The 56729-nt window shown below is 71.9% G+C and carries 50 protein-coding genes (1 of these 50 running past the window's edge); 27 read left to right on the forward strand and 23 right to left on the reverse strand.

The window, feature by feature from the left end:
• Positions 1-1689: 1689 nt before the first annotated feature.
• The 8 genes from OG403_RS36200 to tap all read right to left on the reverse strand — a co-directional run bounded on the left by OG403_RS36200 (position 1690) and on the right by tap (position 8593).
• Positions 1690-2205: a GNAT family N-acetyltransferase gene (locus tag OG403_RS36200; RefSeq protein ID WP_329572780.1), complete on the reverse strand. Its 516-nt coding sequence runs from the start codon at positions 2203-2205 to the stop codon at positions 1690-1692.
• A gap of 150 nt (positions 2206-2355) precedes the next feature.
• Entirely contained in the window at positions 2356-2682 is a 327-nt protein-coding gene (trxA, locus tag OG403_RS36205) for a thioredoxin (RefSeq protein WP_329572781.1), read from the reverse strand.
• A gap of 85 nt (positions 2683-2767) precedes the next feature.
• The gene (locus tag OG403_RS36210) at positions 2768-3076 is read right to left on the reverse strand and encodes a replication initiation protein, RepL2 (RefSeq protein WP_329572783.1); all 309 of its coding nucleotides are present in this window, start codon (positions 3074-3076) and stop codon (positions 2768-2770) included.
• A 19-nt stretch (positions 3077-3095) separates the two neighbouring features.
• On the reverse strand, positions 3096-3641 hold the full coding sequence (locus OG403_RS36215; protein WP_329572785.1) for a MarR family transcriptional regulator: 546 nt from the start codon (positions 3639-3641) through the stop codon (positions 3096-3098).
• Positions 3642-4272: 631 nt separating this feature from the next.
• Complete coding sequence (locus OG403_RS36220; RefSeq protein ID WP_329572787.1) at positions 4273-5214, reverse strand: hypothetical protein; 942 nt, start codon at positions 5212-5214, stop codon at positions 4273-4275.
• Between the two features lie 45 nt (positions 5215-5259).
• Complete coding sequence (locus OG403_RS36225; protein ID WP_329572789.1) at positions 5260-5475, reverse strand: hypothetical protein; 216 nt, start codon at positions 5473-5475, stop codon at positions 5260-5262.
• A gap of 49 nt (positions 5476-5524) precedes the next feature.
• Positions 5525-6070 carry a telomere-protecting terminal protein Tpg gene (gene tpg, locus OG403_RS36230; RefSeq protein ID WP_329572791.1) on the reverse strand — a complete coding sequence of 182 codons (546 nt, stop codon included), beginning with the start codon at positions 6068-6070 and terminating at the stop codon, positions 5525-5527.
• Positions 6071-6157: 87 nt separating this feature from the next.
• Positions 6158-8593 (reverse strand): telomere-associated protein Tap, encoded by a 2436-nt coding sequence (gene tap, locus OG403_RS36235; protein ID WP_329572793.1) that lies wholly within the window; start codon positions 8591-8593, stop codon positions 6158-6160.
• Between the two features lie 685 nt (positions 8594-9278).
• On the opposite strand from tap, the gene OG403_RS36240 reads away from it, so the two are divergent.
• The 6 genes from OG403_RS36240 to OG403_RS36265 all read left to right on the forward strand — a co-directional run bounded on the left by OG403_RS36240 (position 9279) and on the right by OG403_RS36265 (position 17387).
• A complete protein-coding gene (locus OG403_RS36240) occupies positions 9279-10433 on the forward strand; it encodes a ParA family protein (RefSeq protein WP_329572795.1) in 1155 nt (384 codons plus the stop codon).
• Positions 10430-11719 carry a ParB/RepB/Spo0J family partition protein gene (locus tag OG403_RS36245; RefSeq protein WP_329572796.1) on the forward strand — a complete coding sequence of 430 codons (1290 nt, stop codon included), beginning with the start codon at positions 10430-10432 and terminating at the stop codon, positions 11717-11719. The genes OG403_RS36240 and OG403_RS36245 overlap by 4 nt, the downstream gene beginning before the upstream one ends.
• Before the next feature lie 975 nt (positions 11720-12694).
• Positions 12695-13822 carry a bifunctional DNA primase/polymerase gene (locus tag OG403_RS36250; RefSeq protein ID WP_442911107.1) on the forward strand — a complete coding sequence of 376 codons (1128 nt, stop codon included), beginning with the start codon at positions 12695-12697 and terminating at the stop codon, positions 13820-13822.
• Complete coding sequence (locus OG403_RS36255) at positions 13822-15336, forward strand: DNA primase family protein (RefSeq protein WP_329572928.1); 1515 nt, start codon at positions 13822-13824, stop codon at positions 15334-15336. The genes OG403_RS36250 and OG403_RS36255 overlap by 1 nt, the downstream gene beginning before the upstream one ends.
• Positions 15333-15704: a DUF6009 family protein gene (locus OG403_RS36260; RefSeq protein WP_329572800.1), complete on the forward strand. Its 372-nt coding sequence runs from the start codon at positions 15333-15335 to the stop codon at positions 15702-15704. The genes OG403_RS36255 and OG403_RS36260 overlap by 4 nt, the downstream gene beginning before the upstream one ends.
• A gap of 153 nt (positions 15705-15857) precedes the next feature.
• Positions 15858-17387, forward strand: coding sequence for an FAD-dependent monooxygenase (locus OG403_RS36265; RefSeq protein ID WP_329572801.1), 1530 nt, complete (start codon positions 15858-15860; stop codon positions 17385-17387).
• On the opposite strand, the gene OG403_RS36270 is transcribed toward OG403_RS36265, so the two are convergent.
• Positions 17380-18051 carry a ScbR family autoregulator-binding transcription factor gene (locus OG403_RS36270; RefSeq protein WP_329572803.1) on the reverse strand — a complete coding sequence of 224 codons (672 nt, stop codon included), beginning with the start codon at positions 18049-18051 and terminating at the stop codon, positions 17380-17382. The two genes, OG403_RS36265 and OG403_RS36270, sit on opposite strands and share 8 nt — an antisense overlap.
• Positions 18052-18297: 246 nt before the next feature.
• Positions 18298-19290 (reverse strand): ScbA/BarX family gamma-butyrolactone biosynthesis protein, encoded by a 993-nt coding sequence (locus OG403_RS36275; protein ID WP_442911108.1) that lies wholly within the window; start codon positions 19288-19290, stop codon positions 18298-18300.
• Between the two features lie 155 nt (positions 19291-19445).
• Between OG403_RS36275 and OG403_RS36280 the strand changes: the two genes are divergently transcribed.
• From OG403_RS36280 to OG403_RS36340, 13 genes are all read left to right on the forward strand, one after another.
• Positions 19446-20105, forward strand: coding sequence for a ScbR family autoregulator-binding transcription factor (locus OG403_RS36280; RefSeq protein ID WP_329572805.1), 660 nt, complete (start codon positions 19446-19448; stop codon positions 20103-20105).
• A 198-nt stretch (positions 20106-20303) separates the two neighbouring features.
• Positions 20304-21140: an AfsR/SARP family transcriptional regulator gene (locus tag OG403_RS36285; RefSeq protein WP_329572807.1), complete on the forward strand. Its 837-nt coding sequence runs from the start codon at positions 20304-20306 to the stop codon at positions 21138-21140.
• Positions 21141-21192: 52 nt separating this feature from the next.
• The gene (locus OG403_RS36290) at positions 21193-21837 is read left to right on the forward strand and encodes a ScbR family autoregulator-binding transcription factor (RefSeq protein ID WP_329572809.1); all 645 of its coding nucleotides are present in this window, start codon (positions 21193-21195) and stop codon (positions 21835-21837) included.
• 104 nt (positions 21838-21941) lie between these two features.
• Positions 21942-22898, forward strand: a complete 957-nt coding sequence (locus OG403_RS36295; protein ID WP_329572811.1) for an aromatase/cyclase — start codon at positions 21942-21944, stop codon at positions 22896-22898.
• A complete protein-coding gene (locus OG403_RS36300) occupies positions 22895-24226 on the forward strand; it encodes a hypothetical protein (protein WP_329572813.1) in 1332 nt (443 codons plus the stop codon). The genes OG403_RS36295 and OG403_RS36300 overlap by 4 nt, the downstream gene beginning before the upstream one ends.
• A 28-nt stretch (positions 24227-24254) precedes the next feature.
• Complete coding sequence (locus OG403_RS36305) at positions 24255-25067, forward strand: 4'-phosphopantetheinyl transferase family protein (RefSeq protein ID WP_329572815.1); 813 nt, start codon at positions 24255-24257, stop codon at positions 25065-25067.
• A gap of 187 nt (positions 25068-25254) precedes the next feature.
• Positions 25255-27324: a condensation domain-containing protein gene (locus OG403_RS36310; RefSeq protein WP_329572817.1), complete on the forward strand. Its 2070-nt coding sequence runs from the start codon at positions 25255-25257 to the stop codon at positions 27322-27324.
• An 84-nt stretch (positions 27325-27408) separates the two neighbouring features.
• A complete protein-coding gene (locus OG403_RS36315) occupies positions 27409-27612 on the forward strand; it encodes an acyl-CoA carboxylase epsilon subunit (RefSeq protein WP_329572818.1) in 204 nt (67 codons plus the stop codon).
• A 57-nt stretch (positions 27613-27669) separates the two neighbouring features.
• A complete protein-coding gene (locus tag OG403_RS36320; protein WP_329572820.1) occupies positions 27670-29256 on the forward strand; it encodes an acyl-CoA carboxylase subunit beta in 1587 nt (528 codons plus the stop codon).
• Positions 29257-29415: 159 nt separating this feature from the next.
• Positions 29416-29736, forward strand: coding sequence for a hypothetical protein (locus OG403_RS36325; protein WP_329572822.1), 321 nt, complete (start codon positions 29416-29418; stop codon positions 29734-29736).
• 183 nt (positions 29737-29919) lie between these two features.
• Positions 29920-30663 carry an acyl carrier protein gene (locus tag OG403_RS36330; RefSeq protein ID WP_329572824.1) on the forward strand — a complete coding sequence of 248 codons (744 nt, stop codon included), beginning with the start codon at positions 29920-29922 and terminating at the stop codon, positions 30661-30663.
• 14 nt (positions 30664-30677) lie between these two features.
• On the forward strand, positions 30678-32456 hold the full coding sequence (locus tag OG403_RS36335; protein WP_329572826.1) for a beta-ketoacyl [acyl carrier protein] synthase domain-containing protein: 1779 nt from the start codon (positions 30678-30680) through the stop codon (positions 32454-32456).
• A complete protein-coding gene (locus OG403_RS36340) occupies positions 32453-33295 on the forward strand; it encodes a 4'-phosphopantetheinyl transferase family protein (protein ID WP_329572828.1) in 843 nt (280 codons plus the stop codon). The genes OG403_RS36335 and OG403_RS36340 overlap by 4 nt, the downstream gene beginning before the upstream one ends.
• Here the strand turns inward: OG403_RS36340 and OG403_RS36345 are convergent.
• Complete coding sequence (locus OG403_RS36345; RefSeq protein WP_329572831.1) at positions 33289-34092, reverse strand: thioesterase II family protein; 804 nt, start codon at positions 34090-34092, stop codon at positions 33289-33291. The two genes, OG403_RS36340 and OG403_RS36345, sit on opposite strands and share 7 nt — an antisense overlap.
• A gap of 175 nt (positions 34093-34267) precedes the next feature.
• Here OG403_RS36345 and OG403_RS36350 point away from each other — a divergent pair, with 175 nt between their 5' ends.
• The gene (locus tag OG403_RS36350; protein ID WP_329572832.1) at positions 34268-35089 is read left to right on the forward strand and encodes an AfsR/SARP family transcriptional regulator; all 822 of its coding nucleotides are present in this window, start codon (positions 34268-34270) and stop codon (positions 35087-35089) included.
• A gap of 38 nt (positions 35090-35127) precedes the next feature.
• On the opposite strand, the gene OG403_RS36355 is transcribed toward OG403_RS36350, so the two are convergent.
• The 3 genes from OG403_RS36355 to OG403_RS36365 all read right to left on the reverse strand — a co-directional run bounded on the left by OG403_RS36355 (position 35128) and on the right by OG403_RS36365 (position 38662).
• Positions 35128-35379 (reverse strand): phosphopantetheine-binding protein, encoded by a 252-nt coding sequence (locus OG403_RS36355; RefSeq protein WP_329572834.1) that lies wholly within the window; start codon positions 35377-35379, stop codon positions 35128-35130.
• Positions 35380-35574: 195 nt separating this feature from the next.
• The gene (locus OG403_RS36360; protein WP_329572836.1) at positions 35575-38193 is read right to left on the reverse strand and encodes a helix-turn-helix transcriptional regulator; all 2619 of its coding nucleotides are present in this window, start codon (positions 38191-38193) and stop codon (positions 35575-35577) included.
• A 169-nt stretch (positions 38194-38362) separates the two neighbouring features.
• Positions 38363-38662, reverse strand: a complete 300-nt coding sequence (locus tag OG403_RS36365; RefSeq protein WP_329572838.1) for a PqqD family peptide modification chaperone — start codon at positions 38660-38662, stop codon at positions 38363-38365.
• 554 nt (positions 38663-39216) lie between these two features.
• Between OG403_RS36365 and OG403_RS36370 the strand changes: the two genes are divergently transcribed.
• Positions 39217-39924 (forward strand): response regulator transcription factor, encoded by a 708-nt coding sequence (locus tag OG403_RS36370; RefSeq protein WP_329572840.1) that lies wholly within the window; start codon positions 39217-39219, stop codon positions 39922-39924.
• Between the two features lie 459 nt (positions 39925-40383).
• Positions 40384-41610, forward strand: a complete 1227-nt coding sequence (locus OG403_RS36375) for a helix-turn-helix transcriptional regulator (RefSeq protein ID WP_329572841.1) — start codon at positions 40384-40386, stop codon at positions 41608-41610.
• A gap of 262 nt (positions 41611-41872) precedes the next feature.
• On the opposite strand, the gene OG403_RS36380 is transcribed toward OG403_RS36375, so the two are convergent.
• Complete coding sequence (locus OG403_RS36380) at positions 41873-42262, reverse strand: hypothetical protein (RefSeq protein WP_329572843.1); 390 nt, start codon at positions 42260-42262, stop codon at positions 41873-41875.
• Between the two features lie 425 nt (positions 42263-42687).
• Here OG403_RS36380 and OG403_RS36385 point away from each other — a divergent pair, with 425 nt between their 5' ends.
• Entirely contained in the window at positions 42688-43890 is a 1203-nt protein-coding gene (locus OG403_RS36385; protein ID WP_329572844.1) for an aminotransferase class V-fold PLP-dependent enzyme, read from the forward strand.
• 16 nt (positions 43891-43906) lie between these two features.
• Here OG403_RS36385 and OG403_RS36390 read toward each other — a convergent pair whose 3' ends face one another.
• From OG403_RS36390 to OG403_RS36845, 3 genes are all read right to left on the reverse strand, one after another.
• Entirely contained in the window at positions 43907-44287 is a 381-nt protein-coding gene (locus OG403_RS36390; RefSeq protein WP_329572846.1) for a helix-turn-helix domain-containing protein, read from the reverse strand.
• Entirely contained in the window at positions 44281-44883 is a 603-nt protein-coding gene (locus OG403_RS36395; protein WP_329572848.1) for a replication/maintenance protein RepL, read from the reverse strand. The genes OG403_RS36390 and OG403_RS36395 overlap by 7 nt, the downstream gene beginning before the upstream one ends.
• 825 nt (positions 44884-45708) lie before the next feature.
• A complete protein-coding gene (locus OG403_RS36845) occupies positions 45709-46464 on the reverse strand; it encodes a helix-turn-helix domain-containing protein (RefSeq protein WP_442911109.1) in 756 nt (251 codons plus the stop codon).
• Between the two features lie 236 nt (positions 46465-46700).
• Here OG403_RS36845 and OG403_RS36410 point away from each other — a divergent pair, with 236 nt between their 5' ends.
• Together OG403_RS36410 and OG403_RS36415 are read left to right on the forward strand one after the other, a co-directional pair.
• Positions 46701-47366, forward strand: coding sequence for a DUF4097 family beta strand repeat-containing protein (locus tag OG403_RS36410; protein WP_329572850.1), 666 nt, complete (start codon positions 46701-46703; stop codon positions 47364-47366).
• A gap of 78 nt (positions 47367-47444) precedes the next feature.
• Positions 47445-48263: an alpha/beta fold hydrolase gene (locus OG403_RS36415; protein ID WP_329572851.1), complete on the forward strand. Its 819-nt coding sequence runs from the start codon at positions 47445-47447 to the stop codon at positions 48261-48263.
• Positions 48264-48908: 645 nt separating this feature from the next.
• Here the strand turns inward: OG403_RS36415 and OG403_RS36420 are convergent.
• The 5 genes from OG403_RS36420 to OG403_RS36440 are packed head-to-tail and all read right to left on the reverse strand — an operon-like array spanning position 48909 to position 54414.
• Positions 48909-49658 (reverse strand): thioesterase II family protein, encoded by a 750-nt coding sequence (locus OG403_RS36420; protein WP_329572853.1) that lies wholly within the window; start codon positions 49656-49658, stop codon positions 48909-48911.
• 55 nt (positions 49659-49713) lie between these two features.
• Positions 49714-51078 carry a methylaspartate mutase gene (locus tag OG403_RS36425; RefSeq protein ID WP_329572854.1) on the reverse strand — a complete coding sequence of 455 codons (1365 nt, stop codon included), beginning with the start codon at positions 51076-51078 and terminating at the stop codon, positions 49714-49716.
• Positions 51075-51620 (reverse strand): cobalamin B12-binding domain-containing protein, encoded by a 546-nt coding sequence (locus OG403_RS36430; RefSeq protein ID WP_329572856.1) that lies wholly within the window; start codon positions 51618-51620, stop codon positions 51075-51077. Before OG403_RS36430 ends, OG403_RS36425 begins: the two co-directional genes overlap by 4 nt.
• Positions 51617-52885: a type III PLP-dependent enzyme gene (locus tag OG403_RS36435; RefSeq protein WP_329572858.1), complete on the reverse strand. Its 1269-nt coding sequence runs from the start codon at positions 52883-52885 to the stop codon at positions 51617-51619. The genes OG403_RS36430 and OG403_RS36435 overlap by 4 nt, the downstream gene beginning before the upstream one ends.
• Positions 52882-54414 (reverse strand): AMP-binding protein, encoded by a 1533-nt coding sequence (locus tag OG403_RS36440; protein WP_442911110.1) that lies wholly within the window; start codon positions 54412-54414, stop codon positions 52882-52884. The genes OG403_RS36435 and OG403_RS36440 overlap by 4 nt, the downstream gene beginning before the upstream one ends.
• A gap of 195 nt (positions 54415-54609) precedes the next feature.
• On the opposite strand from OG403_RS36440, the gene OG403_RS36445 reads away from it, so the two are divergent.
• Positions 54610-55563 carry an ACP S-malonyltransferase gene (locus tag OG403_RS36445; protein WP_329572861.1) on the forward strand — a complete coding sequence of 318 codons (954 nt, stop codon included), beginning with the start codon at positions 54610-54612 and terminating at the stop codon, positions 55561-55563.
• Between the two features lie 64 nt (positions 55564-55627).
• On the forward strand, positions 55628-56729 hold the 5' portion of the coding sequence (locus OG403_RS36450; RefSeq protein WP_329572863.1) for an AMP-binding protein. Its footprint extends 449 nt past the window's final position; only the first 1102 of its 1551 coding nucleotides appear in the window; it begins with the start codon at positions 55628-55630; its stop codon lies off the right edge, out of view.

Consider the following 56729-nt stretch of genomic DNA (forward strand, 5'->3'; position numbering starts at 1 on the left):
GTCCCTACGGGCCTTCGGCCCTCCGTGCGCACCGCGCTTCGCGCGGTGGCGGACCCGCGCCGCGGGTCCGGGCTCGCCTTCGGCGAGCCTCTCGCCCCTTCGGGGCTCGGTGGCCTGACCTTCGGTCAGGCTGGCCCGGCTTCGCCGGGCCTGGTCGGTCCGCTTCGCTCCCCTCCCGAGCCGCTCCCCTCCAGGGCCGCTCCCACTCCCTCCCGAACCGCTTCGCTTCGCTCCACGGCCCTCAACAGCTGAGCCCACTTCAAAACACCAGCCCCCACTGTCCTAGACCTACAAACAGCAAACTAGAAAAGACACCCTCCCTCCCCCCAGACCCCCACTCCCGCACACACGGACCCGCCCCACCCCGGCCCCACCCGAGTGGAGCCCGGCACTCCGCGCCGGCCCAGAGCCGCTCCCCTCCCCTCCACAGCCAGCCCCGGATGGCCGAACCCCAATCTCATCGTTGATCACGGCTTCAACCAACCCTCCAGACAAGGCTTTCAATCACCCAGGACCAGCTCAGTGGCCCGACCTCCGGTCAGGCCGGCCCGGCTTCGCCGGACCTGGTCGCCTCCGCTCCGCTCCCCTCCCGAGCCGCCCCCACTCCCCTCCGACGGCCCTTGGCGACTGAGCCCATATCAGAGCAACTGAGCAGCACTGTTTTGAAGCTTCAAACAGCTGACTGGGACGCGGGCGGGCCAGCCGCAGGGGACCTGGGCCACCGTCCGTCCGGGCCGGGTCCACCTGGCACTACGCCCCCCTGACCGACCACCACATCCCGAGGTCAACCGTCTCGCGTCTCCCCTGGCCGTGTATCAGAACTCCTACTGTCAGACGATCCCGCCCCACAACCCATGCGAACCCAGCCGAAAACACCCCGCCCCTTTCTCAATGAGTCCGGTCCTGAAAACCCACCCGAGCCAGAGCGAGAATCCACCATCCATCCGAATCAAAAACCGGCCATCGAGAAACCTCGCCAAAATCCATACACATCCCCGGACACCGCTGAAACGGCAGCCACGGCCTCATGCAGAGCCATGGCCGCCTGAGCGGGCCGCAGGATCCGTTCGGGGCAGGCAGATCAGCAGCAGGCTCAGGTCGAGGGCCAGCTCGGTGCTGTAGACGGGCCCTGCGGGGACCATGGAGGCGGAAGGGCTCAGCGCTTTGACGCAGGACCCGTTCTCTGGGCTCGTGCTTGCCGACGTGCAGCTTGTTGACGGAGGGTGACGCGCGTCAGAGCACCAGGGGGATCAGCAGGGCGAGTGCGGCGACCGCCAGCACCGCCAGGAGTACCCAGCGCGGGGTTGCGCGGCCTCGTGTGCGCATGTCCTCAGGCCGTACGGCGTCTCGACCAACCGTCTGGCCGACCCACATGAAGGAGTCGCCCCCGCCCTGACCGTCCATCGGTTCCTCCCCTGTGTTTCGCTTCCCTCGAGACTGTCACTCCGGACGTCGAAGTCAAGATTCCTTGACGGTTTCTTGATCTGAGGGCCGGGTCGGGTCCCCCTGGGGGGCGGAGCCGGCGGAATCGCTCCTGCCCGGGATGCCATCTTCCACTCGGACCGCGGCAGCAATTACACCTCGGCCCAGTTCTCCGGAACACTCGACGGACTCGGTATCCGGCAATCCGTCGGGCGGACCGGAATCTGCTACGACAACGCTCTGGCCGAACTGCGGATGTGCACTGTCCTACAGTTGGCGCCGGTATCGCACGTCAATGACCGATTGGTTCTGGTAGTCCTCGGATGCGGTCGCGCCATCGTGGAAGTACGCGGCTGCGGCGTAGAAATCTCTGGCGCGTCGGTTGTCACGGACGACCCACAGCAGCATGACGCGATATTGCTGTGCGGCGCGGCGGTGGGCCTCCTGGAGGAGGCTGCGGCCGATGCCGGTGCCGATGAGGTCTGGGCGGACGTATAGGGCGTAGATCTCGCCGGCCGCTTCGGGGACGTCGACGTCGCCTTTGTAGGGGCCGAAGCACAGCCACCCGAGTGGTGTGTCGGTGGCGTCGACTGCGACCAGGTCGATTGCTCGGCGCCCCGGCGATCTGAAGGCCTCCAGACGGCTGCGGGCGTCCTGTTCGGTGCTCATGCCGTCGAGGTAGGTCTTCGGGATGATGCCCTCGTATGCCGACTGCCAGCCGGCTACCCGGATCTCAGAGACGGTGGCTATGTCCGTTTCGAGCATCAATCGGATGTGGGTCATCGCGCGAGCATAGCCAGTTGCGGCGGCCGGTCCTCGTGAATTGAGTGCTACGGATGCAGAGCTTGCTCAGCTACTGACACTGGCCCGGCCCACGTCGGCCGCCTGGTGCGTTCCCGGGAGAGGGTCGGTACCAGGCGGCGCCATGACGGGTCAGCTCTGGATGAATTCGGCCAGGTCCCGCTCGATGGCGGCCTTCGGCTTGGCGCCGACGATGGTCTTGACGACCTCTCCGCCCTGGAAGACGGACATCGTCGGGATGGACATGATGCCGTACTTCGCGGCAGTCGTCGGGTTCTGGTCGATGTTGAGCTTGACGATCTCGATCTGGTCGCCGTGCTCCGCGGAGATCGCCTCCAGGCTCGGCGCGATCTGCCTGCACGGGCCGCACCACTCTGCCCAGAAGTCGACCAGGACCGGCTTGTCGCTCTTGAGGACATCCTCATCGAAACTCGTGTCGGTCACGCTCTTCAGCGCCATTGCGCCTCCTCTGCTCGGGACTCTGCTGTGGAACCTCGTCTACACCGCTACGGCTGGCTGCCCTGAACCCCGGTGGCGAGCGCGGTCAGCCGACGTGGCGTAGCCGGACCACCTTCGAGCGGCGCCCGAGGGCGTGGTCGCTGAGGCGGAAGTAGCGGATGTTGTTGAAGCGGTCGTACTCGTCGAGCCAGCCGGCCTCGACGAGCTCCTTGCGGGTGCGGGAGAAGACCGTGGGGGCCCAGCCCATCTCCTCGGCCAGGGCCTGCCCGGTCTGCTGGGTACCGGCCTTGCCTGCGGGCAGCGTGGCGTAGAAGGCCAGCAGGAGCCGCTGGTTGGGGTTCAGGTCCTTGGTGCGGCCGACCAGGGCGCGGACCTCGTCGCGGGTGTCGCTCACGGTTGCCATTCTCCTCGGCTCAGGCACTCTGGACAGCCCGAATCGCGCGGGCGGCGGAGTTGATGTGGGTGAGGAAGTTCTCCGGCCGCACATCATCATCCTCGGCCGGAGTGACCAGCAGGTAGCCCTCCGGCTCCTGGGTCAGGCCCTTGATGTGAGGGGGGTTCCACCCCTTCAGCTGCTCGCGGTGCGCATACCCGCTGCCCCGGTAGACCAGGTACGGGGTGATCTCGTAGAACGGGCTTCGGCCGACGCTGCCGGACTTGCGCAGCAGGCGGTCCTTGACCAGCTTGCGGATCATCCGGCTGAGCGCGTCGGAGGAGAAGCCCAGCTCCTTGCCGATGTCGACGACCGTGCGGTTGACCAGCTCCGGCTTGAGGAGGGTCGCGCCGCAGTACCACGTGACGACGCGGATCTCGGCGTCGGTGCGGCCGGAGGCACGCGAGCAGAGCGCCACGAAGCGGACCAGGCTGAACGTGCCGTACGGACCGCCGTAGCCGAAGTCCGCGTGCGGGACGGGCTCGCCGGTGTCCGTATAGATGAGCCGGGTCGGCCGGTGGGCCATCAGGACTCCGTTCCTCGTGCGGCCTTGGCGTGACGGACAGGTGATCCGATCCCAGGATCGGCTTGTCTGCACTCACCTTACATGTACGAATCGGCAAGGTGACCCGACCCTGAGGTCGGGTCACCTTGCCGAGAGATACATGTACTCATTGCTTGGGTGATCCGATCCTGGGATCGGGTTACCCGATCCCAGGATCGGATCAGAAACCAATGTTTCTGCAGGTCAGAGCACGTTTCAGGCTCTGCACCCTCTATCGCTGAGGTACAGCGGCAGGTGCGGCTCACTACTCGGCGACAACGCCGGGGGATGCTGCGGAACGCCTGCTCCGGTTGCTGTCACGGCGGCCTCCGGCGGGCCGGCTGTCCGTGCCGCTGCCGCTGCCCGGGCCGGGCGGTTGCCGCAGGCCTCGCCACCGCTCGAACCGGAGGTTACGGCGCCGATCACGGAATCGCGGCTGCCGCCGCGAACGGGCCCTGGGGGCCCTTTCCGTGCTCCTCCGTTATTGGGTGATCGTCCGTGCCGGAGGGCAGTGTGGTGGACCGACAACGGGTTGCCGGTCCGTCGGCGTGAGTGCTTGTCCTGGTGGCGGGGATGGCGGGCAGCGATCACGTCCAGTGCATCCGGCAGCCGGCTACTGGTCGACCACCAGGCGGAGCAGGACCAGGGCGTCCTTCGGCTCCCGGGACAGCACCGGCTGGCTGTCGTCCGCGTCGATGACCACCCGACCGTCGATCACCGCTGTCCAGCCCTCGGGGGCCGCGGCGACGACGTCGTTCTCGACCCAGCCGAGCAGGTGACCGCCGCGCTCGACCGCCTGCACACCGGGCGTCTGCGGCCAGGTGAGCAGCACCATGGCACCGCCGAGGTGGTAGGAGCGTTGCGGCTCGCCCAGACCGCGTCGGGTCGGGGCGTTGTCGATCGACCGCTGCGGCGAGAGCGCGAACCGGGCCCCGGCCGGGACGGCTTCCATGCTGGGCGACTCGGCGGCAGGAGCGTGGCTGGTTTCGACGCGCGTCGAAACAGGTGATCCGTGGTCGTTCGCTGTTTCGACGCGCGTCGGAATTGAGGACTTGGCGCCATCCTGGGATTCGACGCGCGAGGATTTGATGCCTGGTCTGCCGGTGCCCGACTCGTGCTCGGCCGGGGTGCGGGCAACGGTCAGCTCCTGGCGCAGCCCGTGGGCCGTGCGCAGCAGGCGCTGCGTCGCGCTGGCGACGCCGGTCTCCAGCGCCTCCAGCGCCCGGTCGGCATCCGGGCCGGGGTCGTCCTGGCGCGAGGCCTCCAGGCGGTCGAGGAAGCGGACGGCCAAGCGCTCCAGGCTCCGGGCGACCTCCAGCAACTCCTGGGCGCCACCCTCGGCATCGCCGGGTGATTCGACGCGCGAGGAAATCAGTGCGTCGGCGACGGCGTCCTGCTGCTTCTGCCGGTGGCGTCTGCGGTAGGCCAGGGAGGAGCAGGCCCGGCCGCAGTAGACCGGCCGGCGACCGGGGCCGGTCGCCCGCAGAGCCGCCTGGCACTCCGGGCAGCGCGGCTCGGTCTGCGGCGCCTCGATTCGACGCGCGTCGTTATCCATGATCGTGATCATAGGTACCGCCACGGCGGCCGGACAGCGCCAGGGTCAGATCTGGCCGTCCGGGTCGGAGAACGCGATTCCGCCGACGGCGAGCGGGCGGCGGACAACAGGCGGTGCCGGGATCTCCTCGCTCGGGGGTTCGCGGAAGTCCGCACCCTGCGGCTGGGCCGGCAGGCGGCACCGATCACCACTCGCGGCGGGGGCGTCGGTGGCGGGCTCGGAGAACGTGGGCAGTCCCAGGGGACGGCGATCGGTGGTCATGCCCCAGTCTCGCAGCCCAAATGACCTCGACCTACCACCACGTCAGGAATCAGTCGACCTCGAAGTCGGCCCACTGGAGTCCGTTGATCTCGGTGACAAGCCCGCTGGCGCGGCGCCCGCCGTCCTTGAAGTAGTGCTCCTGGAGGGCGTCGGCGAGCAGCTGCTCCTGCTGGGCCTGGCTCGCGCCGGCGTCGATCGCCTCGTAGAGGCGGCGGGCGACCTCGCCCGGGAGCTTCTGGGTGATGGTGCGCAGGCGCGGATCGTCCGTGCTGCCGGCTGCCGACTGGTAGCCGAACTGGGCCTGGACGTGGAGCACGAAGCCGTTCTTCAGCGCCGCCTTGCGGGTGCGGTCCTTCACCCGGGGCTGCCACTTCGCCCGCACCTGCTGCTCGATGTTCTTCGCGGCGGCCGGCTTCGGGACGCTGGTGCCCTTGAGCCAGCGCTGCACGGTGCGCTGGCTGACCCCCAGCTCCTGGGCGACCTTCTTGGTCGAGCCCTTGGCCGTCCGCACCAGGAAGTGCAGCCGGGCGCTCAGGGACTGCGGGATCGGCCTGGTGCGCGAAACCCGCTCCAAGGCCTCGTCGATCTCCCCCACGGGGTTCTCCTCCGGCGGCGCTGCCGCCCGTTGGTCGGTTGGGGGCCGGGATGGTTCCCGGCCCCGTGCTGCGTCGTCAGCCGGCTGCTACTCGTCGTCGGATACCGCGCCGCTCTTCTTGATGTGCCGGGCCGGGTTCACCCCGTCGGCGATCAGCTCCAGGAGCTCCGGCATCGCCCGGGCCCCCTCGAACTTCACGTGCCCCGGGCTCACACCCAGGCGCAGCGCACCGGAGACCGGTTTGCCGTCCTGGGTGAGTGGCAGGACGTCCAGGGCGGAGGGGCCCGCGGAGGCGTAGAGCGCGCAGTCGGAGAGCACGCCGATCGGGTACCGGCCGGTGTGCTGGGCGGTGCGCAGCAGCTTGCGGTGGAAGTTGACCCGGGCGGTGGAGATCACGGCGGCGCGGATGTCGGGGCGCCAGGTCGGGCGCTCCAGGGAACCCCAGCGCTGGCCGGGCCGGTAGCCCTGACCGCGCGGCCGCTCACGCATCTTGCCGATCCCGCCCTTGGCGGTCGCCTTGACCGCGGTCAACAGCGCGGTCTCCACCGGGTCGCCGTTCTCCTTCAGCTGGGCCATCGCCTCCAGGAACCGGTGCGGGTCGCGGTCGGCCAGGTCCAGCGGCACGCCCAGGTTCGCCATGGTGGTGACGTACGCGTCGCGCAACCGGGTGTGCCACGGGTCCAGATACGGCCCGCTCTCGTGGCGCAGCCAGCCCTCCAGCGGGGCGATGCGGGCGCCGAGCTCCAGCGCGTAGGCCACGGTCGGCGTCGCGTACCAGCCCGGACCGGTCGGCCGCTCGCCGGACGGCGTGAACGGGTTGGGCAGCCGCGGGTCCAGCTCGACGCCGGACAGGTCGACCAGCCAGACCCCCGGCAGCTTGCGGTCGAAGGCCGGCTCGAGCTCGTGCACCGGCTCGGACAGGCCGACCACCAGGCGCCCGGCGGCCGCGAGGAAGGCGGTGTTCACGTCCAGGCCCACGCCGAACGGCATCGCCCGCTCCAGGTCGCCGACCTCGTCGAGCGGGCGGAACCAGTCCCAGGCCTCCTCGTCCATGACGTCGCCGCGCTCGCGGCCCTCGGCGATCGGGTGCTCGTCCGGGGCCTCCGGCGGCGCCGGGTCGAGAGCCTGGTGCAGCGAGCCCTCGACCAGACCCGAGGTCCAGCCGGCCTCAGTGCGCACCGCGCGGGTCGGGGGGCGCAGCGCGGTCATCAGCTCCAGGCCGGAGACGGCGGTCGACCCGCGCGGGGTGATCACGCGGGTGGCGTAGGCGCCGAGCAGCCGGGCCAGGCCCGCAGCGTCCAGGCCGTCGGGGAGCTGCCAGCCGCCCGAGGCCAGCGCGCCCCACATGGGCACGCACAGCTGCACACACTCGCGCTTGCCGCCCTCGGGGGTGCGGTAGATCCGCGCCCATGGCCCCAGACCCCGTTGGGTGAGCAGCCAGCCGGCCTTGGTCAGGGCCTTCACCACCTTGTGGTTGTCCGGCACCCGGTTGGTCCGCTGGTCGAAGTCGCCCTTCTCTCGGCCGGATTTCGGCAGGCCGAGCTCGGCCGCCGCCGCGTCGGTCAGGACGACCAGCGGGTCGCCGTCCTTGCCGTGCCGGTGCAGGCGCGGCGAGCCGAGGCCCGCGGTCAGCGCCCACTCGACCACCTCCGGCAGGGTTCGGCCGATCACTCCGGCCTCGGCGGGGCCGGCCGGCTGACCGTTCGACAGGTGGGCGACCAGCGCGCGCCCCGACGGCGCCACGTCCAGCACCGCCAGCGGGCCGTGCGGGAAGCGGGTGGCTGCCGCGACTTCCCAGTCCGCCGCAGCTGCGGTCGGGGCCGGCTGCTTCTTGGCTGATGACTGGCGAGCTCGGGACGGGGACGACGGTCGGGCTGGGGCTGGGGCTGGGGCTGGGGCTGGGGCTGGGGCTGGGGACGCGGACGGCGGGCGCCGGGCTGGGGCCGATGTGGTGGCTGGGCGCTGCGGCGCCGCCGACTGAGCCACTGGGGCTGGGGCGGGCTGTTGCTGTTGTTGTTGCGCGGCGGGTACGGCGGGTACGGCTGTGCCCGGTCGGCAGAAGCCACCGAGGTGGATCGGCACGCCGCCGGCCCGGTAGACCGACGGGTTTCCGCACCGTGCGCACGGTGCCGGCTCCCCCATCACCAGCGACCCGTCCGGCAGCTGATCGAGCATCACCGGCTGCACGACATCGGCGAAGGCCTGCGGGGCAGGGGCCGCTTGGCGGACCGGCTCGGAGGCCTCGACGGGGGCGACGGGCTCGACGGGCTCGGCCGGTGCGGGGAACTTCTCCGCCAGGCCCCGCAGCAGCCGGGCGTATTCCCCGCGCTGCGGCGGACGCGGCTCGGTCCGGCCCTTCTCCCACGTCCAGATCGTCTCCTCCCGCACCCCGATCGCCTTCGCGACCTGGGGACGGGTGAGTCTCGCAGCCTTGCGCAGTCGCTCCCGCTCAGCCGGGGGCGGCAGCTCCTCCTCGGTGACCTGCGCGAGCAGCGCGGCGACCGGGTCCACCTCATCAGACATGGCTGACCTCCTGATCTCCAGCCTAGCCTGGATCTAATGATGGATCTAATGTGTCCCTAAGCTGAATGGATGGAAATGCTGTCGTCCGACAGGTTGCTGCCCGGCCCTGGGATGTTGTCCGCGGACAACATCCCAGGGCCGGGCAGCGCAGGGGGGCGGTTGCCGTGGGGCGCCGGGGGAGGTGTTGGCGACGTGCGGCTGGGGCGCTGATGTTGTCCGCGGACAACATCAGCTGGGCTGACCTGGCGCGGGGTAGCGGTAGGCATCTGCGTGGGGGGATGTTGTCCGCGGACAACATCGGTGGCCTTCCGGCGGGGCGGGTGGGGCTGGGCAGTGTTCCTGAGCTTGGAGGGGCGAGCGGGATGTTGTCCGCGGACAACATCCGCCGGCTCTGGGGACTCGGCTCAGCGGCTGTTGAGGCAGTGGGTTTTCGGTTGAGATGTTGTCCGCGGACAACATTGCCGAAGCTGCGGGCTCCGGAACGCTGCTCGACTCTCCCCGCCTCAGCACGGCGTCACCGATGTTGTCCGCGGACAACACACACCGGGGAGATGTTGTCCGCGGACAACATCTCGGCTCTGATGACGGACTCTCAGGTGTTCAACTGGTCGAAATGGTACGAAAGAGACGCTTCGTCATAGGGGCGGCGGCTTGAATCGGGCACTGCGGTTAGTAAACTCCCCCTATGGTCACCGCAATCACCCCAGAAGGCCGGGACAAGGTAGTTACCAAAATCCCCCCGCAGCTTCGCCGCGAACTCAAGATCCGGGCCGCGACGGTCGGCGTCGACATCCAGGACGCCGTGACCGAAGGCATCAAGGCCTGGAAGACGGCGGCCAAGCCGCTGCCGACGATCGACACGTCCGGTGCGCAGTCCTTCTCGACGTACGTCCCCACCGACCTGCTCGCCACCTTCCGGGGTGACTGTTCCGAACTGAGGGTCGCCTACAACCAGGCCCTCGCGCAGTCGATCCGGCTCTGGCTGGACTCGCACCCGCTCCCCCGGCGCGAGCGGCGAGCAGCCGGGGCCCGCCGGATCGCGGTCGGCAACCAGAAGGGCGGGGTCGGCAAGACTGCCCTGACCGCCGGCGTCGCCCAAGCACTGGCTGAGATGGGCTTCAAGGTCTGCATGGTCGACTTCGACCCGCAGGGGCACCTCACCAAGCAGCTCGGTCACGAGCACCTGCCGCTCAAGGGCGACAGCCTGGTCAAGCACATGGTCGGCGAGCGCCAGGGCGATCTGAGGGACCTGGTCCTGCCGATCGAGGGCGAGGCCTTCGGTGGACGGCTGTTCCTGCTGCCTGCCTGCACCGACGGATTCCTGCTCGACGCGAAGCTGGTCACCTCCCGCGAGGTGCGGGTCAAGGAGACCGCCCTGGAGAAGGCGCTGGCCGGCCTCGACGCCGACTACGACTTCATCCTCGTCGACTGCCCGCCGTCCCTCGGCTACGCGATGGACAACGCCCTCTACTACGCGCGCACCCGGGAGGGTGAGGAGAGCCGCAGCTCCGGCCTGATCATTCCGGTCCAGGCCGAGGACTCCTCCGCCGATGCCTACGCTCTGCTTCGCGAGCAGATCGACGCCCTCTGCGACGACCTCGACATCGACATCTGCGACCTCGGATTCATCGTCAACCTGTACGACATCCGCAAGGGTTACGTGCTCACCTCCTCCCTCGACAACTGGAAGGCCATCGGGGAGCCCGAGGTGATCGCCGTCGTCAACGACCTCAAGGATCAGCGCGAAGCCGTCCGGACCAAGACCCCCCTGCTCATCTGGGCCCCCGACAGTGAGCAGGCCGACGCGATGCGCGCCATCGCAAGGAGGATTGCCGCATGAGCCGGGTAGCCGACCGCGTCGGGGCCGGGAGCTTCGGCGGGACGCGCGCGCCGCGCAGCGAGCGGGGCCGTGCCAAGGCCGTCGCCGAGGGCACCCTGCCCGACTACGAACTCCAGCGCCTGCCGCTGGACCGGGTTGCGCCGTGCCCGATGAACCCGCGCCGCAACTACGGCAGCGACGAGCTGAAGACCGAGCTGGGCAACAGCCTGGCCCGCAAGCAGACCACCGCGTGTGTGGCGGTCACCCGCGAGGCCTACCTCAAGCTGTGGCCCGCCCACGAGCAGCTGATCCCCGAGCAGGCCGAGCACGTCCTGCTCAACGGGGAACGCCGCTACCGCTCCGCCCAGCACGTCGGGCTGGAGTCCCTCGACTTCGTCGTCCGTGACGACCTGGCAGCCGACCGCGCGGACTTCCTCGACTACCTCATGATCGAGAACGAGGAGCGCGCCGACTTCGACGTCATCGAGCGGGCTCGCGGCGTCAGGCAGCTCCTGGATGCCTGCGACAACAACGCTGCCGAGGTCGCCCGCCGCCGGGGCAAGGACCGTTCCTGGGTCGGGAACCAGGTCGCGCTGCTCACCCTCCCCGACGTGGTGCAGGAACAGCTCGCGGCCGGCACTCTCGCTGAGCGCTACGGCCGCCGCCTGGCCCGCTCGCTGAAGGAGCAGCCGGCCCTCGACGCCGACGCGCTGCTGGATCTCGCCGAGCGGTTCAAGGCCGAGGAGCGCGTCCGCCGCGAGGAGGACCGGGCGCTGCGTGAGCTCGCCAAGGGCGGGGGATTGGCCACTTGGAGCAGCGCGAGCCTGGAGGGGAGCGCGAAGAGCGTGGGTGCGATGTTGTCCGCGGACAACACGCGTCAGGGGATGTTGTCCGCGGACAACATCGGCGGCGGTGCTCTGAGGCGGGGAGAGTCGAGCAGCGTTCCGGAGCCCGCAGCTTCGGCAATGTTGTCCGCGGACAACATCCCGGCACCCGCCAACCGAACCGAACCACGGGAAATGTTGTCCGCGGACAACATCGACCAGACCCCTCAGAGCGCGGGGGGGCAGCAGGCACCCGGCACGCCGATGTTGTCCGCGGACAACATCCCCACCGAGAAACCACTCCCCCAGCAGCCGCGTGGTGAGGGGCGTTCCGGTCTGGGCGGAACTCGCGTGGTGTCCGGGGATGCCCAGGCGCTGGTGCGCGCGCTCGGTGCGACTCCGGCGGAGATGGCGCGGACCATTCGTCAGGGCTGCTCGCCGGAGGAGATCACCGAGCTTCTGGAAGAACTGATGGAGCCGTAGGCCCACCGAGCGGACCTCGGTGGAGGGGATATAGGGGACAAGGCGGGAGTCCCACCCGGGAGGGGACGGGAGGGCGGATGTTGTCCGCGGACAACATCCGCCGACCAGGGCGGTGTCCACGCTGTGAGTCGCTGTGAGTCGGATGTTGTCCGCGGACAACATCGGCGGCGCTGCGCTGAGGCGGGGAGAGTCGAGCAGCGTTCCGGAGCCCGCAGCTTCAGCAATGTTGTCCGCGGACAACATCCCGGCACCCACCAACCGAACCGAACCACGGGAAATGTTGTCCGCGGACAACACGCACCGAGGTGGATCGAGGCCCTGGCAGGACTCCACCCGGGTGTCGTGAGCTGTCCCGCTGAAGGGCCTGCAGCCTGGTGGTTGGTCAGGTCCGGGACGGCATCGGCCCTGACCAGGGCGGGGATCGGTACGGTGCCGGCGGGGTGGTCGGAGCGACTGAAGCGACCGAAGCGACTCAGAACTCGAAGTCGTCGGCAGGGCTCGTGCAGGAGCACTCGAGAGGAACTCGAGGGAACCGGGGTACTCGGCCAGCCGGCGGGCGCAGGATCCCGGGGGATCCGGGGGCAGCGACTGAAGAAAAGCGACTGAAGGTTCCTTCGGTCGCTTCTGGTCTCATGAAGAAACAGCAGGTCAGAGCGGGTCCTTGAGGCCATCAGCGACCGAAGCGACCGAAGTTCCGGGTATATGGAGACATTCGCGTGTGTGCGTGTGTGTGTCATATATAGGAGAGTTCAGTCGCTTCAGTCGCTGTTTTGCTGTTCACACGCCTCTGACCTGCTGTTTTTCTCAGCGGCTGGAACAGCGACCGAAAGCTGCTGAGTCGCTGGGCCGCCTGGATTGAGTCGCTGGGGGCCGGTGCCTGCCCCAATGGGCCCGACTGCCCACAGGGGTCCTCTGGTGTCTCAGGATCTTCGCTAGTCTGTTTTCTGATTGAGTCGCTTTGGTCGCTGACGGGGGATGCGCGTGGCTGCTGAGCTGCGGGTTCGGGGGAGCGGGTCACCACAGCTCGCTTCTGTCGGGCCGGGTGCCGCTCCTTATCGGGCCGGGGCAACAGCACACTGGTTCGCCAGTCGGGGCTGGCCGGTCCATCCGCTGGCTGCCGGTCGTAAGACGCCGGTGGGCAACTGCGGGGCCTGCCGGGAGCAGGGGCACCGCCGGGAGGGCTGTGCGTGCCTGGCAGCCGGTCGCTGGTGCCACGGGTTTCACGCCGCCACGGTGGATCCGGTGGTGATCGACCGGTGGTGGGGCAGCGACCCGGGACTGGGCGTTGCGGTCGCCTGCGGGCCCGCCGCGCTGGTGGTCGTCGACATCGACGCGCACTGCCTGCCGGTGCCCGCTCGGGAGCGGCTGCTGCCGGGCATCGCGATCGCCGAGGGCGTTGACCTGACCGGGCTTGCCAACGGCTTCCACACGCTGGCGGTCCTGGCGGCGCTGCGTGGTGCCAGCAGCCCGGCCGAGGACAGCGCCACGTTGCGGGTGCGTACCCCGTCCGGGGGCCTGCACGTCTGGTACCGGGCCCGTCCGGAGCACCTCTGGCAGTGCTCGACCGGCTCCTCGGCGGGCCGGGCGCTGGCCTGGCAGGTCGACATCCGGGCCCATGGCGGCTACATCGTCGCCCCGGGTACCAGGACTTCGGCCGGCATCTACACCGCGCTCGGCACGGTCCGTGAGCCCGCACCGCTGCCCGACTGGTTGGCCGTCGAGCTGACCCGAACCGGTCACCTGCCGGCCGCCCCGTCGCCCCGGGCGCAGGACCTGGTGCCGCCGCGGGCCCGCCAGGCCGTCCTGGCCGCCGGTGGCGGCCAGGTGACGGCCACTCGGGTGCTGGCTGCCGTGCTGGCCGAGGTGGCTGCCTGCGGAGCGGTCACCGAGGGTGCGGGGTTCTCCGAGAAGCTCAACCGGGCCGCGTACACCGCGGGCGGTCTGGCCGCCGCCGGGTGTCTCTCCGAGGCCGAGGCCGAGCGGGTCCTGAACGACGTCGCCGGACAGGTGCGCCCGGGTCAGGAACGTCGCTGCCAGGCCATCATCCGCAGCGGACTGCGTGCCGGTGCGCGGCGCCCGCTGACCCTGGGGAGGTCGGCGTGATGCTCCCCGAGGGTGACACCCTGTTCGATGCCCAGGCCGTCGCACGGCAGATCCTCGCCCAGGCGCCCGCCGATCCGCCGGCCCGCCCGGAGCTGCCGGCGCAGGCCGGCGCGGCCGGGGCTGGTGAGGCGACCGCCGCCGGCCTGCTCCCGGACACGTTGACCGACCGTGGCAACGCGAAGCTCTTCGTGCGCCTGTACGCCGACGACTACCGGCATGTCCCCGGGCTCGGCTGGTACCGCTGGGACGGGACCCGCTGGCAGAGCGACGAGGACGACACGGTGATGTGGGCGGTCGGGGACCTGGCGGAGAGCATCGCCACCACCGATCCGCGCGGCGTGTTCACCAGCGTGGCGCTGCAGCAGCACCGTCGGCGCGCGTTGAGCACCAGCGGGATCAACGCGATGCTGGCGCAGGCCAAGTCGGCCCCCGGCATGGTGCTCAACGCGGCCAAGCTGGACGCGGACCCGTACTCGCTGTGCACGCCCGCCGGCATCGTGGACCTGCGGACCGGCGTGATCCGCTCGCCCGACCCGAACAAGGATTTCCACTCCCGTTCCACCAGCGCCGCCCCGCAGGCCAAGCCCACGCCGCGCTGGGACCGGTTCCTCACCGACACGTTCGGTGCGGGGCCGGAGGGCGCGGAGATGATCGACTTCTTGCGGCTGCTGCTCGGCTACTCCGTGACCGGTGATGTGGGCGGGCAGGTCATGCCCTTCCTCTTCGGGTACGGCAAGAACGGCAAGTCGGTGCTGCTGGACGTGCTGATGAAGCTGCTCGGTGACTACGCGGATGCCGCGCCGCCCGGCTTCCTGATGGCCCGCCCGTACGAGGGGCACCCCACCGACCTCGCCGAACTGCACGGCCGGCGGGTCATCGTGTGCAGCGAGGTGAAGCCGGGTGACCGCTTCGACGAGGCGCGGGTGAAGCTGCTGACCGGTGGCGACCGGATCAAGGCGCGCCGGATGCGGCAGGACTTCTTCAGCTTCGAGCCGACCCACAAGCTGTGGCTCCTGGGCAACCACCGTCCCGAGGTGGGCACCGGCGGCTTCGCCTTCTGGCGCCGGATGAGGCTGATCCCGTTCGAGCGGGTGGTCTCGGACGACCGGAAGATCGACAACCTGGCGGACATCCTCGTCACCGAGGAGGGCCCCGGGATCCTCAACTGGCTCATCGAGGGCGCCCGCCGCTACCTGGGCGGCGAGAAGGACCTGACCGGTCCCGAGCGCGTCCGGATCGCCACCACCACGTACGCCGAGACCGAGGACCACACCGGGCGCTTCCTCGGCGAGGCCTGCCGGCTGGGCCCGGAGCTGCGCGCGGAACAGGCGCAGCTCTACGCGGCCTATAAGACCTGGTGCCAGAGTGAAGGGGCACCGCCCCTGTCGTCCCGGGCCTTCGCGACCCGGGTCCGCGAGGCCGTGGGGCTGGACTCGCCGAAGAGGATGATTCTCTCCAACCAGCGGAAGTACTACCCGGGTATCGGACTGCTCGCTGACGAGGAGACAGCATGAGTGCCCTCATGGCAGAGGACGAGATCATCCACGAGGTCGCCCTCGTCTGGCTTGAGGAGATCGGCGACCTCGACTACGTGCGCCAGAGCCTGGACCGCCTGCCGACCCGCCGGGGCCGGCCCGCCTACCACCGTGGCGGGCGGATGGTCGGCTACGCCCAACTCGGCCCCGGGGCCAAGCCCTCGCGGTCCTCCGGGACCTTCCGCCGCCGCGTCTTCTGGCTGCTTCCGCACGACCGGGACACCGAGCCCGACGGCCTGTACGCCAGCGGGGCCCCGGCCGAGGCGGTGGACCCCAGGACGGTGGCGCCGGGCTGCAAGGGGCGCAAGACCGAGCGCTCCGAAGGCCGGGCCCCGTCCTCGGCCTGATCCCGGATCCCTCTCCGTCCGGGGAGCATTGAAAAAACCGTCCATCCGGTCTATTTTCGATCCAGTTATCGCGCTGCCGAGCGACCGGGGGACGGTTTTCCCGCTCGGGAGCGGGCTGTGCGGGGACGTCAGGAGCATGGGGAGGCTCGCAACATGACACGGCGTTTGCACACGCAGGCGGTGGTCGTCGGCGGGGGACCGGTCGGCATGCTGGTCGCGGCCGAGCTGGCCCGGTACGGGGTGCGCACCGTGGTCCTGGAGTCGCAGGACCAGGTGTCGGTACAGCCCAAAGGGAACACCTTGCACGCCCGGACCGTGCAGTCCCTGGTCCGGCGCGGTTACCTCGCACCGCCGGTGACCGCGGGCGCGCCGGTCACCCGTTCCTTCCACTTTGCCGGGCTGCCGGGACTGCCGATCACCGCACCCTCGGCCGAACCCGAGCCGCTCCTGAAACGCCCTCAGGCCGAGCTGACCCGGCTGTTCGAGGAGCGGGCCAGTGCCGCCGGCGCGCAGGTCCTGCGCGGGCACCGGGTGGTCCGGGTCGGCCAGGGGCCCGACCAGGTCGAGGTCACCGCCGAAGGACCGGACGGACCGGTGACCTGGGTCGCCGAGTACCTGGTGGGCGCGGACGGCCCCAGGAGCCTGGTGCGCGAGCAGGCCGGCATCCCCTCCACGACCCGTCCGGCGACCGTGTCCGCGTTGTCCGGCGTCGTCAGCCTGCCGGATCCGCAGGCCCTGACCCCGGGTTGGCATCCCGGCCCGCGGGGCTGGGTCGTCGCCTCGCCGATGCCCGAGGGCACCAGCTACGTCCGGACGCTCGACTGCGCGGGGCCGGCCGCGGACCGGCACCGGCCCCCCACCCTGGCGGAGCTGCGCCAGGAGGTCTCCCGGATCGTGGGCCGCGACATCGCGATGGCGCAGCCGCACTGGCTGGGGAGATTCAGCGACTTCTCCCGGCTGGCCGGGACTTTCCGCACGGGCCGCATCCTGCTGGCGGGCGACGCGGCACACGTGCACTTCCCGATCGGTGGCCAGGGGCTGAGCACCGGACTGCTGGACGCGGTCAACCTCGGTTGGAAGCTGGCGCTCACGATCCTCGGCCGGGTGGGTCCGGACCTGCTGGACAGCTACGATCTCGAGCGCCGGCCGGCCGCCCAGCGGGTCGTCGACAACAGCCATGCCCAGCTGGCTCTGATGCGCCCGGACCCCGCGCTGGACCCGCTGCGCGCGCTCTTCGCCGAGCTGGTGGCCGCCGACGGGGGGAGCGGGCTGCTCAGCGGCCTGCTCAGCGCTCAGGACACGGTCTTCCCGGCACCCACTCGGAAGCCCTCGCCACGGGAAGGAACGTTCCTGCAGAACGTCCGCCTGACCACGCAGGCGGGGGAGACCGACGTGATCGGGCTGCTGGCGCAGGGGCAGCCGCTGCTGCTGCTCCTGGGCGGGGAGCCCGAGCGCTACCAGGAGCAGGCGCAGGGGTGGGCGGAGCTGGTGCGCGTGGTGCACGCCGCGCCGACGCCCGACATCCCGTACGAGGCGTTGCTCGTCCGGCCGGACGGCTACCTCGCCTGGGCTTCGGACGGTGACGCGCTGTCCGAAGCGCTGGCGGCGTACTTCGGCCCCCGGCCAGACCTGGCGGCAGGGGGCGTGGGGCAGGGCGGCGGACTCGTCCGCTCTCTCAGCTGACGGCCACCGACTCGCTCTCGAGCGCTGACGCCACCAACTCCTCGTAGACCGCCGGGCCCCTGCCCGGGGAGAGGTCCAGCGAGGCCAGGACCGAGGACAGCACCACGCTGGGCAGCACGTGGCGCAGCAGGTCGGAGATCCGCTGTCCCAGGTCCTGGTAGTCGGTCATGACGTGGGACATGGCCTGGACCCCGCCGAAGGACCCCACCAGCACTGCGGTGGTCTCGGCCGGAACCACGTGGGGCAGTAGTTCACCCTGCGCCTGCGCCTTCGCCAGCAGTTCCTGGCCGACCTGACTCCAGATCCGGAAGGGGCCGCTGCGGTCGAGGTCCTGGGCCAACTCGTCCAGGGTGAGCCGGACGCTGGCCCGGACCATGGGATCGGTCTGCAGGCGGTACGCGTGCAGCATCACTATGTCGACCAGCTGCTGGATCTTGCTGACGCGGTCGGGGACGACGAGCCGCTCGTCGTTCTGGGCCCTGAGCACGCCCTGCGCCAGGTGCTCCTTCGACTGGAAATGGAAGTACAGCGCCCCCTTGGTCACACCTGCGGCGGTGAGGATCTCGGCGATCGTCGCGGACTGGTACCCGCGCTCCTCGAAGACCTTGGCCGCCGCCGCCAGAATGCCCTGACGCGTACGGATGGCTCGGTCCTGCGTCGCCACTGTGCCTCCTCGACCCGGCAGACGGTCGGTGGATCCGGAACAACCCATCGAAAAAAACCGCTGAGTACGTATCTTAGAGCTCGCGGCGATTTCTCAGAAGGGGTGCTCGCATCGGATCGGTCGGCCCAGGAAACAATCACACTTGAACGAATCGTCTCCACAACATTGAGCGATCCTCTCCACACCGTGGCGCGGGTGTCCTGCTAAGGGCCGCCGGCCCGCCCCGCAGGGGCAGCCCGCAGCAGGTCAGGCGCTGCGCCGCAGCGCGGTGACGGTGGCGCTGAACACCGCCGCTCCCTCCTGATGGCCGGTCACCACGACGGTGTCCTCGCCAGTCGTCGCGGCGCAGGACAGTCGGGTCGCTTCGATGACGCACGGCGCGTCGAGCTCCACATACCGCTGGAAGTCGCCGACGATGCTGAGCGGCAGCAGGGAGGAGCAGTTCAACGCCGCGGCGGTGGCCTGGCGCGCGGCTTCCAGCAGCACCATGCCCGGCACGTGGTCCTGCGGGTGGTCGAAGAGCACGGGGTGCTGGGTGTCCACCCTCAGCTGCCAGCGGTTGGGCTCACCGCTGGGGGAGAGCACCACGTCCATCGGCGACATCCGTCCGACGTTCTGCGGCGCTGCCGGGGCCGTGAGCGGCAGTGGGTTCTGGTGGCCGCCGTGGTCGCCGCGGACCCGTCGATAGACCGCCGGGGAGGCGCAGGTCACGGAGCCGCCCCCGGTCGCGACGAGCTGACCGTCACGGCGCATGAACATCTCGCAGCGGAATCCGGCCAGATTGGCCCGGCGCCACTGGAGCTCGGTGCAGCTCACATCGATGTCGAGCGATGCCGGGGTGTTGCCGACCTGCAACTGGTCGGGGTTGACGGTGAGCTTGATGTCCCACATCAGGAACTTGTGGCCGAGTGGAACGCCGAGTTCCGTGTGTGCCAGCAGAGTTGCGGCCTGACGGATCGTCTCCGCGACGATCAGCGGGTCGTGGTAGCCGCCCTCGATCGGGGTGAAGAAGCTGTGGCTGCGCGGCCACTGGGCCCGGACGGTGAAGTGGGTGTCGTCCTGCCGCTGCCAGTCGGTGAGCATCACCTCGGCGACGGCGGCCCGATGGACGAACTCCTTCGGAACGGTCGTGGTCAGCGTCAGGGGCTGGAGAGTGCCCGCTCCATGCGGCGGAGCTGCTCGGTGGTGACGCCCGGCTGCCGATGCGGCTGTCGAACCCTCAACTCGAAACGTGCTCACAAGCCTGTCTCCCCCGAAGAAGTTGGTGTGAGTGGGTACTACGTTAGGAGAATTTACATACCAACCGGTTTAATTTCTAGTGGCTCTGGGCCACCAACCTGACGCGAGCAGAGCGTGACTCCGGGCATCGATTCCGTTGCGTCAGGAGGTAACTGATGGTCAAGCAGGAGCGCGCAGCCCGCACCCAGTGCTCGTTGATCCGGGCGGCGGCCGAGGTGTTCGCCGAGGCCGGTTTCGCCCCGGTCTCCCTCACCGCGGTCAGCAGGCGGGCGGGGGTGAGCAACGGCGCCCTGCACTTCCACTTCGCCACCAAGCAGGCACTGGCCCAGGCCGTCGAGGACGCGGCGGCGCGAACCGTCCGGCAGATCACCGCTGACGCCGCCGGGGAGGATGCCACGCTGCAGGGCCTGGTCGATGCCACCCACGAGCTGATCAGCCGGTCGGCGCGGGATGTGGTGGTGCGGGCCGGCTTCGGGCTGAGCCGCGATCCGCAGGGGGCGGGGTCGCCCAGACTGGAGTGGCAGCACTGGGTCGAGGGCGTCCTGCGGTCCGCCCAGAAGAAGGGGCAGCTGGCCGCTGGTGTGTCCGCGGCGGGTGCCGCCCGGACGATCGCGGCGGCGACCTTCGGCTTCGAGGTGCTCGGTGTGACGGACCGCAGCTGGCTCTCCGAGGAGCGGATCACCGGCTTCTGGGACCTCGTGCTGCCGGGGCTGGCGCAGCAGGACGCGCCGGCGCCGGTCAGTTCCCGGTTCACCGGCTGTGCGGGCGGTGCCGGTCGGCCGTCCCCGTGGAGCTGTCCGCAGGAGCCGGAGTAGGGACCGAGTGGGGACGGAGTAGGGGTCGGCCCGACGGGTGGCAGGGGCCTGGCCGGGTATGGTTAAAAACCGCACAGGCGGTTTGGTATTGACAAACCGACCGACCCGTCTTTTACTGAGACTACGTCAGGATCCCGCCCTCTCACAGCCGTCGGGTGCCTGGCGAATCACTACTCATGCACGGCCAGGGGAGACGGCATGGACATCGCTGTACTGGGCGCACTGGATGTCAGAGAGAACGGCATCCCGGTGACGCCCACCGCGCCAAAACCCCGTCAGGTCCTTGCCCTGCTGGCCCTGCACGCCGACCAGGTGGTGCCGGTGGCCGCACTGACCGAGGAGCTCTGGGGTGCGAAGCCACCGCGCAGCGCCCGCACCACCCTTCAGACGTACATCCTGCAGCTGCGCGAGCTGATCGCGGCGGCGCTGCCGCACGACGCGGCCGGCGGCGTCCAGCGCACCGCCAAGGACGTGCTGGTCACCTCGCCCGGCGGCTACCTGCTCAACACCTCGGACGGATCCAGCGACGCCAGCGAGTTCGAGCGGCGGGCCGGGCTCGGGTACCGGGCCATGGACGCCGGGGACTTCACCGGGGCGGCCCGCGAACTGCGCGACGCGCTCGCCCTGTGGACCGGCGCCGCGTTCGCCGACGTGCACACCGGTCCGCAGCTGGAGATGGAGCGCCAGCGCCTGGAGGAGACCCGGCTGTGCGCCCTCGACCAGCGGATCGAGGCCGACCTGCGTCTGGGCCGGCACCGCGAGCTGCTGGGCGAGCTGACCGTGCTGGTCAACCGGTACCGCACCCACGAGAACCTGCACAGCCAGTTCATGCTGGCGCTGCACCGGTCGGGCCGCCGCAGTGAGGCCCTGGACGCCTACCAGCGGCTGCGCAACGCCCTGGTCAGGGAGCTGGGCCTGGAGCCCTCGGCCGCGCTGCGGCGGTTGCAGCGCTCCATCCTGATGTCGGGTCCGGACTCCTCCCTCTACCCCGCGCCCGCCGCGGCGACGGGCCAGCGGCTCAGCCGCGTCGGCTGACGCTCGGCCGTTCGGCCACCAGGGTCCAGTCACGACGGAACGAGGAGACGGGATGCAGACCAGAGCGGAGCGCACGCGACGCAGGCTGGTCCTCGCCGGCGCGGAGCTGTTCGACCGCGACGGCTACGCCAGCGCGACGCTGGGCCAGATCGCGACAACCGCCGGAGTGACGAAAGGCGCGCTGTACTTCCACTTCGCCTCCAAGGGCGAGCTGGCCGACGCCGTGCAGGAGCAGGGCCGCCTGATGCTGTGCGAGTACGTCGAGGAGCGGTGGCTGGCCGTCCAGGCGCCGATCCAGGTGCTGATCGACCTGACGCACTGGCTGGCGCTGGGGCTGCACGAGGACCCGGTGATCCGGGCGAGCTGCCGGATCACCAGCGAGCGCGCCGGACGCGAGTCGGCCGCCACCGACTTCCACCAGGTCTGGATCCGCAAGGTGCTGCTCCTGCTCGAACGGGCCCAGCAGGCGGGGGATCTGCGCGGGCACCTGGTCGAGGACGGGCCGCAGACCCTGCTGTCCGCCGCGGTGTGCGGAATCGAGGTGCTCGCCGGCAGCGGCCTGCCCTACCCCGAGCTGCGGCGCAGGGTGGGGGCGCTGTGGGAGTCGCTGCTGCCGGCGCTCGTGCCGCCCGGTGACACGGGGCGCTACCGCACCGCCGAGGGGGCGGCCGCCCAGGTGGCGGTGGCCGGCGGCTGACTCCAGGCAGGGTCACCCGCCGCTGTGGGTCGGCTCCGCCCGGCGTCGAGCGCTGCTCGAGAGATCCGGCAGAGCCTTGGCGTACCCGAGAGAAGAGGTGACGCATGTCCGCTCAGCGAGTGCACGCGACCCAGCACTCGGTCCGCGTCGCCGCTCCCGCCGGGGTGGTCTACGGCATGCTGGCCGACGCCCGCCGCTGGCCGGTGTTCCTGCCCTCGCACGTGCACGTCGAGCGGATGGACTTCGACGGGGTCGAGGAGCAGCTGCGGGTCTGGGACGTCGGGACCGACCAGGTGCGCTCCTCCCTCGCCCGGCGCGTGCTGGACCCGCAGGCCCGGTCGATCGAGTTCGAGCAGCGGGAGGTCGCCTGGCCGGGCACCAGCACGACCGGCAGCTGGACCGTGGAACCGCAGGGCGAGGACCGGTCGCTGGTGACCCTGCGGCAGGACCGGCCGTGGACCGCGGGCGATGCGTCCGGCCCGGGCGCGGAAGCCCTGGAGCGGGACGCGCGGGAGCAGCTCGCCCACATCCGGGAGATGGCCGAGCACTGGGACAAGCTCGACGAACTGCTGCTGTCCTTCGAGGACAGCGTGCACGTGCAGGGTCCCCCGGAGCTCGTCTACGACTTCCTCTACCGGATCGAGGACTGGGTCGACATGATCCCCCACGTCGAGTGGAGCAGCGTGACCGAGGACCAACCGGGCGTCCAGGTCGCCGCGTTGAGCACCTGCGCCGAGGAGACCGGTGAGACGGTCACCGTCGAGGCCGTGCGGCTGTGCTTTCCGCACGCCGGGCGGATCGTCTACAAGGAGACCGTGACGGCGGAACTCATCGCGGCGCACAGCGGCGAGTGGTACCTGGTGCCGGACGAGTCCGGCGTGCGGGTCGTCTCGGCCCACCATGTGATGCTCCGCGAGGAGGCCGTCGAGCCGGTTCTGGGCGCGGGGGCCTGCCTGGCGGACGCCCGTCGGTATGTGCGCGAGTGGCTGGGCGGCGCGAGCACGGAGGCGCTGGGCCTGGCCAAGTGGCATGCCGAGAGCACCGTCCAGCGTCTGCGATGAGCACCACGAGGAGTCCGGGGACGGCCCTGGCCGACCCGGCACCGCCGGTGGCGGAGAACGCCGACGCGGCGCTGCGCGCCCGGCGGCTCGACCTGGCGCTGGGTGCCCCGCTCGACCCCGCCAACCCGTACGGACTGCCCGCGCTGACGGCCACCGACCGCGTCACCCTGCCGGCGGCCCCCGCCGGCCTGCGCGCCGAGCTGGTGCCGCGAGCCGCCGGGGGGCACTTCACCAGCGCCGACCAACTCGCCCGCGCGCTGCGCCCGGTGTTCCGCCGGGACCTGGCCCTGGGCCACCTGTGGGCCGTCCACCCGCTGGCGGTCGGCGAGCTGGACCCGGTGCCCGGGCGAGGGGCGGAGCTGGCGGCGCTGCTCGGGGCGGCCGGCCTGACCGCTGCGGCGGGCGGCGTGCTGCGGGCCGCCGCCCGCGTCGTCGACGGTCCGGACCGCCACGAGCTGAACCTGCGGCAGTGGTACCACACGCTCGCCGAGGCCTTCGCGGACCTGCTGGCCTGCGAGAGCCTGACGGCGGTGGCGCTGCGCTCGCTCGCGCTGCCCGCCGACGACGTGCCGGTGCTGGTCGCCGCGGTCGGCTATGCGGTGCCGCAGCTGGTGGGCGACACCCTCGACGCCCTCGAACTGGTGATGAACGAAAGCGGGTTCGGCCACGACCACGCCGAGCGCCGGATGCTCGCCAAGCTGGGCGGGGACCGGGCGCACACCCGGGTGGACTGGGCGGCGGCGGCCGACCGGCAGGCGCGGCTGGTCCGCGCGCTGCCGCGGTTGGCGCACCCCGCGCCGTCCGGTGCCCAGCGCCCGCCCGAGCCGCTGTTCCGGCTCGGGGACCCGGCACCGACCGCCGCCGGGCAGCCGCCGTCGGAGCCGGTGGGCCGACTCGCCGTGGACACCGCGCTCGGCGCTGCCGCGACCCGGCTGGCCGAGGCCGGCGACGTCGACCCCGCCACCGTCGCGCTCGCCCGCACCGCCCGGCGGCTGGTCGGCGAGCAGCGCGCGGTGCGCATCAGCTGCCGCACGGCGGCCGACCGCGACCCGGCCGACCCGGCGGCGCGGGCGCTGGCCGACCGCCAGGCCCTGCTGCTGCTGGCCGCGGCCGTTCTCGGCGTCGGGCAGGCCGCCGGCGCCTCGGGCAGCGGCTTCCTGGGCCGGCCGGACTGGGCGCTGCTCGCGCTCACCCGGATCACCGAGCGGCTCAGCGTCCCGCGACCCGCCATCGAGACCGATCCGCGGCGCGCGGTGTGGGCGGAGCTGGCCCGGCGGGGCCGGCAGGGCGTCGACTGCGACGTCCACGCCACGAGGCTGCCGTGGTGACCCGGACGAGGAAGACGAGGGCCGGAACATGACGTTGGCACAGCCTGCGGCAGGGGCGCAGCGCCTCGCGCCGCCCGAGCACGTCGCCGGTCCGGAGTCCCTGTGGGACCCGGTGTGCGACCGGATGGCGGACACCGGGCGGGCGGTGGTGCACACCACCTGGGGCGAGTGGCTGACCGCCGCGCTGTTCGATCCCGAGCTGCGCCGGCTGCTGGGGCCCGACTGGCCGCGCTACCGGCAGACCCCGGCGGCGGTCGGCCGGTTCCGGTTCGCCGTCGCGCGCCTGGTGGTGAAGTACACGGCCGCAGCGGTGCTGCAGGTCTCCCCGGGCGATCTGGACCTCGCCTACAAGCCGGGCGGCAGACCGTATCTGCGCGGCATCGGCGAGGAGCTCGAACTGAGCCTGTCGCACACCGACGAGCTGATCGTGGTCGGGGTGAGCCGGACCGGACCGATCGGGGTGGACGCCGAGCCGGCCGCCCGGCGGGTCTCCTTCGAGCTGCTGCGCGAGCAGGTCTGCACCGCCCGGGAGGCCGAGGCGATCAGCGCGCTGCCGGAGCAGGAGCGGGCGGCGGAGTTCCTGCGCCTGTGGACGCTGAAGGAGGCGTACACCAAGGCACTCGGGCACGGAATGCGCCGGCGCTTCGGCGCGTTCGGTTTCACTTGGTACCCCGATGGCAGTGCCGAACTCACCGAGGACTCCCCGACCGCGCACGAGTGGGCCTTCGCCACCCACCTCGTCCAGGGGCGGTATCTGGTGAGCGAGGCCCACCGCCGGCTGGGCGGGGTAGAGGTTCGTTTGCGGTGGGATCCAGAGGCGCTCGAGGAAACCGACCTCTGACCTGTGCGATTACTAGGCTCTCCGAGGTCGGGGCACCCCACCGGGAGTTGAGCTGAGGCGACTACCGTGCGTCATGGCATGGGCACCGAAGCCGCTCGGCCGACGTGCGCGGAAACGAGTTCGAGAAGGAGGGTAGGGGGTCGGTCTGCCTCGCCAGCGACGGTGGAGCCGGCGCCCGGGGCAGCGGATGAGCAGTCACCACTCGTCAGCGGACACCGTCCTCGCCGTACTCCTCGAGCTGGACGGCGAGGCGCCCAGGTCCGCGCTCGCCCTCGAGCTGTGCGGGCCGCTCGGCCTCGTGCAGGCCGAAGCCGTCGCCGACCGGCTGGCCGAGCGCCATCGCGGGTACGCCATCGCGCTCGACGGCGGGAGGGGCCGCTACGTGCTGCGCCTGGAGCCGGCGGACACCGCGCCCGGCCCGGTGCCGCTCACAGCCGACCTGCTGGCCGACCTGCTGGCCCCGCTGGCCGGCGTGGACGCCCTGGTGCCGGTCACCGGACACCAGCGCGAGCTGCTGCTGGCGGCCGTGGGCGGGCAGGGCGGGCCCGGACGCCACGTCGAGCAGCTCTCCTGGAACTGGTCCGGCCCGCTGGACCTCGACCGGTTCAGCACGGCCTGGCAGTCGGTGGCCGAGCGGGAGGTGGTGCTGCGGGCCTCCTTCGACTGGACCGGCGCCCCGCGCCTGGTCCTGCACGACCGGGCCACCATCGACATCGCCCGGCGCCCGGACACCGCCATCGGCTGGGGCGACATCCTCAAGGACGACCGGGCCCGGGGCTTCCAGCTGCACCGGCCCGGCCTGCTGCGGGTGACGCTGCTCGAGGCGCCGCGCGGCGCCAGGTCGGGCGGCCGTATGTCGGCCAGCCGGATCCTGGTGACCTATCACCGTGCCGTGCTCGACGAGCGCGGGGTGCTCCTGCTGGTCCGGGAGTTCTACCGGGCGTACGTGTCGGGCGGCGGGCTGCCCGGCGGTGACCGGCGCCCCGACATCCGCGACCACGCCCGCTGGCTGGCCGGTCAGCACACCGACACCGCGCGGCGGTTCTGGGCCCTGGCCGTGCCGCCGCGCGGCGCCGCCGTCAGCGTGGGCCGCCCCGGCGACCCCACCGGGTACACCGGCCCAGGGCGGCTGCAGCGCCGCCTGCGGCCGCCGCAGACCTCGCGGCTGAGGTCCTGGGCGGCGGTGCGCGGCGTCGGCGAGAGCAGCGCGCTGCACGTGGTCTGGGCGCTGCTGCTGTACCGGGCGGCGGGCGCCGACGGTCCGCTCCCGGTCACCTTCGGGGTGCACCTGTCCAGCCGCGAGCTCTCGCTGCCGGGCGCCGCGGGCATCCCCGGGGTGCTCGGCAACCCGCTGCCGGTGACCGTGACCGTCGACCCGGCCGCCCCGCTGGTCGAGCTGCTGTGGCAGGTCCGGGACGCCGCGCTGGACCTGAGCGCGTATGCCTGGGTCTCCGGCGACCTGATCCGGGAGTGGAGCGGTCTGCCCGACGACGCCGAACTCGGCGACACCCTGGTCCAGTTCGACAGCTACCCCGAGCTGCCGCAGACGCTGCGGGCCGAACTCGAGGTCCAGGGCATCGAGGTGGACACCCCGCACAGCGCCGGCAGCGACACCAGCCTGCCGATCACCCTGGTCGCGCAGCACGACGCCGAGGGCGGGATGCTGCTGAGCGCCACCTACGACCGGGCCAGGCTCGCGGACGGCGACGCCTCCGGGACGCTCTCGCAGTGCATGCAGCTGCTGCGCGGCCTTCCCGACCAGCAGGACCAGCAGGCCACCGTCGCCCAGGTGCTGGACCTGCTGGACGCCGAGGTGCCGCGGGTGGCGCGGCGCGGCTGCGGGCCCAAGCGGGCCGCGCCGACGGTGCTGCGCCCCGGCGAACCGCAGGCGGGCGTCATCTGCCTGGTCGAGGTCCCCGGCGTCCCGGCCGGTGCCTACGAGCTGCTGACCGCCGAGTACCAGGGCCCGGAGCGGATCGTCTCGTTCGGCCCGGACGACGCGGCGGGCGGCTGGCCGGCCGAGCTGGGCGACCTGCTGCTGCCGGGCCGGCGGCTGGTCGTGTGCGGGTGCGGGCCCGGCAGCGCGGCCGCCTACGAGCTGGCCCGGCGCGCGACGGCGCGCTCGGGCACCTCCGCGACCGTGGTCATGACGGGGATCGGTGACGCCGTCGAGTGCGCGCGTGCCCTGGCCCGCGCGCTGGAGTGCGTCCGCGCGCGCAGCGGGCCGGAACCGGGAGCGCAGAGCAGCCGCCCGTGAGTCCCGCTCGAGCACTCCTCCGGCAGGCCAAGAGCGGTGCTTGAGCGAGATGCCTGACGGTGTTCGAAAAGCGGAGGAGGGGGCATGGCCGAATCGGACCGCGGAAGACCGGATCTGCGCGTGGAGCGGGGAGAGGTCACCAGCGAGGAACTCGCCGCGCTCACGGTCGCGCTGCTCGCGTTGCGCGCGGCGGGAGCGGGGCGGAGCGGGTTCGGACAGCGACCGCTCAACAACTCCCGCTGGTGGCGCGGGCCGGAGGCGTACCAGGCGCCGCTCAGTTGGCAGTGACGGGATCCCCCACCCGTGCGGAAACGGATCTCCAGAAACGGATCTGACGAAATGTCAATGACAACTGACCTTGCTCCGCTCGAACTCGGGCCGAGCGACATTCGAGGCCGGGTCGCGGAGCTGCACGGCATCCGGGCAGCGGCGGAGAACGGTCCGAGCGCGAAGGCGACCGAGGCGCAGCACGCGAAGGGCAAGCTGACCGCGCGTGAGCGGATCGAGCTGCTGGTGGACCCCGGGTCGTTCAACGAGGTCGAGCAGTTCCGCCGGCACCGGGCCACCGGGTTCGGCCTGGAGGAGAAGAAGCCCTACACCGACGGTGTGGTCACCGGCTGGGGCACGGTGGACGGCCGGACGGTCTTCGTCTACGCGCACGACTTCCGGATCTTCGGGGGCGCGCTGGGCGAGGCCCACGCCACCAAGATCCACAAGATCATGGACATGGCGATCTCGGCCGGAGCGCCGCTGGTCTCGCTGAACGACGGCGCCGGCGCCCGGATCCAGGAGGGCGTCAGTGCCCTGGCCGGGTACGGCGGGATCTTCCAGCGCAACACCCGGGCCTCCGGGGTGATCCCGCAGATCTCCGTGATGCTCGGTCCGTGCGCCGGTGGCGCGGCCTACAGCCCAGCGCTGACCGACTTCGTCTTCATGGTGCGCGAGACCTCGCAGATGTTCATCACCGGCCCGGACGTGGTGAAGGCCGTGACCGGCGAGGAGATCACCCAGAACGGCCTCGGCGGCGCGGACGTGCACGCCGAGACCTCCGGGGTGGCCCACTTCGCCTACGACGACGAGCAGACCTGCATCGCCGAGGTGCGCTACCTGCTGTCGCTGCTGCCGCAGAACAACCGGGAGAACCCGCCGTACGGCGCCACCGCCGACCCGGCCGACCGGCGCTGCGAGGCGCTGCTCGACCTGGTGCCGGTCGACGGCAGCCGGCCCTACGACATGGGCAAGGTGCTCGAGGAGCTCGTCGACGACGGCGAGTACCTGGAGGTGCACGAGCGCTGGGCCCGGAACATCATCTGCGCGCTCGCCCGGCTGGACGGCCAGGCGGTGGGGATCGTGGCCAACCAGCCGCAGGTGCTCGCCGGGGTGCTGGACATCGAGGCGTCGGAGAAGGCGGCCCGGTTCGTGCAGATGTGCGACGCCTTCAACATCCCGATCGTGACCCTGCTGGACGTGCCCGGCTTCCTGCCCGGCGTGGACCAGGAGCACGGCGGCATCATCCGGCACGGCGCCAAGCTGCTCTACGCCTACTGCAACGCCACCGTGCCCCGGATCTCGCTGATCCTGCGCAAGGCCTACGGCGGCGCCTACATCGTGATGGACTCCCAGTCCATCGGCGCCGACCTGACCTTCGCGTGGCCCACCAACGAGATCGCGGTGATGGGCGCCGAGGGCGCCGCCAACGTGATCTTCCGGCGGCAGATCGCGGACGCCGAGGACCCCGAGGCCATGCGCGCCCGGATGGTCAAGGAGTACAAGTCCGAGCTGATGCACCCGTACTACGCGGCCGAACGGGGCCTGGTCGACGACGTCATCGACCCCGCCGACACCCGCCAGGCGCTGATCCGCTCCCTCGCCATGCTGCGCACGAAGCACGCCGAGCTGCCCTCCCGCAAGCACGGCAACCCGCCGCAGTGACCCTGCTCCGCACGCCCTCGCGTCCGGCCGCGGACCCGCGCCGGCGCGGGGGGCGGACCGGAGCCCGGACGTGGTGGTCATCGGGTGTCAGACCGGTCCGGCCGGTCCGACCGGTTCCGACCGTCCACCCTGTCCCCCCGAAGCGGGAAGGCGAGAGCCTTGAAACGTAACGTCACGAATCTGGCGCTGATGGTGTCGATCCTGCTCCTGTCGGTCGTCTCGGCCTGCGACGTGCCCGACCACGTCGGCCTCGGCTGCAAGCAGAGCACCTGCCATCTGAACCTCGAGTCCGGCAAGTCGGTGACCATCGGCGGCCAGACCTTCGCGGTGGACCACCTCTCCGACGACTCGGTCACCCTCGACTCGCACGGCATCTCGCTCACCGTGCACACCGGCGTCGACGTCACCTTCGGCCGCTACCACCTGAAGTTCAATCGGAGTGACAGCGGTTCGGCCGCGCTCGACGTCGGCGGCGGTTGAGACCGGCGGCCGGTCGGTCCGGGCCTCACTCGTTCTCCGTAGCCGGGTCCCGCGGGCTCCCTCGCGCGAGCGATCCGGGGGTCGGCGGATCGCCTCGGTCGGCGATGCGCCACGCGGTTCCCGGCACCCAGAATCCCGGTACGGGAGACATCGGGACCAGCAGCACCCTTGGAGGCGCCCACCATGACCAGCGAGCCGCTGACCTCGCCGCCGACGGCACCTTTCGGCACCGGGGCCGATGTCCTGACCGGGCTCACGCAGGTGCTGGCCGATCTGCTGCAGACCGACCCCGCCCGGATCGACCCGCAGCAGCCCTTCCAGGCCCTCGGCCTGGACTCGCTGCTCACCGCCGAGTTCGTGGCGGGCGTGAACGCGAGCCTCGGCACCCGGCTCGCGGCGGGCGTGCTCTACGACCACCCGACCCCGGCGGCGCTCGCCCGGCAGCTGGCGGCCGAAGGCGCGGCGGCCGGGTCGCGGCCCGACCGCCGGGACCGCACGGAGCAGGCCACGACCGCCGGCACGCTGGTCCTGGAGACGCTCTGCGAGCAGGTGGCGCTGCTGCTGCACTGCGACCCCTGGGAGATCGACCCCGAGACCCCGCTCAGCCAGCTCGGCATCGACTCCATCGTCGGCGCCGAGGTCGTGGCGGTCATCAACCGCACGTACGGCCTCGCCGAGCGGCCCGCCACGCTCTACGACCACCCCACCCTCGCGGCCATGGCGACGTACCTCGCCTCCCGGGTCGGAGCCCCGCAGCAGCCGGCCCCGCCCGCACCGCGCCGCCAGGACCCCGCACCGCTCGCCGTGCCCCGCGCGGCGGCCGCACCGCTGTCCGGCGGTGAACTGAACGCCCTGCTCGACGCGGTGCGCGACGACCTGCTCACGGTCGACGAGGCAGCCGCCCTGCTGGCAGCCCGCGCAGCCTGAGCCGAGGACACCGCATGAACAACTGGGAGATCCTGACCTCGTTCAAGAGCGGCGCGCTGACCCGCGAGCACGCCGCGGCGCTGCTCACCACGGCGCCCATCGCGCCGCTGCTGGTGACCCCGCCGGTCGGCGCGGCGGGGCCGGCGGGGTCCGGCCGGGCCGTGGAGCAGTACGCCGTCACGGCGCTGCACGGGCGCTTCCCGCAGGCCCCGGACCTCGACGCGTTCTGGCGCACCGCCGCCGACGGGCACGACCGGGCCGGCGAGGCGGGGTCGGGGCGCCGCCTCGAGGGGGTCGACGAGTTCGACCCCGAGTTCTTCGGCCTCGACCCGCAGGACGCCGTGCTGATGGACCCCCAGGAGCGGTTGTTCCTGGAGGTCGCCTGGCACACGCTGGAGACCGCCGGCTACACCGGGGCCCGGCTCGACACGCTCAGCGCGGCCGACGGCGAGCCCCGCAGCCTCGGCGTCTACGTCGCGGTCGGTTCCGCCGACTACGGCCTGCTCAGCACCGAAGCGCGGGCCGGGCAGTCGTCCGGGCAGTCGTCCGGGCAGCCGTGCGGGCAGCCGTGCGGGCAGCGGGCCGAACGGTCGCGCCGCGTGCCGTCGGCGGCCTGGAGCCTGCCCAACCGGCTCTCCGCGCTGCTCGACCTGCGCGGTCCCAGCCAGAGCCTGGACACCGCCGAGTCCTCCTTCCTGGTCGCGCTGCACCTGGCGCTCGGCGCCCTGCGGGCCGGGGAGTGCGCGGCGGCGCTGGTCGGCGCCGTCGACCTGCGGCTGCATCCAGCCCGGCAGAGCCCCGAGGGCGGCGAGGGCGTGGGCGCGGTCCTGATCCGGCCGCTCGCCGCCGCGCAGGAGGCCGGGGACACCGTCCACGCGGTCATCCGGGGCGCCGCCGTCGCCCACGCCGGTCGGTCCGGGCCCGCCGCCGAACTGCGGCTCGCCCGGCGGGCGCTCGCCCTGTCGGGCATCGACGCGTCCAGCGTCACCCTCCGGGAGGACGCGGGCACCGCGGCGGCCACCGTGGGCGAGGCGGGCGCGGCCCTTGGTCTGGCGGCGCTGGTCCGGGCCGTGCTGCAGCTGCGCCGGGCCACCCTGCTCCCCGGTCCCGGTGAGGTGACGCCCGCCGAGTGGCCCAGGCCGCTCGACGAGGCGGGCCACGAACTGCCGCTGCGGGCCGCGGTCGCGATCCGCGGCGCGGGCGGGACCGCGGCCCAGGTGGTCCTGGAGGAGTACCGCGGGGCCGGGAGCCGGAGTCCGAGCGGACCGGCCAGGCTCGCCGGCAGGCGCGAGGAACTGGTCCTGCTGTCGGCGCCCACCCCGGAGCACCTCGCCGCCACCGCGCGCCGGCTCGCCGAGCGGCTGTCCCCACCGGACGGCTCGCCGGCCTGCCCGCCGACCCTGGCCGACGTGGCCCGCGAACTGCGGCTGGGCCGGGCCGTCATGGCCTGCCGACTCGCGGTCACCGTCCGGACCACCGCCGAACTCGCCTGCGCGCTCGCCGTGTTCGCATCCGATCCGGACCGGACCGGCGACCAGGTCGGCAGCGCCGACCTGCGCCCCGGGCGGGCGCCGGCCCCGCCGCTGGACGACTTGCCGGAAACCGCGGAGTACCTGGCGGCCCTGTGGCGGGGACAGCGCCTGGCGGCGCTGGCGCGGTTGTGGCTGGCCGGGGTGGACGTGACAGCGGCCGGCCCGGTGGAGCGCGCCCCGGTGCTGCCGCTGCCCGCCACCGCGCTGCTGCGCCGGCCGTTCTGGATCGGTCGCGACACGACGGACGGCCCGAGCCGATGACCATCACCGCGCCGGAGCCGCAGCGGGAGCGCCTGGACCCGGACGAGCAGCCGACCGCGCTGGTCAAGCTCTGGATCTGCCCCAACGACGACCTCCCACCCGCGCTGGCGGGCGTGCTCGCCACCCACTGGCTCGACGAGCAGGAGCGGGGCAACGCGAACCGCTTCCTCTTCGAACGCGACCGCCGCCAGTACCTCGTCGCGCACACCTTGGTGCGGCGCGCCCTGGCACTGGAGGTGGGCGTGGCCGAGGCCGACCTGGTCTTCTGGCGCTCCTCGCGCGGCCGTCCCTTCCTGCGCCCGCTGCCGGGCGGGCCGCCGCGCGGCAGCGCGCATCTCGACTTCAACCTGTCGCACGCCAGCGGGTACAACCTGCTCGGCATCGTCCGCGGGCACCGCGTGGGGGTGGACGTCGAACGGCTGGACCGGGATCCGCAGACCATCGACACCATCGTGCGCACCTTCACCCCGCAGGAGCAGAGCTGGGTGGCCGGTGCGGCCCCGGGTCACCCGCGCACCCGGCGGGCGCTGCGGCTGTGGACGCTGAAGGAGGCGTACTCCAAGGCGCGCGGCCTGGGACTCGGGCTGCCCTTCGACGAGTTCTCCTTCACGCTGGCCGAGGACCGGGTGCTCGACTTCCGGCCGCCCGCCGACGACCTGGGCCGGCAGTGGCGCTTCCTGGAGCTCGAACCGGTGCCCGAGGTGCTCGTCGCGGTCGCCGTGCCGGACGACGCCGACCGGTCGCCGACGCTCCAGCTGCACTACGGATTTCCCTGGGGGCGGGAGGAGGCGCGGCGTTTCGTGCTGCCCGAGCCGGTGGGCGGCCCGCCGGGCTACTGAGCCGCCGGCACCGCGGTCGCCAGGCGCACGCCGGCCTCGATCGCAGCGGCCAGCGCCGGCAGGTCGTCCTGGTAGTAGAAGTGATCGCCGGGGAAGATCCGCAGCCCCAGGAACCGATCGCAGCGCTGCGCCCAGCGGGCCAGCTCCGGACGGCCCGTGACCTGGTCCCGGGCCCCGCCGAACACGGAGACCGGCACCGGCAGCGGCTCGGTGACCGGCGCGGGCCGCCAGTTCGCCAGCAGCTGCAGATCGGCGCGGATGATCGGCGTGAAGAGCCGCCACAGCCGGGGCTCGGCCAGCAGCTGCGGGGGAGTGCCGCCCAGGCGGGTGATCCGGTCCAGCAGTTCGGCGTCCGACAGGCCGCCCGGCGACACCGGGACCGGCGGGCCGTCCGGGCCCGGTGCTCCGCAGGCCGAGATGCCCAGCCAGACCGGCGCGGTGCGGCCCGCCGCGACGAGCCGGCGGGTGAGCTCGTAGGCGACCAGGGCGCCCATGCTGTGGCCGAAGAACGCGAACGGGACTGCGGAGCCGTCCAGTTCGGGTCCCAGCCGGTCGAGGAAGTGACCGACCAGGGCGTCGCCGTCGGTGATGAGCGGATCCCGCAGCCGGGCGCCGTGGCCGGGCGCGTCCAGGGCCGTCACCCGCCAGTGCGGCGGCAGGTGCCCGCGCCAATCCTGGAAGGCCGGGCCGGAGCCGCCCGCGTGCGGGAACAGGAAGAGCCGCAGGCCACCGGACGGCACGGAGGTGAGCGGTTCCAGCAGCGGTTCCGACAGCGGTTCCAGTAGCGGTTCCAACATGGCTCCAGGTGGTCTTGAGTGATCAACAGGCCGAATCGGCAGCCGACTTCGAGTTCCGCTGGAGGACAGCTACACAAAACCGGGTGCGGGGGACGGGCGCGGCTAGGGTGCGTGACGGCCGACTACATCAGGCCATCGAAAGACTGCAAGGGCTCGACGAGGTGCGGAGGACACCGTGAAGATTCAGGTTCTGGGTCCGTTGAGTGCCGAGGTCAACGGGGGATCGATCGTTCCGACGGCCGGCAAGCAGCGGCAGATTCTGGCGTTGCTGGCGCTCTATCCGGGGCGGGTCATGCCGCTGCGCACCCTCATGGAGGAGCTCTGGGGGACGGAGTCCCCGCCGAGCGCCCTCACCACACTCCAGACGTACATCATGCAGCTGCGCAGGAGACTCGGCACGGCGATCGGACCGGGCTCCCCGGCCGGCGCCAAGGACATTCTGGTCACCCGGCACGGTGGCTACCTGCTGCAGATCGACGACGACTGCGTCGACGTGCACCAGTACGAGCGGCTGGCCCGGGAGGGCCAGACCGCCTTCGAGGCGGGCGACAACGGGGTGTCCGCCGCCCGCTTCCGCGCCGCGCTCGACCTGTGGAGCGGCGCACCGCTGGTGGACGTGCGGGTCGGGCCGGTGCTCGACATCGAGGTCATGCGGCTGCAGCAGAGCCGCCTGGTCACCGTGGAGCGGCGGCTGGACGCCGACCTGCGCCTGGGCCGGCACGCGGAACTCATCGCCGAGCTGACCGACCTGACCGCGCGCCACCCCCATCACGAGGGGCTGCACTCGCAGGTCATGCTGGCGCTGTACCGCTCGGGCCGGCAGGCCTCCGCCCTGGAGGCCTACCGCAGGCTGCGGATGCGGCTGATCGACGACCTCGGTGTCGAACCCTCGCAGCAGCTCCAGCGGATGCACCAGGCGATCCTCTCGGTCGACCCCCAGCTGGACGTCCTGGCGGGGCCGCGCCACACCTCGACCTTCGATCTCTTCGCGGCATAGCTTGGCCCCTGACGGACCGGCAGGCTGAGGCGGCGGCCTCAGCTGCCGACTGCCTGCAGCCTCTCGATCGTCTGCCAGAGAACCGCCGGGGTGGCAAAGGTCTCGAGCGACAGCGCCTCGTCCACGAAGCGGACGTCGAACGCGCCCTCCAGCGACCCGAGCAGCTCCACCGCACCGAGCGAGTCCAGACCGGAGTCGCGCAGATCGGTGTCGGCCTCGAGTGGCTCCTCGCCGTCGAGGAACGGCAGGTACTCGCGAAGCAGTTCCTCGAACTTCTGGTCCCACGCCATGGTGACAATCACCTTTCGTCTTGTGCTGGTTGATCGGTTGTCGGTTGATCGATCGGTCGATCGGTCGATCGGTTCTCAAGAGGACGAGCCGGTACCGGCCGGATCGGCCGGGGACCCGTTCCCCGCCCCTGGCCCTGCGACGGACTCAGCGTCCCGTCGCAGGGCCAGGGGCGGGGCTGTCTGCCCGTGGCGCCGTCAGGTCATCGACCCGCCGCGCGCACCGGCCAGTGCCAGGTCCATCGGAAGGTCGCCCCGGCCGTTGATCTGCAACTTCCGGTAGACCTTCGTCAGGTGCTGCTCGACCGTGCTCACCGTGAGGTAGAGCTTGGCCGAGATCTCACGGTTGGTCAGACCCTGCGCCGCCAGCGTGGCCACCCGCTGCTCGGAGCGGCTGAGCCGGCTCTCCGCCCGCTCGTCGCCCGGCTGGGAGGCCAGCTCCCCGCCCGGCTCGCGGAACGGGGCGTCGGGCAGGATCTCCTTGCACAGCGCCGCGGCGCCGCACTCCTTGGCCAGGCTCCACGCCGCCCGGCGGGTGCCCGTTCCCTTCAGCGGCGTGTTGCCCGCCGCCGGCGTGGTCCGGCCGAGGTCGGCCATCGCCCGGGCGGTCGCCAGCCGGTCGCCGGAGCGCTGCAGCTCGTCGACCGCCTGCTCCAGCAGCGAGACACGCTGCCGGGACGAGCCGACGGTCAGCGCCCGCTGGTGCAGGGACTGGCCGCGCACCCAGGCCCGGCGCGCGTCCGGCATGGCGAGCTGCTGCAGCACCAGGCGCTCGGCCTGCTGCGGCTTGCCCAGGCGCAGCAGCGCCTGCGCGGCGTCGCTGCGCCAGGGCAGGAAGGCGGGCCGGTCGATGCCCCGGCTCTGCATGATCCGGCCGATCGCCATGAAGTCGGCGAGCGCGGCCTGCGGCTGGTTGCCGGTCAGGTGGTGCAGTCCGCGGGCGCGCAGGAAGGCCAGGCCGTGCAGGCTGTCCAGCAGCCCGCGCGGCAGTGGTCGGTCGCACTGACGGGAGGATTCGGTGTAGTTGCCCATGGCGCTGTGGGCCTGGATGAGCACCGCTGTCGCCGCGTAGCGGAAGGTGCCCCCGCTGCGCTCGGGGACCGTCTCCAGCGCCCGGGTGGCGTACGAGCAGGCGCCGGCCAGGTCGCCCAGGCGCAGCAGCGCCTGGGCGTGCAGCGTGGCGAAGACCGAGCCCCAGCCCGGCGCGCCGCACCGCCCGGCCTCCTCCAGCAGCTCCCGGCTCCAGGGCACGGCCCGCTTCGGGTGGTCGGAGAGGATCAGCGACTGCAGGGCCTGCACGATCGGCGTCAGGGTCGCGTCGGTCAGGGTGGCCGACAGCAGCAGGCGGTTGGCAGCGCCGGCGCTGGTGTCGAGCACGGTGTCCAGCGGTGAGGCGGTGTCCAGGGGGGCGGCGGCCTCGTCGTCCGCTCCGCCGTCGCGGTGGCGCAGCAGCTCCGAGGCCTCGGTCAGCTGCCCCTGGAGCAGCAGCAGCGGGGTGAGGGGCTGCACCCGCTCACCGTCGAAGCTGCCGGCGCGCAGCACGGCGAGCAGGCCGGTGAGCCGCCGCTCGGCCGCGGCCGGGTCGAAGCGCCAGGTGATCTGGGCCAGCCGGATCGCGATGACGTTGCGCTGCTGCTCGTCCGCGCACACCTGGTGGGCCAGTTCGAGCAGTTCCAGCGCCCGGCGCCCGTCGTCGGTCGCCAGGCAGGCCTCGGCGGCGTCGCCCAGCACCTCGGTTTCCGCGGCGGAGGCCGTCCAGTGGGCGTTGCCGCAGGCGGCGGCGGCCAGCAGGTGCTCGGCTGCCTCGGTCGCCGGGTAGCCCCGGCGCTGCAGCAGGAAGGCGGCGTGGCGGTGCAGTTCGAGCAGGCGGTCGGCGGAGAGCCCACCGAGCACCGCGTCCCGCAGCACCAGGTGCCGCAGCCGCCCGCCGGCGGTGATGCCCGCTGCCTCCAGCGCCGCCAGGCCCTGCCGGACGGCGGCCGGCGTGCTGCCCAGCAGCTCCGCGACGTGGTCCGGCGAGGCGGTGCTGTCCAGCAGCGCGACGGCCTGGGCGACCGCCGCCGTGGTCGGGCCCGCGCGGTGCAGGCAGGCCCGGACGGCCTGGGCGAACGGTCCGCCGGGCTCCAGCCGGGCGTCCGCGTCCCTGGTGTCGGACCGCTCGTCCAGCAGAGCGCGCAGCAGCAGCGGGTTGCCCCCGCTGGCCTCGGCCAGGAACGGGGCGTGGCCGTCCCGGCCGGCCGAGCGGGCGAGCGCGCCCACCTCCTCGGCCTGGAGCAGGCCGAGCCGGATCCGCCGGAACGCGGGCTGGCGCATCAGCTCGGTCGCGAAGGCGGGGTTGCCCGCCTCGTGGTGCGGTGTGCCGGCGGCGACCAGCAGGATGCGGGCCGAGCGGGCGTGGTGCGCGAGGTACTGGAGAAAGGCGAGGGACTCGTCATCGGTGTACTGGATGTCGTCGACGCACAGGACGACCGGGGCGTCCTCGCTCATCTCGCGCAACTCGGCGCAGAAGCTCTGCATCTCCTCGATGCGCGGTGGCGCGGTGTCGGTCACGGTGATGCCGGGCATCGCGATCAGCCGGTCGCTGTTGACCAGCTGGCGCAGGACACCGAACGGGGTGCCGCGCTCGGTGGGGACGCCCACCGCGCACAGGACGACGGCGCCGGCGGTCACGGCCTGTTCGACGACCGCGTGGACGAGCGAGCTCTTGCCGCAGCCCGTGGGGCCCTCGATCAGGACGATGCCGCAGCGGCCTGCGGCGCAGTCCGTGAGGGCCTCGCCCAAGGTTCTGATCGCTGCTGTCCTGCCGACCAACGTCATAGTCACCCCGTCCCAGTTGGTCCACCCCTAAACCTCGACCAGCCTGGGTACGACGCCTACAGCGGCGATCGAGTCCTGACGGAGCAGGGGCTGTGTGGGCCATGACTCGCGGGGGATCGCGGGGATCGCGGGGTTTGCCGGGCGCGGGGTCTGCCGGCGCGGACGGTGCTCAGGGAGCGGACGGCTCGGCGGGGACGGACGGCTCGGAGCGCACCAGACCCGCGTCGCGCAGCTCCTCGACCCAGATCTCCAGATCCGCGCGGGTGTTCACCAGCTCGGTCTCCCAGACGGCCGCCAGCGTACGGGCCGCCGCGTCCAGGTCTCCGTCGTGCTGGCGCAGGGCGATCCAGATGGCCGTGCCCACCGGGCCCCACTGGAAACAGCTGGACGGCAGCGTCTCCGTCACCACATTCAGCCGCCCGTTCATATCGACGCTGACGCTCAGGCCGGGCACCGGTAGAACCCGCACATTCACCTCCAGCCCGCGCGTTGCCGACGGCTCTCATCGTCAACGGTTTTGCCCATGGCGAGAGGCGCCGGAAAACAATTGACATCGGAACGATATGGCGTCGGGCACGAAGAATCCATCGCGGTCCCCGCGGTCAGGGGTGCCAGGCTGCGGGGCCCCCTACCGCAGGCCGCGCGGTAGGGGGGTACCGCACGTTTCATCCCCGTAACGCCGGTCCGGCGGGCCGCCCGGGAGAATTCCATCGAATAAATTTCCGAAAGGCTGGCAGATTCATCGAATTTCCGGCGCGGTGGCCGAGAAAAGCGCTCCGCCGCGCGGCATTGCGTGGTTCTCCGGCCAACCTGCCAGCGGGTGGCCGAATCGCACCGGTGACGGACCGTGGCGCACCGGCGGGGCAGGCGGGGCGAGCGAGCGGGGCGGGGCAGGCAGGGTAGGCGGGTCGGTCGGGGTGCGGGTCGGTCGAGGGTCGAGGACCGGTCGCGGGTCGCTGGAAAAAGCCCGGGCGGACCCGGCGGCGGTTCTACGGTGACCGTGCCGAGCGTGAGGAGGCAGCCATGGACGAGAGGTACGCGACCCTGCACGTGCTGCCCCAGGCGGCCGGACCGGTCGTGCCCCAGGACGCGGACCCGCGGACCGCCGACCGGGAGAACCCGGTCCGCGTCCATGTGGTGGGCGCCGATCCGCTGGCCCGCCTCGGCCTGATCACCCTGCTGGACGGCTGCCCCGGTATCCGCGTCACCGGCGAGAGCGCACCCGGACCGCGCGTCACCGTCGCGCTGCGCACGCAGCGCCCGCATGTCCTGGTGGTCCACGGCCTGCTGCCGGCGGACCAGCGCGCCCACCTCGTCCAGGCCGCGGGCGAGGGCGTCGGCGTGCTCACCATGGGGGGACCCGAGCCCGTCGACGGCTCGGCCGGGCCGGACGGGCACCTGCCCGGGACCGCGACCGCCGGACAGCTGGCCGCCGGCGTCATCCTCGCGGCCGCCGGCTACACCCTGGTCACCGCGGCGGCGGCGCGGCACCGGGCGCGGCCCGCCCCGCGGGTCTCCCAGGTCGGCACCGAGGAGCTGACCGAGCGCGAGTGCGAGGTGCTGGAGCTGCTCGCCCACGGCCTGTCCAACGGCGAGATCGCCGAGCGGCTCACCCTCTCCGAACACACCGTCAAGACGCATGTGCAGAACACGCTGCACAAGCTGCGCCTGCGCAATCGCGTCCACGCGGCCATCTACGCCTTCGAGGCGGGACTGCGCCGGCCCTGCTGAGCCCTGGACGGCTGAGCTCTGGACGCCGTGCCGCGCGGTGTGCGGGCGGCGCTCGCTGCCCTGGCCCGGTCGCGGGCGGGTCTTCGGCCAGCCGATGTCGTCCTCGCCCCGGGTCCGCTGCGTCGGCCCTGGTCGGCCGCCACCGCCCGGGTGGGCAGCACGGCGGGCAGGAACCGAGTGCTTCATGGACCACTCCCGGGCGTGGGCGGGACAGCGCGCGGGCGCTACCGGATTGGTTGTGCTCGAGATACTGGCCGGATTCACTCAAAGTCCACTGGAGGATCGCCGGAGCGGCCGCTGAGCCCCATGTCAGACGGTGCGGACCGACTCTGGCAAACGTTTGCCAAGCTGTTGCCGAGCGCCCTACGCTCGACGCGGCCCCGGTGGCCGGACCGATGCGCTCGCGGCGTTCTGCCCGTGCGTCAACACCGCCCGTGCGTCTACCCAGGGAATGGTCACATGCTTCAACAGCCCGCGTTCGGCCGCTGCTTGAGGAAACTGCGCATGGACCGCGGGCTGTCCCAGAGCGCGCTGGCCGGCGACGGGATGTCCACGGGGTACCTCTCCCGCCTGGAGTCGGGAGCCCGCCAGCCGACCACCCGCGCCGTCTCCTACCTCGCCGACCGGCTCGGGCTGGAGCCGACCGACTTCGAGGAGCCCGCAGGCGGCTCCTCGCTGGCCCACGCCCTGTCCCTGGTCGCCTCGTCCGGGGCGGACAGCACCATCGAGACCCTGCGCGAGGCCCTGGCCGGCGAGGACGACGCGGCACCGGCGCTGCGATGGCAGGCGCTGTGGCTGCTGGCCCGGCACCGCCGGGTCCAGGGTGACCACCGGGGCGAACGGGAGTACCTGACCGGCCTGGTGCGACTCGGCGACGAGGTGGGCGTGCCCGAGTTGCGGGTCCGCGGCCTGACCCGGCTCGCCCGCTGCCTGCGCTCGCTGGGCGAGATCCCCGCGGCCATCGACGCCGCGGTCGCCGCCGACCGGCTCGCCCGGACCGACGCGCTGAGCGCGGAGGACCGGGCCGCCGCCCTGCTGGCCCTGGTGTCGGTGGAGGCCGAGGCCAGCCGGCTGCCCGAATCCCGGGCGCACGCCGACGAGTTGGTCGCCCTGCTGGCCGGCCGGGCGGACGCGCTGTGGGCGGAGGCGATGTGGACCGCGGCTGCCGTGCGGGTGCGGCAGGGCGACTACGCCGGCGCGCAGGACTGCCTGGAGCAGGCGCTGGAGAAGTTCAGCAGCAACGACGACCTGGTGCTCTGGCTGCGGCTGCGGCTCGCCGCGGGCCGGCTGCACCTGACGAAGGTCCCGGCCCAGCCGGAGGCCGCCGAGCGGTGCATCCTGGCCGCCGAGTCGGCGCTCGTCCTGGTCGGCACGCCCGGCCTGCGCCAGGAGCTGACCGCGCTCAAGGCCGACCTCGCGTTCCTCACCCGGCGCTATGACGACGCCCGCGCGCTGCTCGGCGAACTCGCCCTGGAGGAGCCGCGGATGACCTACCGGGACTGGGTGCGGCTGGACATCATGCGCCACCAGCTGCGGATCCTGTCCGGTGATGACACCGGAGTCCAGGGACTGCGCGCGCTGGCGGAGCAGGCGCAGGCGGACGCCAACATCGATCTGGCGGCGGAGATCTGGCGCATCCTCGCGGAGTCCCTCGCGCAGTTGCAGCGTGGCGCGGCCACGGCCTGACGGCCTGGCGGATCCGACGTCGTGGGCGTCGTAATTGATTCCGGCTGCCTGGTTGGCGGTCCACGACTGGTGCGCGAGGTGAGCGCCGCGTGTCTCAGGCGCTGATCGGTGCGCCTGTCACGCGGTGGCGTCGCTGTGCGGCCTATGCCCGTGCGGCCTATGCCCGTGCGGCCTGTCGACCGTCGGCCGTGCTCCCGGAGCTCCGGTGCGGCGCTGTTCCTGACGGGTGCGGCTCGATGCGCTGAGCACTGCCGGGGCGCCATCAGACGGAGACCGAAGCGGCGGAGACGGCGGCCGGCCAGCCGATGCCGTTGCCGTTCGGGGTCACGGAGGCGGCGGGCCAGCCGATGTCGCTGGGGGAGACGGCGGCGGCCGGAGTCACCGAAGCAGCGGGCCAGCCGATGTCGTTGGGCGTCGCGGTGGTGAGCGAAGCGGCGGAGACGGCGGCCGGCCACCCGATGCCGTTGCCGTTCGGGGTGACCGAGGCGGCCGGCCAGCCGATGTCACTGGGAGAGGCCGCGGCGGCGGCCGGAGTCACCGAAGCAGCGGGCCAGCCGATGTTGCCGGCGGCCGCGTTGCCGACGCCGCTGCTGGTGAGCACCGCGACGGTGAGGGCGGCGGTGGCGACGGCGAACCGGGCGATGCTCTTCATGGCTGGCTCCTCTGTGACAATTTGTGCTGCCCGCTTGGCAACCTCTTGCCAAGAAGCTTGGTAACAGTGCCTCGAGAACCTCAGGAAAATCGCTCGAGATGCAGTGGAGCAAAGCAAGGGAATGGCGGGGGAGGCGCGGGCGAATCCCGCCCGCAGCTTGCCGCTGCTCTCCACACACCTGCGCTGAGCTGGGATGACTCGGCTCCTGGCAGCATTGTCACGGCACTTTGGCAGCGGTTGGCACGCTCTGGCAATGCTTGGAAACTCCTCGCATCTGGAGCCAGAGAGGCCGGAGTTGGCACCGGCAGATCTCGAGTATCCCTGGAGCGTACGTTGCCAACGCGGCCATCTTCTTGTCAAACTATTGCCATGCCGCCTGGCAATTAATTGGCAATGGGCGGCCCCGAGACCGGGGAGGCCCTGGAATGAACGCTCCGACGTCCCACCGGGAACGACGGGTCCACCTGAACACCGCAGGTGTGGGCCGGATGCCGACCGCCGTGCGCGACGTGCTCACCGGCTACGCCCGCCACGAGGACCGGTACGGGCCCTACGAGCTGGAGGAGCAGTTCGAGGAGGTGCTGCAGACCCAGATCCACGAACGTCTCGCCGGCCTGCTCAACGTGCCGGCCGCCGACACCGTGCTGTTCACCGGTGCCGCCGCCGCGTTCGACTCCCTGGTCTCGCGCATCCCGCTCGGCCCGGGCGACCGGATCTGGACGACGCCCTACGAGAGCGCCGCCGGCCTCACCACCCTGTACGCCCTGCGCGACCGCACCCGCTGCCGGATCGACGTCATCCCGCTGCGCGCCAGCGGCGACCTGGACCTGGAGTGGATGGCCGCGCACATCGACGAGGGCGTGGCCCTGGTCTCGGTGACGCACGTGCCGTCAGCCTGCGGGATCGTCAACCCGGTCGAGGCCGTCGGGCGCATCCTCGCCCCGTACCGCTGCCTCTACGCCGTCGACGCCTCGCACGCCGTCGGGCAGCTGCCCGTGGACGCCGCGCGGATCGGCTGCGACCTGCTCACCGGGGACGGCTGGAGGTTCCTGCGCGGCCCGCAGGGCGTCGGATTCGCCGCTCTGTCCCCACGGCTGAGGGCCACGCTGGCCCCGGACGGCGTCGAGCCGTGGATCCGGCCGCAGAGCGCGGCCGTCGCGGCCCTGAACACCGCCCTGGCCCACCACGCGGCCGACGCCACCGGCGCGGACCTGCTGCCCGAGCTGCGGGCCACCATCGCCGAGGTGCCCGGCATCGAACTGATCGCCCCCGGCGAGGTGCAGTCCGGCATCCTCGCCTTCCAGCACGCCGAGCTGCCCGCCGCCCTGATCCGCCGGCGGCTGGCCGCCCACGGGGTCGTGGTCTGGAAGACGGTCGCCCAGGAACTCCCGCTCTACCTGCCGGGCCGCGACGTCAGCACGGCGGTGCGCGCCTCCGTCCACCACGACAACTCCCCGCAGGACGTCGCCCTCTTCGGCGAGGCGCTGCGGCAGGTGCTGCGGGAGGAGCGCACCCGCACCCTGTCGGCAGCCCGGGGGCTGGGCGCGGTCCGGGCAGCGGGCGAGGGCGGCTTCCCGCAGCAACGGGGAGGCGGGCAGCGGCACTTGACGCTGTGCCCGGCGTCCTGAAGCGGTGCCGCCGAGGTCAGCCGGCGACCCTCAGCCGTGTGCGGCCGGTCTTCGGCGGGGCGGCCTGGTAGTCGGGGATGAGGATGGGTGGAACGCCTTCGCGGGCAGCCCGGGCCATGGCGGCCTGCATCTCCAGTTCGGTGTGGTAGCCGGCGATCGTGGGGTGGAGGCGGTAGCGGTAGCCCTTGCGCAGGACCAGGCCGCGTTCGACCAGGAGCGTCATGCCCCGGCTGACGACGGACGGCAGGATCTGGAGTTCCTCGGCGATGTCCTGCTGGGTCAGCGGGACGACGCCGCCGGGGTTCTGCTTGTCGACCATCACCGACAGGATGTTCGTGGCGGTGGGGGTGAGTTCCAGGCGGCGCAGTATCCCGAACAGGTTGGTGACCATCAGCATGCGGTCGGCTCCTTGTCAGCGCTGCGAGCGGTGTCCGGTCCCACGATGTCGGGGAAGCCGTTCTCCAAGGCGAGGGCGCGGAGCTCCTGCAAGAAGGCCTGCTGCTCGTCTCCGTTGCCTTTGTACGCGATCAGGGGGTTCAGCTGCCACATCCCTCGACCGACGGGTCGGATGTAGTTGCGTGCGGCGAGGTGCTTGAGGGCGGGGCTGACGCTGCTGCGGCTGCTGCCGATCTCGTCCGCGATCTCGCGCTGGATGGCGTGGGCGACGCCGCGCTCGGCCCGGCCGACGATGTTGGACAGCACCGCACACTGAAGCTTCGTCACCTCGCCCGACAGGAGGGCCTGCGGCAGGACGTAGCGGGCGAAGTAGCGGCTGAGCAAGGCGTAGCCGTCGGATCCGAGGACCTCATGAGAGGCACGGCGGTAGAAGCGGGTCCGAGCCTCGTACACGCCGCTGGGCAACTCGCCCGTGTAGCTGCGGATGATCTCGTCGGCGAGGTCGCGATGGTGCTTCGCGCCCGCCGGTTCCAGGGGCGGTTGCTGACCGCGCTGGGTGTTTCGCCTGCTGCTGGGGCTGCGTTGTGCCTCGGCCATGACCTCGATCCTCTGCTGGTGATGGCCGGAGACTACGCGTCCTTCGCAGTGCTGCGAAGGAATCTGCACAACAGTGCGAAGGACGTGTCGCGGTTGATCGAACAGGTTCCACCGATGGTCTTTCTTCGCAATGGTGCGAAGGATTTTGGGGCAACTGCTGAATGTTTCGTAATCGTGCGAAGGATATGGGCCTAGTGTCGGCGCAGCGTGACATTAGGCGGGTCCTAGTGTCGGCGGGGGGCGACCTTTGATTTTCCAAGTTCGCAGGTCAGACCGCCTGTTCCGAGGAGCCCCTCTTATATAAAAAGGGGCTCCTCGCCGACTCCCGACGCTCACCGACCGGGGTCTCGGTCGGTGAGCGTCGGGATGCCCTGTTCCGGCCAGTCGTGCCTTGGCATGGCAGCTCGGTCCGGTGTCGCTGTGAAGCACCTGGCGAGGTGCGGCCCCATCGTCTGAGCAAGTCCGGCCCCTACCACCGAGGCGTCCGACTCCGCCGCCCGTGTTCGACATCAGCCCGAGCACGGTCACCGCCGACCGGGAGCCGGCTGTCGGCAGCACCAGGACCATCCACCTCCAGGTGGCGACCCGAGCACCCCCCTGTCGGTCGGTGAGGCAGCTCCGCATGAACGGTCCCGGTCCCGGCAGCAGCCCGGCCAGGCCGCCACCGGGGGAGTGACCCGCAGTGCGGCTGCGTCAGCTCCTGCGGGAGGGGCCGCCCCGGGCACTGTCGTAGGTCTGGGGCTCGGAGGCTTCGGCGGCCACGGTCCGGGCCCTGACCCAGAGCGCGAAGAACACCCGTCGCACGGTCGGCCGGACCCGGTGCTGCTAGCCGAGACCCGAACCCGGCGTGGCGCTGCCGTCTGAGGTCGTTTCGGGTTTCGTGTAGAGGACTTCGCGGACCTGCTCCGCGGCACGCAGGATGCTTTCGCTGATGAAGTCGCTGAAGCGGGCGATGTTCTCCAGGCGGGCGGCGGCCGGGCTGTCGCGGCCGAGGATGCCGACGCCCTGCCGTGCGGTCTCGGCGACCTGGGCGACGCCGCGGGCGCTGGCGATCGTCGACTGGTACCAGACGTCGTCGTCGACGAAGTAGCGCTCGCGGCGGCGGTCGTCGCGTTCGCGGCGGATGAGGCCCTGACCTTCGAGGAACGCGATCGCCTTGGAGACGGACGCCGGGCTGACCTGGAGGTGCTGGACGAGTTGGGACGCGGTGAGGCTGCCCGCGTCGGCGACGAAGAGGCAGGTCAGCACCCGGGCCGTCATCCTGGGCAGGCCCTGCTGCATCAGGAGGGTGGTGAACGCCTCCTCGTACTCGCGCAGGGCCTCGTCGTCGCGCCCGTGGCCCTGCGGCGGCGCCCCGTTTCCTCGGGGCGGGGTGTGCTTGCGCCGGTGGGCGCGGTGCTCGGTGGCGCGGTGGGCCACGTCGGCGCGGTAGGCGGTGGGGCCGCCGTTGCGCATCACCTCACGCGTGATCGTCGAGGTGGGGCGGTCGAGGCGTCGGGCGATCTCGGCGTAGGCGAGGCTGTCGGCCAGCCCCAGGGCGATCTGCTGGCGTTCCTGCTGGGTGAGCCTGCCTCCCGGCATCGCGATCTCCTTGGTGGTCCTTCGTGGCGGTTCGGGACCCCCACTATAGCGTTCGCTTCTCATCCATTGCAACGATCGGAGCGACTCCCGTTGCATTGCTCTCAAGCTCGTTGCAACAGTTTCCTGTCTCTCACCTGCGCAGATGCTGCTTCTGCGCAACAAGCATGTTGTCGGATCCCGGAAAGCAACGTAGCGTTTCCAATGTCAGAAACAAGGAACGAGCACCGGAGAGCACGATGCAGAAGTTCGAGACCCCCGCCCCGATCGCCGCCGTCCTGGAGATCGCCGCCGGACGCGTCCAGTTCATCGCCGCGGACCGCACCGACACCACCGTCGAGGTCCGGCCCGCCAACCCCGCCAAGAGCCGCGACCTGAAGGCGGCCGAGCAGACCACGGTCGAATTCGCCGACGGCGTCCTGCGGATCCGCACCGCCGATCCCAAGAACCAGTACTTCGGCCCCTCCGGATCCCTGGAGGTCACCGTTCAGCTGCCCACCGGCTCCCACGTCGAGGGCAGGACCGCCAGCACCGAGCTGCGCGGCGTCGGACGACTCGGCGACGTCGCCTTCGAAGGCGCGTACCGGCAGATCAAGATCGACGAGGCCGCGAGCGTGCGCCTCACCGCGGTCGACGGCGACGTCGAGGTCGGCCGGCTCAACGGCCCCGCGCAGATCAGCACCGCACGGGGCGCCATCCGGATCGCCGAGGCCGTGCGCGGCGCGGTCGTGCTCCGCACCCAGATGGGCGACATCTCGGTCGGCGCCACCGCCGGCGTCTCGGCCGCCCTGGACGCCGGCACCGGTCACGGCCGCGTCAGCAACGCCCTCAAGAACGACGGCACCGCCGAACTCGACATCCGCGCCACCACCGCCCACGGCGACATCACCGCCCGCAGCCTCTGAGCTCAGGGGCCCGCGACCCACGTGCGGGCCCGAGAAGTCCAAGCCGAACCAGACGCCCAACACGACCAGGGGGAACACATGACGAAGAACAGCACTGCCTCGACCAACTCGGAGTGGACCGGCATGGTGCCGGTCGACGACACGGCCCTGGCCGTCACCGACACCGGCGGTCCCGGCATCCCGGTGCTCTACCTCAACGGCCAGTTCGCCACCCAGGGGTACTGGCGGCGGGTCATCGCCGAACTGGGAACGGGATGGCGGCACATCACCTACGACGAGCGGGCGCGCGGCACGAAGTCGAAGCGTTCGGCGGACTACTCCTTCGAGGCCGCCGTCCGGGACGTCGACGCCGTTCTCGCGGCCAGGGGTGTGGACCGGGCGCTGGTGGTGGGCTGGTCCTACGGGGCGTTCGTCGGGGCGCACTGGGCCGGCCGGAATCCGGAACGTGCCCTGGGCGCGGTCATGGTCGACGGCGCGTACCCGTACGACTGGCTCGACGAGGCCATGGAGCAGCGGATCCGGAAGCTGTTCCGGCGGATGGGCTGGTTCACGCCACTGATGCGCCCGACGGGCCTGACCCCCCGGATGACCGCCGATCAGCAGGCCGACTGCAACATCGAGCTCGGCAGGCTCTCCCGCGAGCGCGAGCTGAGCCCCGTGCTGGACAGCATCACCGTCCCGGCGCGGTACGTGGTCGCCTCGGGGGCCTCCCTGGGAAGCCGCGGTGACGAGCAGGAACGGATCCGCACCAGCCTCGCCGCGGTGACCGCCCGCAACCCGAACATCAAGATCAGCGCGAAGGTCGCCAGCAACCACGGTGCGATCCTGAAGAAGGACTCCCCGGCCATCGCCGAGGCCGTCCGCGAGGTCGCCGCCCTCGACCGCAGCCGGCGCTGAAGTCCTGACCGGACCTCGACGGCCGCCCGTACTGATCAGGTGGGTCTGTCCGCGCGACCGACGCTGCCGTCGTCCGTAACCGATGCGAAGTCCCACCGTCAGGCCTCCGACAAGGCCTGAGGCGGCCCCTTCCGCCGGAGCTGACGCGGCCGCACGACGGCGCGCAGCCGCACCGGGAGCCGTGCCGCTGGTGCTGCCCGGACACCGCGTCCTGCGGAGCCGGTGTCACTGACGATGCACGTGGGTCCTCGGGTCGCCACCTGGAGGTGGATGGACCCGGTGTGGCCTGTCGTGCCGCCCAGTGGGGGCAGCCGTGCGGTGGCTGAGGCGCAGTGGCGGCGGGAGGTGAGTCGAACGCGCGGGCGGGGATGTGGCTGGTCGCCACGTCGAGCTGATGCTGAGTCACCAGCTCGCGACACGCCGAGTGTTGATGTTGACACCCGTGGCAGTGACCGGTAATCGCGCGCGCACGTTTAAAGGCCCCGCGCAAGGTCGGCAACGTCGAGTCCAGGCGCCGGCGCACCATCAAGGCCGTGCCCGACGAGGGTGAGTAGGCGGCCTCGGGAAACGGCGTCCGGGACAGGCGAAGCCCAGGTCACCGACGGGGACGGTGACCTGGGCTTCGCGGTTCAGGGGTGCGGCGGGTCAGCTCAGGTGGGTGCGGATGGCCGCCATCACGCCGGCGGCCTGGTCGTTGAGGTAGAAGTGGCCGCCGGGGAAGACGCGGAGGTCGAAGGGGCCCGAGGTGTGGTTCTCCCAGGCCTGCGCCTCCTCGACGGTGACCTGGGCGTCCTGGTCGCCGGTGAGGGCGAAGAGCGGGCAGGACAGCCGCGGGCCGGGGGTGTAGCGGTAGGTCTCGGCGGCGCGGTAGTCGGCCCGGATCGCGGGCAGGATCATGCGCAGGATCTCGGGGTCGCCGAGCACCTGGGTGTCGGTGCCGCTCAGCCGGCTGATGTCGGTGATCAGACCGTCGTCGTCCAGCAGGTGCACCCGCTCGTCGCGCACGGTCGACGGCGCGCGCCGGCCGGAGGCGAACAGGCCGTGCAGCACGGTGCCGCGCGCCTCCAGGCGGTTGGCCACCTCGAAGGCCAGGGACGCCCCCATGCTGTGGCCGAAGAAGGTGACGGGCCGGTCGAACCAGGGGAGCACCTCCTCGACCAGCGCGTCGGCGAGCTCGGGGATGTTGTCGATGCACGGCTCGTGGCGCCGGTCCTGGCGGCCCGGGTACTGGATCGCCAGGACGTCCACGTCCGGTGCCAGGGTGCGCGAGACCGGGAAGTAGTACGACGCCGCGCCGCCGGCGTGCGGGAAGCACACCAGTCGGTGCGCGGCCCGCTCGGCCGGGTGGAAGCGCCGCACCCACGTGCTGGTTCCGACAGTCGCCTCGGTGGTCACGTCAGTCCGCCTCCTCGACGGTCGTGTTGCGTAAGGGGGTTGAGGGTCATCCGGGTCACGCGGAGAGCACCCGTTCCTCCGTCTGGATCAGCTCGTCCGTGATGCCCATGTCCGCCGCCGGGTCGTCGTAGGTCTGGCGGATGTGGAAGAGGTCCTTCAGCAGGTCGAGCGAGGTGATCCGCTTCGTCGACCGCTGCTCCGCGATCCCACGCAGCGGCAGCCGGCCGAGGTCGGCCCAGTGCAGCCGGCCGTCGGTGCCGATGTAGCTGCGCGCGCGGCCCGCGTTGTCGGGGTGGACGCAGTAGGGCACGTCGAGGTAGCCGCGCCGGAAGGCCTCCAGCAGCCCGCGCCCGATGTCGTCGTCCAGGTCGAGCACCGCGTCGACCAGGGCGCGCGCCTCCGCGTAGGTCTGCGAGTCGCCGAGGTAGGCGGCCGGGTCGGGGTTGCGGGCCGCGGTGCGGCGGGCGATGGCGTCGGAGTACTCCAGCGCCAGCACGTTCTCGGCGATGGTGGGGATCCGGCGCGCCTCGGCGACCGTCTTCACGATGATCCGCTGGGCGCCGGTGGTCACCGCGAGTTCGGCGGCCCGGCCGAGCAGCCGGTGCGCGCCGCGGTAGGTCTCCGGGTACACGCCCATGTAGGCGTAGATGACGATGTGCCAGTTGTCGGTGGGCAGCAGCTCCTGGCAGAGCCGGCGCAGCGCGCCCACGGCCTCGCGGTCCTGCCCCAGGTGGGTCTGCTGGGCGTAGCTCATCGACACCGAGCGGATGCCGTGCTGGACGAAGAACATCGCCTCCAGGAAGCTGATCGCCACCAGCTGGCTGGGCGGGCACAGCTGGCCCATCATGCAGCCGCCGAAGGTCTCCAGGTGCGGCTCGATGTCCACCTCCTGCAGCCGCGTGTACAGCTCGCAGCAGGCCTGCCAGTTCCGCACGCCGTCGGCGAGCGGGGTGCGGCCGTAGGGCAGGCAGTAGGAGACCGGCCCGCCCTCGGTGGCGTTGATCCGCAGGCGCAGCAGGGCCCAGAAGATGTCGATCGGGGTCGCGGAGCCGTGCCGGACCTGGATCGGGAAGCTCGCGTCCCAGAGCCCGTCGAGCACCGCCTCGGTGGTGGTCGGCGGGTGGTTGACGATCGGGTACCCGTTGAGGCTGATGCCCTCGCGCAGCGCGTCCTCGACGGCTTCGAGCTCGCCGACGCGGGTGTAGCTGTCCAGGGTCAGGGTGCCCACCGTGACGGCGTCGGCCGCCTTGGCGGCGGCCAGGCCCTCGCGCATCCGCGCGGGGTCGCCGAAGCCCATCCGGGGCTGCACGACCAGGCGCCCCGCGGCGCCCGCACGGCGGACGAACTCGCCGAAGTCGACCGGTCGTTGGCGGGCCGGCCGCTGGTCGGCGGGCAGTTCGGGCAGTTCGGGCAGCGTCATCGGATCACCTGCCCGGCGTCGTCGAGTGCGCGCTGCCCGGCGCTGTCCAGTGCGCGCTCGGCTTCGAGTTCGCGCTCGGACTGCGGCGGCAGCGAGGCGAGGAAGCCGCGGAAGGCGACCACCGGGTCCTGGCCGTCCTCGAAGACGGCGTCGAAGCCGGCGGCCGTCAGGTCCGCCGTCCTGGCGGCCCCCTCGCGGTCGTCGGTGCCGAGCTTGCCGCCGATCACGATGGGCGTGGCCGCCAGCGGGCTGAGCGCCCGCAGCTTGCCGATCACCCGCATGCCGTCCTGGTAGCCGTGCCCGTTGACACTGCTGATGACGACCATGTCCGGCTCCTGCGCGGCGCATTCGGCCGCCAGCAGGTCATCGGGGACGCAGGGGCCCAGGTTGACCACCTGGTACCCGCACTCCTCGATGAGCAGCTGCAGGAAGACCAGGTTCCAGGTGTGCGAGTCCGAGGCCAGCGAGGTGACGATCACGGTGCCCTTCGACTCCGCGAACTCCGGCTCCAGGCCGTCCTCGAGCGGTCTCAGCTCGCTCACGGCCGGCCTCCGGCGCTCGTGGGCGTGCGCACGTGCTCGATCCGGGTGGCGGAGACGACCTCGCCGCCGGCCACCGCGACCTCGACCGGCGCCGGGCGGCCCAGGAACATCAGCAGGCTCGACGTGGGGCCGTACGCGCCGGTGTTGGGGATGGCCAGCAGGTCGCCGGACGCCAGCCCGGCCGGGACCTCGATCTGCCGGCCCAGGACGTCGCCCGGGGTGCACAGCGGCCCGACCAGGTTCGCCTTCTCCGTCTCGGCGTCCGCCTCGACGTGCACGCTGACCGGCAGCAGCCGGCCCAGCCCGGACATGCCGCCGAAGGTGTTGATACCCGCGTCGACGATCACGAACTTCTTGCCGCGGCTGACCTTGACGTTGCTGACCTGGGTGACCAGGGTGCCGCTGTCGCCGGACAGGTAGCGGCCGGACTCGACCGCCAGGCGCGGGGTGCCCTCGCGCCAGGTCGGGAAGTGCGTGTCGAGCGAGGCCTCCAGCTCCACCCGCAGCTTGGGGTACGAGTCCCGGCCGCCCTGCTGGGCGTACGGGACGGAGAAGCCGCCGCCGATGTCCAGCAGCCGCAGCGGCACCCCGAGTTCCCGCTGGATCTCGGCGGCCGCCTCGATGGTGTGGGTGAGCTCGCCGATCAGGGCTTCCTCGTCACGCGCGTTGCTCTGCGAGAAGAGGTGCAGGCCGGCCACCCGGGTGCCGGGGACCGAGAGCAGCTGCGGCGCCAGCTCGGCGATCGTCTCGCTGTCGATGCCGAACTGGGTGGGCGTGCCGGTCATCCGGATGCTGGTGGTGGCGCTGGCGGTGGCGCTGTTGATCCGCAGCAGGCAGTCGACCTCGGTGCCGTGCGCCACGGCGGTCTCGCCGATGTGCCGCAGGTCGCTGAGCGACTCGGCGGAGAAGGTGCGCACCCCCTGGCCGATCGCCTCGGCGAGCTCACCGGAGGTCTTGCCGGGACCGGTGTAGAGGATGTCGGAGCCCGGGTAGCCGGCCTCCAGCGCCGCCGCGAGCTCGCCGGTCGAGCTGATCTCGGCCTTGCAGGCCGGGCCCTCGCCGGTGCGCAGCGCGCGCACCAGGTCGGTGTGCGGGTTGGCCTTGAAGGCGTAGAAGACCTCGAAGCCCTCGGGCAGCCAGCCGAACAGGTCCGCCCTGGCCGCCCGCACCCGGTCCAGGTCGTAGACGTACAGCGGGGTGCCGTAGTGGCGGGCGAGCTCGATCGGCTCGGTGGACTGGGTGGTCTGGGTGGTCTGGGGACTCATTTTCCGCTCCCGTCGAGCAGCAGGGCCAGCTCCTGCCGCGCGTTCTTGCCGTGCTGGGTGAGGGGGAAGTCCTGCAGCACCCGGCAGATCGACGGCACCTTGGCAGGCTCAAGGCGCTGGTTGAGCTCCTTGAGGATGGTGCGCGGGGGCAGGTCGCTCTCCACGAACAGCGCCAGGTCGTGGCGGTCGCTGGGCGGCAGCGCGGCCGCTGCCCGCACCCCGGGGATGTCCATGGCGGCGCTCTCGATCTCGAGCGTGCTCATCCGGAAGCCCTTGCGCTTGAACATGTCGTCGCGCCGGCCCTCGAAGTACAGGTAGCCGTCCTCGTCCAGCCGGCCGTAGTCGCCGGTGTGCAGGCGCGGCTGACCGGTCTCGGGGTCGGCGCGGAAGGTCTTGGCGCTCTGCTCGGGGTTCTTCCAGTAGCCCGGCATCACGTGCGGCCCCACGGCGGCGATCTCCCCGATCTCCCCGGTGGGCAGCGGGCGGCCCTCCGGGTCCAGGATCTGCACCTGGGTCCCGGGCAGCGGCAGGCCCACGGCGCCGGGGCGCTCGCGGTCCTCCTCCGGCGGCATGACGGTGATCCGCTTGGCCTCGGTCTGCCCGTACTGGCGCACCACGCGGGCACCGGGGAAGTGCTCGCGCAGCGCCTCGATGGTGGCCGGCGGCAGCGCGGCCCCGGTGTTGGTGAACAGGCGCACCGGCGCGGTGGGCCCCTGGTCGCGCTTGACCAGGGTGACGATCATCGTCGCGAGCGAGGGCACCAGCGGGACCACGGTCGCGCCGGTCTCCCGCATCCGGTTCAGCAGCAGCAGGTCGGAGTCGCGGTCGGCGAGGATGATCTCGCAACGGGCGATACAGGTCATCAGGACCTTGTAGAGGCCGTAGTCCCAGGACATCGGGAAGCGGCAGAAGACCACGTCGTCGGCGCGGTAGCCGAGCATCTGGGTCAGTGCCCGCGAGGCGAAGGCCACCTGGGAGTGCGGGCAGATGACCGCCTTGGGGGCGGCCGTGGAGCCGGAGGTGTAGATCAGGGTGGCCACGTCGTCGGGGCGCACCTGGTCGGGGCCGGGGCCGGCGCCCTGGGCGCGCAGCTCCTCCACCTCGGGCCACAGATCGGCCAGCAGCTCCGCGGATCCGGCGCACTCGACGAGGCGCTCGGCACTCTCCGCGTCGCCGATCACCAGCACCGGTTCGGCGTTGGCGACGACCTGGCGCAGGTGGAAGACCTTCATCGCCGGGTTGAGCGGTACGAAGACCGCCCCGCAGCGGGAGGCGCCGTAGAACATGGCGGCCAGCGCGCGGGTGGTGGGCAGCTGGAGCACCACGCGGTCGCCGCGGCGCACGCCTCGGTCGTGCAGCCAGGCGGCGAAGGCCCGGCTGTACTCGTCCAGTTCCCGGTACGTCCAGCATCCGGCGGAGTCGCGGACCGCGGGGGCGTCCGGAGCCTCGCCGACGGCGTCGTCGAGCAGGCTGTGGACTAGTTCTTCATGACGGGCGCTCGGCCCGGAATGTGCTTGGGACTGTTCCAGTGTCGAATACGACTGGCTGACCAATGTCGCACCCCGCTTTGAGTTGTGGCTTGGTTCGCCGAAATACGCTGAGCCGAGTCGAGAACCTCGGTCGCCACGGTATGAGGGGTGCGGCGGCGGTCAAACCCCTAAAACCGCGCCGGGACGCAGAGCTAGGGGTTATTGGCCCAGCCGCCCGACCTCAGACTTGGAGCCATGGAGACTGCGCACCGGACGAAGAGCGCCCTGGTATTCCCGGGAATGGGGCCCGCCCCGTTCGCCGAGGTCGGCAAGTTCATGCTGATCAACCCATTCGCCCGGGAGCTCGTCGCGGAAGCCGACGAAGCGCTCGGCTACTCGCTCTTCGAGCGCTTTCGGGCAGCCGAGGGCGATTACTCGGTACCGGCCCAGGTCGCGTTCTTCGTGAACTGCCTCGCGCTGGCCCGGTGGGCCGAGAGCCAATTCGACATCGAGCCGGCGTTCATCACCGGTCCCAGCTTCGGCGGCAAGGCCACCGCGGTGCGTTCGGGCGCCCTGTCGTTCGCCGACGGCGTGCGCCTCACCGAGCGTTTCGCCCACTGCCTCGACCGGTTCTTCGAGGAGGAGTACCCGGAGGAGGTCGTCACCCAGTCCTTCGCCCGCACCTCGCCGGCCGCGCTCGAGGAGATCCTCGCCGAGCTGACGGCGCTGGGCGAGTGGCACGAGGTGACCTGCGTGGTGGACGCGGACTTCCGGATGCTCACCGTGCGCGCGTCCAGGCTGGAGTGGCTGGAGGCGCGGCTGCGCGCGGTCGGCGGGATGCCGCTCTACGCGATGCGACCGCCGATGCACGCCGCCGCCTTCGCCGCGCTGCGCGCCAGGGCCGCCGTGGAGGTCATGGACGGCCTGGAGTTCCGCGACCCCACCGTGGCGGTCGTCTCCGACCAGGACGGCTCGGTGCTGACCGGCGGCGAGCAGATCAGGGACCTGCTGCTCGACTGCTGCGTGCGCCCCGTCGACTGGCCCACCGCGCTCGGCACCCTGCGCGACCAGGGCGTCGGCACCCTCTGCGTCGCCGGCCAGGACGCCCTGTTCGGGCGGGTCGGCGTCGCGACGAAGAACTTCAAGATCGTTTCGGCGAACCCGCGCCTGGCCCTGCGTCCCCAGCGTCGCGCCGCGGCCGCCGCCTGACCCGGCGTCCGTGCTCGGCGTCCGCGTTCGGCCTGCGGCGGCGCCGCGCCCTTTCGGAGGAACCATGACAGAGCAAGACTCCCGCGGCCTGCACGAGCGCTTCCTGCGCGGACTCGCCCGGTCCGCCGGCCGCCCGGCGCTGCGGATCGGCGCCGAGACCACCAGCTACCGGGAACTGCACCAGCAGGCCCTGACCTGGGCCGGCTCGCTGGGCGGCGCCAAGGTCGTCGGCGTGCTGGCCACCAAGGGCGTGACGGCCTACGCCGGCATCCTCGGCGGCCTCTACGCGGGCGCCACCGTGGTCCCGCTGCACCCCGACTTCCCGCCCTCGCGCACCCGGCGGATGCTCGAACTCTCCGGCGCCACCGCCGTCATCGCCGACGAGCGGGGCCGCGCCGTGCTGGCCGGCCTGGGCGAGGACGCCCCCGCGCTGGAGCTGGTCGAGGCCGACCCGGACCGCGCGCTGGCCGAGCCGCGCAGCGTCGAGCCCAGCGACACCGCCTACATGCTGTTCACCTCCGGCTCCACCGGCCGGCCCAAGGGCGTGCCGATCAGCCACGGCAGCACCCGCCACTACTTCGAACTCCTCGACGCCCGCTACGACTTCACCCCCGACGACGTCTTCTCGCAGACCTTCGACCTGAACTTCGACTGCGCGATGTTCGACCTGTTCTGCGCCTGGGGCTCCGGCGCCACCGTCGACGTCACCCCCGCGACCGCCTACCTCGACCTGCCGGCCCACCTCGCCGAGCACGGCGTCACCGTCTGGTTCGCCACGCCCAGCGCGATCTCGCTGGTGCGCCGGATCAGCGGCCTGGCCCCCGCCTCGCTGCCCGGCCTGCGCTGGAGCTTCTTCGCCGGCGAGGCCCTGCGCTGCCAGGACGCCGCCGACTGGCAGTCCGCCGCCCCCGCCTCGACCCTGGAGAACATCTACGGGCCGACCGAACTGACCGTCACCATCACCGGCCACCGCTGGGATCCGCTGACCTCGCCCGAGCGCGGCGTCAACGGCCTGGTCCCGATCGGCGCCGTGCACGCGGGCCACGACCACGTCCTGGTCGACGCGGACGACCGGGAGACCGACGTCGAGGGCGAACTGCTCATCACCGGACCGCAGATGTCCGTCGGCTACCTCGACCCCGCCGACGACGAGGGCCGCTTCGTGG

Source organism: Kitasatospora sp. NBC_01266, from assembly GCF_036242395.1.
Taxonomy (GTDB): Bacteria; Actinomycetota; Actinomycetes; order Streptomycetales; family Streptomycetaceae; genus Kitasatospora.

What these genes read in the sequence shown, in the direction of transcription:
- OG403_RS36845 (WP_442911109.1), bottom strand. Translation starts at nt 46,464, where the DNA reads ATGCCGGGAGGCAGGCTCACCCAGCAGGAACGCCAGCAGATCGCCCTG.
- OG403_RS36370 (WP_329572840.1), top strand. Translation starts at nt 39,217, where the DNA reads ATGGACGAGAGGTACGCGACCCTGCACGTGCTGCCCCAGGCGGCCGGA.
- OG403_RS36305 (WP_329572815.1), top strand. Translation starts at nt 24,255, where the DNA reads ATGACGTTGGCACAGCCTGCGGCAGGGGCGCAGCGCCTCGCGCCGCCC.
- OG403_RS36385 (WP_329572844.1), top strand. Translation starts at nt 42,688, where the DNA reads ATGAACGCTCCGACGTCCCACCGGGAACGACGGGTCCACCTGAACACC.
- OG403_RS36375 (WP_329572841.1), top strand. Translation starts at nt 40,384, where the DNA reads ATGCTTCAACAGCCCGCGTTCGGCCGCTGCTTGAGGAAACTGCGCATG.
- OG403_RS36260 (WP_329572800.1), top strand. Translation starts at nt 15,333, where the DNA reads ATGAGTGCCCTCATGGCAGAGGACGAGATCATCCACGAGGTCGCCCTC.
- OG403_RS36290 (WP_329572809.1), top strand. Translation starts at nt 21,193, where the DNA reads ATGCAGACCAGAGCGGAGCGCACGCGACGCAGGCTGGTCCTCGCCGGC.
- OG403_RS36345 (WP_329572831.1), bottom strand. Translation starts at nt 34,092, where the DNA reads ATGTTGGAACCGCTACTGGAACCGCTGTCGGAACCGCTGCTGGAACCG.
- OG403_RS36380 (WP_329572843.1), bottom strand. Translation starts at nt 42,262, where the DNA reads ATGAAGAGCATCGCCCGGTTCGCCGTCGCCACCGCCGCCCTCACCGTC.
- OG403_RS36255 (WP_329572928.1), top strand. Translation starts at nt 13,822, where the DNA reads ATGCTCCCCGAGGGTGACACCCTGTTCGATGCCCAGGCCGTCGCACGG.
- OG403_RS36310 (WP_329572817.1), top strand. Translation starts at nt 25,255, where the DNA reads ATGAGCAGTCACCACTCGTCAGCGGACACCGTCCTCGCCGTACTCCTC.
- OG403_RS36395 (WP_329572848.1), bottom strand. Translation starts at nt 44,883, where the DNA reads ATGGCCGAGGCACAACGCAGCCCCAGCAGCAGGCGAAACACCCAGCGC.
- OG403_RS36445 (WP_329572861.1), top strand. Translation starts at nt 54,610, where the DNA reads ATGGAGACTGCGCACCGGACGAAGAGCGCCCTGGTATTCCCGGGAATG.
- OG403_RS36435 (WP_329572858.1), bottom strand. Translation starts at nt 52,885, where the DNA reads ATGAGTCCCCAGACCACCCAGACCACCCAGTCCACCGAGCCGATCGAG.
- OG403_RS36330 (WP_329572824.1), top strand. Translation starts at nt 29,920, where the DNA reads ATGACCAGCGAGCCGCTGACCTCGCCGCCGACGGCACCTTTCGGCACC.
- OG403_RS36425 (WP_329572854.1), bottom strand. Translation starts at nt 51,078, where the DNA reads ATGACGCTGCCCGAACTGCCCGAACTGCCCGCCGACCAGCGGCCGGCC.
- OG403_RS36360 (WP_329572836.1), bottom strand. Translation starts at nt 38,193, where the DNA reads ATGACGTTGGTCGGCAGGACAGCAGCGATCAGAACCTTGGGCGAGGCC.
- OG403_RS36225 (WP_329572789.1), bottom strand. Translation starts at nt 5,475, where the DNA reads ATGACCACCGATCGCCGTCCCCTGGGACTGCCCACGTTCTCCGAGCCC.
- OG403_RS36220 (WP_329572787.1), bottom strand. Translation starts at nt 5,214, where the DNA reads ATGGATAACGACGCGCGTCGAATCGAGGCGCCGCAGACCGAGCCGCGC.
- OG403_RS36295 (WP_329572811.1), top strand. Translation starts at nt 21,942, where the DNA reads ATGTCCGCTCAGCGAGTGCACGCGACCCAGCACTCGGTCCGCGTCGCC.
- OG403_RS36410 (WP_329572850.1), top strand. Translation starts at nt 46,701, where the DNA reads ATGCAGAAGTTCGAGACCCCCGCCCCGATCGCCGCCGTCCTGGAGATC.
- OG403_RS36285 (WP_329572807.1), top strand. Translation starts at nt 20,304, where the DNA reads ATGGACATCGCTGTACTGGGCGCACTGGATGTCAGAGAGAACGGCATC.
- OG403_RS36200 (WP_329572780.1), bottom strand. Translation starts at nt 2,205, where the DNA reads ATGACCCACATCCGATTGATGCTCGAAACGGACATAGCCACCGTCTCT.
- OG403_RS36315 (WP_329572818.1), top strand. Translation starts at nt 27,409, where the DNA reads ATGGCCGAATCGGACCGCGGAAGACCGGATCTGCGCGTGGAGCGGGGA.
- OG403_RS36335 (WP_329572826.1), top strand. Translation starts at nt 30,678, where the DNA reads ATGAACAACTGGGAGATCCTGACCTCGTTCAAGAGCGGCGCGCTGACC.
- OG403_RS36245 (WP_329572796.1), top strand. Translation starts at nt 10,430, where the DNA reads ATGAGCCGGGTAGCCGACCGCGTCGGGGCCGGGAGCTTCGGCGGGACG.
- trxA (WP_329572781.1), bottom strand. Translation starts at nt 2,682, where the DNA reads ATGGCGCTGAAGAGCGTGACCGACACGAGTTTCGATGAGGATGTCCTC.
- OG403_RS36390 (WP_329572846.1), bottom strand. Translation starts at nt 44,287, where the DNA reads ATGCTGATGGTCACCAACCTGTTCGGGATACTGCGCCGCCTGGAACTC.
- OG403_RS36355 (WP_329572834.1), bottom strand. Translation starts at nt 35,379, where the DNA reads ATGGCGTGGGACCAGAAGTTCGAGGAACTGCTTCGCGAGTACCTGCCG.
- OG403_RS36415 (WP_329572851.1), top strand. Translation starts at nt 47,445, where the DNA reads ATGACGAAGAACAGCACTGCCTCGACCAACTCGGAGTGGACCGGCATG.
- tap (WP_329572793.1), bottom strand. Translation starts at nt 8,593, where the DNA reads ATGTCTGATGAGGTGGACCCGGTCGCCGCGCTGCTCGCGCAGGTCACC.
- OG403_RS36265 (WP_329572801.1), top strand. Translation starts at nt 15,858, where the DNA reads ATGACACGGCGTTTGCACACGCAGGCGGTGGTCGTCGGCGGGGGACCG.
- OG403_RS36300 (WP_329572813.1), top strand. Translation starts at nt 22,895, where the DNA reads ATGAGCACCACGAGGAGTCCGGGGACGGCCCTGGCCGACCCGGCACCG.
- OG403_RS36240 (WP_329572795.1), top strand. Translation starts at nt 9,279, where the DNA reads ATGGTCACCGCAATCACCCCAGAAGGCCGGGACAAGGTAGTTACCAAA.
- OG403_RS36280 (WP_329572805.1), top strand. Translation starts at nt 19,446, where the DNA reads ATGGTCAAGCAGGAGCGCGCAGCCCGCACCCAGTGCTCGTTGATCCGG.
- OG403_RS36340 (WP_329572828.1), top strand. Translation starts at nt 32,453, where the DNA reads ATGACCATCACCGCGCCGGAGCCGCAGCGGGAGCGCCTGGACCCGGAC.
- OG403_RS36250 (WP_442911107.1), top strand. Translation starts at nt 12,695, where the DNA reads ATGCGCGTGGCTGCTGAGCTGCGGGTTCGGGGGAGCGGGTCACCACAG.
- OG403_RS36320 (WP_329572820.1), top strand. Translation starts at nt 27,670, where the DNA reads ATGACAACTGACCTTGCTCCGCTCGAACTCGGGCCGAGCGACATTCGA.
- OG403_RS36215 (WP_329572785.1), bottom strand. Translation starts at nt 3,641, where the DNA reads ATGGCCCACCGGCCGACCCGGCTCATCTATACGGACACCGGCGAGCCC.